This is a genomic window from Hydrogenophaga sp. (genome assembly GCF_026125825.1).
GTDB lineage: Bacteria > Pseudomonadota > Gammaproteobacteria > Burkholderiales > Burkholderiaceae_C > Hydrogenophaga.
In genome coordinates, this window is record NZ_JAHCKK010000025.1 from 1 (window position 1) to 50,600 (window position 50,600).

A 50,600-nucleotide genomic window follows, 5' to 3' on the forward strand; every position below is an offset into this window, starting at 1 on the left:
GCCCCCGGCCTGCGGGGGGTGGTCGCGCGCATGCGCCCGCGCCGCTGCGGCCCGCCTGTCGTCGCCGGTCCGCCGCCGCACGGCCGGGTACAGCGCGAGCAGCGTGTCCACGCAGGCCTTGAGCACGGTGTTTCGGTAGACCGCGAAGCCGGGTTGGCGCGCCAGCGCGGATGAAGTGGGTTCATCGGCGGACCACAGGTCGCGCCAGAAAGCGGTCTGAAAGTCGGCGTGGTTCATGCCACCACCTCGCGCGCTCGGCTGAGTTGGGCATGCGCGCGGTCGCGTTCGGCCATCAGCACCTCGAAGGCGGGCAGGTTGCCGTCGCGCTCGATGAGCGTGGGCCGGGGGCCGATGCGCTCGATGAGGTGTTCGTGGAGCCGCCACACCGGTTCGGCCACGGGCGCGTCGTGGCCATCGATGAGCAGACCCGAGCCCAGCGCCGGGTCCTCGTGGTGGCCCGCGAGGTGGACTTCCATCACGGCATCGGCCGGCAGGCGGTCCAGCGCGTCGAGCGGGTCGGTGCCGATGTTGTGCGCCGAAACGAACAGGTTGTTCAGGTCCACCAGCAGGCCGCAGCCGGTGCGCCGCACCAGCTGTTGCAGAAAGTCGGGCTCGTCCCAGTCGTGGCCTGTGAGGTGCAGGTAGTGCGACGGGTTTTCGATTGCGATGCGGCAGCCCAGGGCATCCTGCACGCGCTCGATGTTGGCGGCGGTGTGCTGCAGCGCTTCGTGGGTGCGCACGAACGGCAGCAGGTCGGGGGCGTAGTGGGGCCCCAGCCTGCTCCAGGCGAGGTGTTCGGACACGAGCGCTGGCTGCAGCCTGCGCACCAGGGCCGCGAGCTGCGACAGGTGGGCTCGGTCGGGTGGCCCTTGACCGGCCAGCGAGAGCGAGACGCCATGCAGCGACACCGGGTGGTGCGCGCGCACGGCCTCCAGCCACGCCAGGCGCGGGCCGCCGGCCACCAGGTGATTTTCGGCGTGCACCTCAAACCACAGGCCGGCCGCCCGGGAGCCGCAGGCCGCATCGAAATGCTCAGGCTTGAGGCCGAGGCCTGCGCTCAGGTCCATGGGCGGCTCAGCCTTTGACGGGTTGCAGCGAGCCCATGCCGCTGGGCGTCTTGATGCCCACGCAGGTGCCGGCGGGCACATACTTCCAGGCGTTGGCTTGGTAGTCCATCTTGGAGGTGCCGGCGCAGGTGGTGCCGGGGCCGGCGGCGCAGTCGTTCTTGCCGGCCATCGCCACGCCGTAGCAGCGTTCCTTGGCGCCAGCGGCGCTCTTGGCGTCTGGCATGGTGGACTGCGCGAGCGCGGCGCCGGTGGTGAGGGCGGCCAGCGTGGCCAGGGTCAGGGTCAGTTGCGAGGTGTTCATGAGAGGCTCCTTGGGGTGGGTGGCCGCGCCGACCAGCCGGCGCTTCCGGTGGCTATTTCGTCCCAGCCTGTTCGTGGGTTACAGGTCCGACGAAGCATCGCGCGTTTTATTTTTTTCGGCCTTGATGTAACTTTGGCGCGCCATGACACGAATAGCTGACGTGACCGCGACTGAAAACGAATTGCACGGACTCTTTGTGGCGGGGCTGGACGGCGATGGCGCCGCCTACCACCGTTTCCTGCAGCGCCTGGCCTCGTTGCTGCGCGGCTATTTCCGCCGCCGTCTGCAGCAGTTGCCCGACGAGGTGGAAGACCTGGTGCAGGAGACCTTGATGGCCGTGCACGCCCAGCGCCAGACCTATCGCCGCGGCGAGCCACTGACGGCCTGGGTGCATGCACTGGCTCGCTACAAGCTGGTGGATCTGTGGCGACGGCGCGCCCGGCATGAGGCGTTCAACGATCCGCTGGACGACGAGCTGGAGGTGTTTGCGCGGTCCGACAGCGAGGAGGGCGAGGCGCGGCGCGACCTGGGTCGCTTGCTGGAGCAGTTGCCAGACCACCAGCGCTTGCCCATCCAGCACACCAAGCTCGAAGGCCTGTCGGTCGCCGAGGCGGCCCGGCTCACGGGCATGAGCGAGTCCGCCGTCAAGGTGGGTGTGCACAGGGGCATCAAGGCGCTGGCGCGCCAATGGAAAGGACAAGCATGAAAACCGACGATCTGATGACGCTGCTGGCCACCGGTGCCGCGCCTGTGCCCCGGCATGTGGGTGAGCGCCGCTTCGCCCTCGCGCTGGGCATGGGGTTGCTGCTGGCCCTGGCCTGGGTCCATTTGAAGTACGGCGTGCGCAGCGACCTGCGCGTCGTCTGGGCCACGCCGGCGTTCGGGTTCAAGCTGGCGATGCCGCTGGCGGTGGCGGCCAGTGGGTTGGCGGTCGTGTTCCGGCTGGCGCACCCGGGCGCGCGCGTGCGCGCATGGGCGTGGGGGCTGTGGCTGCCCGTGGCGCTGCTGTGGGCCTGGGCCGCGCTGGTGCTGGTGCAGGCGGCTCCCGGCGCGCGGGTGGCCCTGGTGCTGGGCGATACCTGGCGCTACTGCGTCTTCAATGTGATGGCCACGGCCTTGCCGGTGGGGCTCGCCCTGTTCTGGGCTCTGCGCGGACTGGCGCCCACCCGACCCGCGCTGACGGGTGCCGCGGCGGGCTGGCTGGCGGGGGCCGCGGGTGCTTCGGTGTACGCCCTGCATTGCCCAGAGATGCAGGCGCCTTTTCTGGCCGTCTGGTACGTGCTGGGCATGGCGGCGTGCGCCCTGCTGGGTGCACTGGCCGGGTGGCGTTGGTTGCGCTGGTAGGCCCCGCACGAGGCCGTCGCCATCAAGCCCTTTCCGGGCGGTCCAGCGCCCGCTGGATGAAATGCCGCTTCACCCGCGTCCTGGGCGCGGGCTCGTGCAGGTGGCTGAACCAGGCCCGCACATCCTCATCCAGCCCGATGCCGTGCATGTAGTTGTAAATGGCCTTGCGCAGGCCGATGCCCAGCGCGTCGTGGTCCACGCCGGTGGGATCGATGAAGCCGATGTCGTTCTTGGCAAAGGTCACCTCGGGCAGGGGCACGAGCTCGATGCCATAGGCCGCCGGGTCCAGGCCCACGGGGGAGTGCACGGTGCATGAGAAGCGGTGGAAGAAGCCGCTCTGGATGCAGCCGTTCTCGAAGAGCTGGCGCACGTACTCGAGCGAGTCCACCGTGTCCTGCACGGTCTGCGTGGGAAAACCGTACATGAGGTAGGCATGCACCAAGATGCCCGCGTCTGAAAAGCCCTTGGTGACGCGCGCGACCTGTTCGACGGACACGCCCTTCTTCATGAGGGTGAGCAGCCGGTCGCTGGCCACTTCGAGCCCGCCGCTCATGGCGATGCAGCCGCTGTCGGCGAGCTGTTGGCACAGCTCGGGGGTGAAGGTTTTTTCGAAGCGGATGTTGCCCCACCAGGAGACGGGCAGTTGCCGGCGCAGCAACTCGTCGGCCAGGGCCTTGAGGGCCTTGGGGGGCGCGGCTTCGTCGACGAAGTGGAAGCCGGTCTGGCCGGTCTCGTTGACGATGGCTTCGATGCGGTCGGCCAGGGTGGATGCAGACGCGGTTTCGTAGCGGCTGATGTAGTCCAGGCTCACGTCGCAGAAGCTGCACTTCTTCCAGTAGCAGCCGTGGGCCACGGTGAGCTTGTTCCAGCGACCGTCGCTCCACAGGCGGTGCATGGGATTGAGCATGTCGAGCAGGCTCAGGTAGCGCTCCAGCGGCAGGCCGTCCCAGGTGGGGGTGCCCACGTCTTCAAACGGCACATCGGGTTCGATGAAGTTGATGTACTTCACCGTGGCGGCACCGTCTTCATGGGCTTCGCGCACGAAGGTGCGCACCAGCCGCTGCCGGGAGCGCTTGCGGTCGAGGAACTCCAGCAGCGCGAGCAGGGGGCGTTCGCCGGCGTCGAGGGTGACGTAGTCGACCAAGTCAAACAGGCGGGGCTCGGCGAGCTCGCGCAACTCGGTGTTGACGAATCCACCGCCCAGGGCAATGGTGATGTGAGGGTTCTGGCCCTTGATGGTCTGCGCGATGCGCAGCGCAGCGTAGAGCGCGCCGGGGAAGGGCACGGAGAGCAGCACCACGTCGGGCTTGTGTTGCTGCAAGGTGGCGAGGGTGAGGGTGTGCAGCACCTCGTCGACCAGGGTGAAGGGCGCGGCAAGCGCGGCGGCCATGGGCTCGAAGCTGGGCTGGCTGCTGGCGAGCGATTCGGCGTAGCGCACGAAGGCAAAGCGTTCGTCCACGGCATCGCGCAGCACATCGGCCAGGTCGTTGAGGTACAGGGTGGCGATGTGGCGGGCCTTGTCTTGCACGCCGAGGGCGCCGAAGGCCCAGGCCAGGGGGTCGCCGCCTTCTTCGCCGAGGGCTGCGTCCACGTACACCTCCAAGGCGCTGAAGCGGGGGCCTTCGGGCAGGAGTTCTCGCGCGGCGATGCGGTGGGCCAGGGTGGCGTCGCGGCCTTGCAGGAAGGCGATGACGGGGCCGATGGTGCCTCGGTATCGGTCGAACTGGTCGAGGAAGGCGTGCACGCTGGCGCTGCGCTGGGCTTCGGGCTGGGCCAGGGCGCGGCCGCGCACGGCTTCGAGGCCGGCGGGGGTGAAAAGCTTGAGCACCAGCGCCAGGGCGAGGTCGGCCTGCACGGCGTCGACGCCGCGCGAGCGCAGGAAGCCGGTGATGTAGGCGGTGGAGGGGTAGGGCGTGTTGAGCTGGGTCATCGGGGGGATGAGGCTCAGCACGCGCGGGGCGTGGGTGGTCATGGCTTTTCCGGGCGTGGCGACGATGTTAAGGCTTGGGGCCGTTTTTCGTTTTGCCCAGGGTTTGTGGTGCTTCGGTCTTCGGTTGTGGCAGGCACCTACCTCGCGTCAGGCCGGTGGCGGGATCCGATTGCTCCGGCCTTGCTCGCGGGCGACTGCCCGTGCGCTCAGCGATTGCCTCGTCAACACCGTTGTTGTCGCGCCGCCTCTGTGGCAACCGCGAATGGAGGCCTGCGCATTCGGACGCCGCCACCGTCCTGCAGGACGGGTAGGCGCGCCACCTTTGCGAGCCTGCTCTTGTGGTGGGGCGGGTGGTCCGGGCATGAGGGCGCTGGCCCCATTCGCGGTTGCCACAAGAGCGGGTGCGCCCGCGCGGTGTTGATGAAGCGATCTCTGTGCGCTCCGGCAGACACCCGCGAGCGGCCGGCGCCAGCATGACCGGACCACCCGACCTCGCCCACCCTGTCGGCGAGGAATCAGGACGTCATTAAGCGTAGTCAGACAAGGGAACGCAGCTGCAGAACAGGTTGCGATCCCCATACACGTTGTCCACGCGGCCCACAGGCGGCCAGTACTTGGCGTGCGCCCGGGTGGAGACGCTGGCGGCGCCCACGTCGCGTTCATAGGGGTGCGGCCAGTCGGTCTTCATGAGGCTGGGCGCGGTGTGCGGCGCGTTCTTCAGCGGGTTGTCGTCCTGCGGCCAGACGCCGTTTTCCACTTGCCGGATCTCTTCGCGGATGGCGATCATGGCCTCGATGAAGCGGTCCAGTTCGTCCAGCGTTTCACTTTCGGTGGGTTCCACCATGAGGGTGTTGGCCACCGGGAACGACAGCGTGGGCGCGTGGAAGCCATAGTCCATCAGGCGCTTGGCCACGTCTTCGGCCATCACGCCGCTGGTGTCCTTGAGCGGGCGAAGGTCCAGGATGCACTCGTGCGCCACGTGACCGTTGGCACTCGCGTACAGCGTGGGGTAGTGCGGCGCCAGGCGCTTGCTGATGTAGTTGGCCGCGAGGATGGCGGCTTCGGTGGCGTGCTGCAGGCCTTCCGCGCCCATCATGCGGATGTACATCCAGCTGATCGGCAGCACGGCCGCGTTGCCCAGCGGCGCGGCACTGATGGCGCCCACGCCATTGACCGGCAGGCCGCCGGCCGCATGGCCGGGCAGGAAGGGCACGAGGTCTTCCACCACGCAGACCGGGCCCACGCCGGGGCCGCCACCGCCGTGCGGGATGCAGAAGGTCTTGTGCAGGTTGAGGTGGCTCACGTCGCCGCCGAACTCGCCGGGCGCGGCCACGCCCACCAGGGCATTCATGTTAGCGCCGTCCACGTACACGCGACCGCCGTGCTGGTGCACCAGCGCGCAGAGTTCTTTCACCGTGGTCTCGAACACGCCGTGGGTGCTGGGGTAAGTGATCATCACCGCGGCCAGGTTGGCGCTGTGCTGCTCGCACTTCGCTTTCAGATCGGCCAGGTCCACGTTGCCGTTGTCGTCGCACTTGGTGACGACCACCTGCATGCCCACCATCTGCGCGCTGGCCGGGTTGGTGCCGTGCGCGCTGCTGGGAATGAGGCAGATGTTGCGGTGGCTCTCCCCGCGCGAGGCGTGGTAGGCCTGGATGACCAGCAGCCCGGCGTATTCGCCCTGCGAGCCGGCGTTGGGCTGCAGGCTGATGCCGGCGTAGCCGGTGGCCTGGCAGAGCCAGGCGCGCAGCTGTTCGTCCAGCAGCTTGTAGCCTTGCAGCTGGTCGGCCGGGGCAAAGGGGTGCACGTTGGCGAACTCGGGCCAGGTGATGGGGATCATCTCGCTGGTGGCGTTGAGCTTCATGGTGCAGGAGCCCAGCGGGATCATGCTGCGGTCCAGCGCAAGGTCTTTGTCGGACAGCGCGCGGATGTAGCGCAGCATGCCGGTTTCGCTGTGGTGCGTGTTGAACACCGGGTGCGTGAGGAAATCGCTGGTGCGGCGCAGCTCGGCGGGGATGAGCGGTTCCACCCCTTTTTCAAAGGTGTCGAAGACGGGCAGGGCCTGGCCCTCCCTGGCGAACACCTTCCAGAGCAGGGCGATGTCGTCGCGCGTGGTGGTCTCGTCGAGCGAGATGAGGAGATAGTCGCCCCAGGCCTTGCGCAGGTTGGCACCCTGGGCCACGGCACGGGCCATGATGGCGTCGGTCTGCTCGCGGGTGTGCAGGGCCAGGGTGTCGAACACGCCCCGGTCGCCGTGATGGGTGTCGCGGTAGCCGAGTTGCTCCAGGCCGCTGGCCAGGATGGCGGTGTAGGCGGCCACGCGGTTGGCGATGCGCTTGAGGCCCTGGGGGCCGTGGTACACGGCGTACATGCTGGCGACCACGGCCGGCAGCACCTGCGCGGTGCAGATGTTGCTGGTGGCTTTCTCGCGGCGGATGTGTTGTTCGCGCGTCTGCAGTGCAAGCCGGTAGGCAGGCTGGCCGTGCACGTCCACGCTCACGCCGACCAGGCGGCCGGGCAGCGATCGCTTGAATTCGTCGCGGCAGGCCATGTAGCCGGCGTGCGGGCCGCCCGCGCCCATGGGCATGCCGAAGCGCTGCGTGGTGCCGACCACGATGTCCGCACCCATTTCGCCCGGGGGCTTGAGCAGGGCGAGGGCGAGCAGGTCGGCAGCGACGATGAAGGCGGCCTGCTTGGCGTGCACATGCTCGGCGTCCTTCGTCCAGTCATGCAGCCAGCCGCTGGAAGCAGGGTATTGGGTGAAGGCGGCGAAGTAATCGCCGTCCGACAGCATCGCGTCCCATTCCTCGCCCGACATCGCGATCTTCACCGAGATGCCCAGGGGCTTGGCACGCGTCTGCACCACTTCGATGATCTGCGGGTGCACGTGCCCCGAGACGACGAAGGTGCTGCCTTTGTTTTTCACCGAGCGTTTGGCCAGCGTCATGGCCTCGGCGGCGGCGGTGGCTTCGTCGAGCATGGAGGCGTTGGCGATGGCCATGCCGGTGAGGTCGCTCACCATGGTCTGGAAGTTGACCAGGGCCTCCATGCGGCCTTGCGAGATCTCGGCCTGGTAGGGCGTGTAGGCGGTGTACCAGGCGGGGTTCTCCAGCACGTTGCGCAGGATCACGCCAGGCGTGAGCGTGCCGTGGTAGCCCTGGCCGATGAAGCTCTTGAACACCTTGTTCTTTTGCGCCAGCGCTTTGAGCTCGGCCAGCGCCGCGGCCTCGGTGACGGCCGGCGGCAGCTGCATGCCCTGGCTGCGCGCGATGCTGCGCGGCACGATGCCGTCGATCAGCGCGCGGCGCGAAGCCTCGCCGATGACCGAGAGCATGTGGCTTTCGTCGGCCGGACCGATGCCGATGTGGCGAGCCACGAATTCAGACGGGTTTTCGAGTTCACCGAGGGGTTTGACAGACGGCATCAGCATGGCAGGCCTCAAAAGAATGCGGAGATGTGTCGTTTACTGCGCCGCGAAGGCGTTGTACGCGGTTTCGTCGAGCAGGGCGTCGACCTGGGCCGGGTCGGAGAGCTTGACCTTGAAGAACCAGCCTGCCTTGAGCGGATCGGTGTTGGCCAACGACGGGTCGGCGCGCAGGGCTTCGTTGACTTCGGTGATTTCGCCGCTGATGGGCATGTACACGTCGGCTGCAGCCTTCACGGACTCGACCACGCCAGCCACATCCTTCTGCGCGAAGGTCTTGCCGACTTCGGGCAGGTCGACGAAGACCACGTCGCCCAGCGCGTCTTGTGCGTGCACGGTGATGCCGACGGTGGCGATGCCGCCGTCAACGGTGATCCATTCGTGGTCTTCGGTGTACTTGGTGGTCATGGAATTGCTCCTGGAAAAGAATGAAAACGAAAAGGGCGATCAGCCGCGGAAGTATCGGTTGGGCACGAAGGGCATGGCGCTGACTTCCATGGGCACGGGCTTGCCGCGCACCATGGCCACCACGGGCGTGCCCAGGGCGGCGTGTTCGGGGGTGACGTAGCCGATGGCGATGGGCTTGTTGGCACTGGGGCCGATGAGGCCGCTGGAGGTCTTGCCGATCACTTCGCCTTGGGCGTTCTGCAACTCGACGTTCTCGCGCACAGGCACCCACTCCTGGGCGATCAGGCCCACGCGCTTGCGCGCCAGGGGTGCGCTGCCATCGAGCTGCGCGAGCACGTGCGCCGCGCCGGGAAAGCCGCCTGCGCGCGCGCCGCCGGTGCGCCGCACCTTCTGCATGGCCCAGTTGAGCCCGGCCTCCACGGGGGTGGTGGTGGTGTCGATGTCGTTGCCGTAGAGGCACAGGCCGGCCTCGAGGCGCAGCGAGTTGCGAGCGCCCAGGCCGATGGGCATCACTTCCGGCTGGGCCAGCACGGTGCGCACGAACTGGTCGGCGCGCTCGCCTGGCAAGGAGATTTCAAAGCCGTCTTCGCCCGTGTAGCCACTGCGGGTGACGAAGAGGTCGGCGCCATGCCATTGGAAGGGCGAGCCGGTCATGAAGACGAGTTTCTCGACCCCGGGCACGAGGCGCTGCAGCACATTGACCGCCAGCGGGCCCTGCAGGGCGAGCAGGGCACGGTCGGGCAGCGGGATGACCTCGCATCGCGAGCCGATGCGCGCCTGGATGTGCGCGATGTCGCCGGCCTTGCAGGCGCCGTTGACGATGACGAAAAGGTCGTGCCCGCGGTTGACGAACATCAGGTCGTCAATGATGCCGCCCGCCTCGTTGAGCAGCAGGCCGTAGCGCTGTTTGCCCACGCCGAGGTCGATCACATCCACCGGCATGAGCGTTTCGAAGGCGGCCGGGGCGTCGGCTCCGACCAGGCGCAGCTGGCCCATGTGCGAGACGTCGAACAGGCCGGCGGCCTTGCGCGTGTGGTGGTGTTCGGCCATGAGGCCGGTGGGGTACTGCACCGGCATGTCGTAGCCGGCAAAGGGCACCATGCGGGCGCCCAGTTCGACGTGGAGCTTGTGCAGAGGGGTCTGGAGAAGCGGAGCGGCGGCAGCTGGCACGGGAGAGGCTTTCAGGAAAGAGGGCAGGCCCCGGCGGGGCGAAACACGGTTCATCCGTGCGCTGCCCCACTGTCCGCTTTACCTGAGAGATTCACGCGGGCGATGCCGCGCTTGCTCCTTCGGTGGGCCGCTTCGAGGAACGGCCTCTCTCCAGGGGGGTACACCGGCCTCGCGGCCCGTGTTTGCCAGTCCTTTTGCCTGAGCGTTCAGGGCACCCGGGATGCGGTGCCGCCTGCGCCTTCGGCGAGCCTGCTCCGGGGACCGGACCGGCTTCTCTCCTGACCCGGCGAGTGTATCGCACGGCGCCGGGCGGGCTGGTGTTTCAAGGCGTTTCCAGGGCCGATTCCGGCAGCAGCCGGGCCAGCCGCATGCCGATGCCATCGGCGCGCTCGCTGCCGGCCAGGCGCTCCACGTCGGCCATCATGGCGCGGCTAACGGCCAGCATCGCCCGCACGTCGCGGGCTTCGCGCAGGGCGTCGCGGTAGCGCTGAGCCATGGCCTTGTCGCGCGGGGCAAACATGCGCTCGCTCAGATCGAAGAGGAACATGCGTGCGCTGGCGAGCGAGCGCGGGCCGGAGAAGGCGTCGGCCGAGACCGCGAGCGCGGCGGCGGGAGGGGCGGCGGGTTGCTCGTCGACCAGGTAGCCGCGCGCGACAAGGTCGGCCGCGAGCGCGGGACCCTGGCCATCGAACAGGGCAAACAGTTCGGCATCGGGTTTGCGGCCGTCGGCCAGCAGCAGCAAGGCGCGCTCGCGCTGGGCGAGGCGGCGTTGCCCGGGTTGCAGCTCGGCCCGGCCCTTCTGGGTTTTGTTCAGCATGGCATCTCGGCGTCGGACACGGAGCCTGCACTTTGGACAGCCCATGTGACGCCTCGGTGAACGCCGGGCAAGAAAAAGCCGCCCGAGGGCGGCTTGTCCGGAAAAGGTGACCCAGTTCACATGCCGGCGTAGTTCGGTCCGCCGCCGCCTTCGGGCGTGACCCAGACGATGTTCTGCGTCGGGTCCTTGATGTCGCAGGTCTTGCAGTGCACGCAGTTCTGCGCGTTGATCTGCAGGCGGTCGGTGTTGTCAGGATTCTTCACGAATTCGTACACCCCCGCCGGGCAGTAGCGGGCTTCTGGGCCGGCGTACTTGGCCAGGTTGATCCTGACCGGCACGCTTGCGTCTTTGAGCGTGAGGTGGGCCGGCTGGTGTTCTTCGTGGTTGGTGTTGCTGACGAAGACGCTGCCCAGGCGGTCGAAGGTGAGCTTGCCGTCGGGCTTGGGGTAGACGATCTGCTCGCACTCGGCGGCTGGCTTGAGGTAGAGGTGGTCGGCCTTCTCGCGGTGCAGCGACCACGGGGGCGCCTTGAAGCCCAGGCGCGGCAGCAGCCAGTGTTCGATGCCGACCATGAGGCCGCCGACGATGTTGCCGTACTTGAACCAGGACTTGAAATTGCGCGAGGCGTCCAGCTCTTCGCGCAGCCAGCTCTTGCTGAAGGCGACCGGGTAGGCCTTGAGTTCGTCGTGCTGGCGGCCGGCCTGGACGGCCTCGAAGGCGGCCTCGGCACAGAGCATGCCGCTCTTGATGGCCGCGTGGCTGCCCTTGATGCGGGCGCCATTGAGGTAGCCCGCGTCGCAACCCACCAGGGCGCCGCCAGGAAATGTGGTCTGCGGCAGGCTCATGAGACCGCCGGTGGTGATGGCGCGCGCGCCATAGCTGATGCGTTTGCCGCCTTCGAGGAAGGCACGGATGCGGGGGTGCGTCTTCCAGCGCTGCATTTCCTCGAACGGGCTGAGCCAGGGGTTGCTGTAGTTCAGGCCGGTGACCAGGCCCAGCGTGACCTTGTTGTCTTCCAGGTGGTACATGAAGCCGCCGCCGTAGGTGTCGTCCTTCATGGGCCAGCCGGCGGTGTGGATCACCAGGCCGGGCTGGTGGCGGGCAGGATCGATTTCCCAGAGTTCCTTGACGCCGATGGCGTAGGCCTGCGGGTCCTTGCCTTCGTCGAGGTGGAACTTGGCGATCAGCCGCTTGCCCAGGTGGCCGCGCGAGCCTTCGGCGAACACGGTGTACTTGGCGTGCAGTTCCATGCCGAGCTGGAAGTTGTCGGTCGGCTCGCCGTCCTTGCCCACGCCCAGGTTGCCAGTGGCCACGCCCTTGACGGAGCCGTCGTCGTTGTAGAGCACCTCGGCGGCCGCGAAGCCGGGGAAGATTTCAACGCCGAGGTTCTCGGCCTGCTGGGCCATCCACTTGACCACGTTGCCCAGGCCGACGACGTAGTTGCCTTCGTTGTGGAAGTTGTTGGGGATCAGGAATTTCGGCGTGTCGATGGCGCCTTTTTCGGTCAGCCAGAGCAGTTTGTCGTCGGTCACGGGCTGGTTGAGCGGCGCGCCGTCGGCTTTCCAGTTGGGCAGCAGCTCGTTGAGGGCCTTGGGGTCCATCACCGCGCCGCTGAGGATGTGCGCGCCTGGCTCCGAGCCCTTTTCGAGCACGCAGACGTTGATTTCGCCGCCCTTTTCAGCGGCGATCTGCTTGAGCCGGATGGCGGTGGCCAGGCCGCCGGGGCCGCCACCGACCACGACCACGTCGTACTCCATGGCTTCGCGCGGGCCGTAGGTGCTGAGGATTTCTTCGGGGGTCATGTGCAGGTCTCGCTCTGTCGGGCCGGAAGCCCGGGGATTTTCATGACGGCAATGCATGGAGTCATGCCGGTGTCGTGGTCGGGACCGATTTTAGTGGCCCAGGGGGCACAATCCTGTCGGACGGGGCCTCGTCGGCCCGGGCGGTGCACCAGTGCCCGCGAAATCCCATCCATTCCGAGGAGGTTCTCTCATGGCTTACAGCCTGGATTTGTCGGGCCGCGTGGCCCTGATCACCGGGGCGTCCGGTGGGCTTGGTGAACAGTTCGCCAAGACGCTGGCGCGCGCGGGCGCGGCCGTGGTGTTGGCCAGCCGCCGCACCGACCGCCTCATGGCGCTGCGCGCCCACATCGAAGCGGCCGGCGGCGACGCGCACGTGGTGGCGATGGATGTGACGGACACAGCGTCGATCAAGGCCGCCGTGGCGCATGCCGAGACCGAGGTGGGCGCGATCGACATCCTCGTCAACAACTCGGGCGTGAGCACCACGCAGCGGCTGCAGGATGTCACCGAGGAGGACTACGACTTCATCTTCGACACCAACACCAAGGGCGCGTTCTTCGTGGCGCAGGAAGTGGGCAGGCGCATGCTGGCGCGGGCCAATGGCGCGGCACCGGGCACGTATGTGGGCGGGCGCATCGTCAACATCGCGTCCATGGCGGGGCTCAAGGTGCTGCCGCAGATCGGCGTGTATTGCATGAGCAAGGCGGCCGTGGTGCAGATGACCAAGGCGATGGCGGTTGAGTGGGGCCGCTTCGGCATCAACGTGAACGCGATCTGCCCGGGCTACATCGACACCGAGATCAACCACCACCACTGGCAGACCGAGCAGGGCCAGAAGCTCATCAGCATGCTGCCGCGCAAGCGCGTCGGCACACCGGCCGACCTGGATGCGTTGCTGGTCATGCTGTGCTCGAGCGAAAGCCATTTCGTCAATGGCGCCGTGATCGCCGCCGACGACGGCTCCGGCGCGTGAATGGACGCCCACCGCGCCGCCTGCGGCATCACCCCGCCTCGGCGAGACCTGCGGCCCGGCCATGCCGGTGGCGCGCCGCGCCGTGCCCCGTCGGCATCCTTCCTTCTTTGAGATGAATACAGCCGTTCTGCGCCGGCCTTCGGGCTGGCCGCCGGGCATGGTGGCCGGCATTCTGGCCGGGCTGGGCGCGGGCGCGTTCTGGGGCACGGCCTTTCTCGCGCCCTTGCTCACGCCGGGTTTCAGCTCGATCGATCTGACGGTGGGCCGTTTCCTGGCTTGTGGCCTGCTGTCGCTGCTGCTGCTGGCCTGGGCCGGGCTGCGCGGCGAGGCGCAGCGGCCCACCTGGCGCCAGGCTGGCGCCGCGCTCTGGCTGAGCCTGCTGGGCTACACCGGCTACTACCTGCTGCTGGTGCTGGCCATCCAGGCGGCGGGTGCGGCGCTGCCGGTGTTGATCATCGGCACCATCCCGATCTGGATCATGCTGCTGGGCAAGCCGCAGGGCCTGCGCTGGCGCGCGCTGGTGCCCGGGCTGTTGCTGACCCTGGCGGGCCTGGCGCTGATGATGCGGGTGACGGCGCACGGCGGTGGCGAGGCGGGCGGTGGCCCCCGTCTCTGGGTCGGCATCTTCTATGCCGTGCTCGCCATGGCGTCCTGGACCGCGTTCGGCCTGTTGAACGCGCGCTGGCTGCGCCAGCACCCGGGGGTGAACTCCACGGCGTGGGCCAACTGGCTGGGCGTGGCGGCGGGCCTGGGCGCCCTGGGCATCTGGGCGGTGGCGGGGACCGAGGTGCAGACCCTGGCGGCGCGCCCGGGGTTCGGCATGTTCCTGATCGTCTGCGCGGTCACCGGCATCGGCTCGGCGTGGATCGCTTCCGTGCTCTGGAACATGGCCAGCCGCCGCCTGAGCCCGAGCCTGGCGGGCCAGCTCATCGTGAGCGAGACCGTCTTCGGGCTGATCTACACCTTCGCCTGGAGCGCACAATGGCCCGCTGTCCTGCAATGGGCGGCCTGCGTGCTGTTCGTGCTCGGTATCCTCGCGTCGATCAAGGCGCACCGTTGACGACGACCACCACCCCATGAAACTCGAACTCCCCGAACAGAAGAAGCGCGTGTTCAGCATGACCATCCCCATCCGCTGGGGCGACATGGACGGCATGAATCACGTGAACAACACGATCTACTTCCGCTACCTGGAGATCATCCGCATTGAATGGATGCGCTCCATCGGCTGCCCGCCCGACCCGGGTGGTGAGGGGCCGGTGATTGCCAACGCGTTCTGCAACTTCTACCGTCAGCTGGAGTACCCCGGCGACGTGATCGCCACCATGTACGTGAGCGACGTGGGCCGGAGCAGTTTCGAGAGCTGGTGCACGCTGTCGCGCAGCGACGACCCCGAGACCGTGTACGCCGCCGGTGGCGCGACCACGGTGTGGGTGAACTTCCCGCTCAAGAAATCGGCCCCGCTTCCGGACTGGCTGCGCGCCCACCTGACTTGATCGTGTGTGCGCTGGCGCACACACAAATGCTTGCACACGGGCATCACGCCCGTGTCTAGCATGGGCCCATGCGCCAGCTCGCTGCTTTCATCGGTGGAGCCCTTTCGATCGGGCTGCTGCTGTCGTGCGGCGGAGGGGGCGGCGATGAGGAGCCGACGGCGCCCAGCAGCCCCGGCTTCGTGCCCACGACCGGGCCGGTGGCGGTCAGCGAACTCGCCACCAACCTGCCCAACCCCTGGAGCCTGGCCTTCCTGCCCGACGGCCGCATGCTGATCACCGGGCGCACGGGCAGCCTGCGCCTGTACGCCGCGAACGCGCAGTCGTTCAACCTCATCAGCGGCCTGCCCGCCCTGGATACCGGCGGGCAGGGCGGTCTGCTCGACGTGGTGCTGGACCCGGCCTTCGGCAGCAACCGGCGCATTTATTTCAGCTTCTCGGAGGCCGACAGCCTGGACGCCACGCGCAACGGCACGGCGGTGGCGCGCGCCGAGCTCGACACGGGGGCGATGGCGCTGGTGAATCTGCAGGTGATCTACCGGCAGTTGCCCAAGGTCGCGAGTGAGGGGCATTTCGGTTCGCGCCTGGTGTTTGATCGCGAGGGCCATCTGTTCGTGACGCTGGGTGATCGACAGAGCAACGACCAGCGCGGCCACGCGCAGGACCTGAGCCGAGGCAATGGCAAGGTGGTTCGCATCACCACCTCGGGCGCAGCGGCGCCGGGCAATCCGGTGCTCGCAGGCGCACAGGCCGGCATCTGGAGCTATGGCCACCGCAACCCGCAAGGGGCGGCGCTGCACCCGGACACCGGCGCACTTTGGACGAGCGAGCACGGCCCGCAGGGCGGCGACGAGGTCAACCTCACACAGGCCGGGCGCAACTACGGCTGGCCCATCATCAGTTATGGGCAGGAGTATGGGACGACGCAGCCGGTGGGCGAGGGCACGGCCAAAGCGGGCATGGAGCAGCCGGTGGCGTACTGGGAAACCATCGACGGCAGCGAGTGGACGGGAGGGCAGAAGTCCTCCATCGCGCCCAGCGGCATGGCTTTTTTCACCGGCAACTTCCCCGCGAACTGGAACCGGAGCCTGTTCGTGGGCGCGCTGGCTGGCACGGCCCTGTGGCGGCTTCAACTCGATGGCACCCGCGTGGTGGGGCGCGAGCGCCTGCTGGCCAACCGCAACGAGCGCATCCGCGATGTGCGCCAGGGCCCCGACGGCCGGCTCTATCTGCTCACCGATGGCGGCAGCGGCAAGCTGCTGCGCATCGGGAGCTGAACGAGGCGCGGTCGTTTACTGCTTGTTTTCGCGGGCGTCTTTCTTGTACTCGACGTCGTCGGCGTACAGACGACCGTCTCGGCGATCAATGTCCACTTCCACGTAGTGGCCCTGGCGCAAATCCTCGAAACGCTTGTAGTCGTTTTCGTAGTCGGTCTTGTCCGTCACGTAGATGGTTTCGCTGTTGACGGTGAAGGTCTTCGCGGTGGTGTCGATGGCGGTGATGCGCCCCTTGATGTCTTCTGCATAAGCGGCCCCGGTGCCCAGGGCAAGGACGGCGGTCAGAAGAAAGGCGCGCTGGATGGATGGCTTGATGGGCATGGAAACACTCCTTGTGTTGTTGTGCTGCGATGTCGATTGAATCGCGCCTCGACAAGAAGTGCTGTAAGCCTTGTCCGATTTGGCGGTCGTCCCGCTCAGTCCTTCTGAGGCTTGGCCTTGGGCACGCGGCCCATCAGGTAGAACTCGGGGTTGGGCTGCATGTTGCTGAAGCTCGCCAGGCGATTGGACAGGCCGAAGAACGCGGTGATGGCCGCGATGTCCCAGATGTCTTCGTCGGAGAAGCCGTGGGCATGCAGGGGGGCGAAGTCGTCGTCGTTGATTTCGTGCGAGCGCTGGCAGACCTTCATGGCGAAGTCCAGCATGGCTTTCTGGCGCGGCGTGATGTCGGCTTTGCGGTAGTTCACCGCGACCTGATCGGCCACCAGCGGTTTCTTCTCGTAGATGCGCAGGATGGCGCCATGCGCCACCACGCAGTACAGGCACTGGTTGGCCGCGCTGGTGGTGGTGACGATCATTTCGCGGTCGCCCTTGGTGAGCGAACCCTCTTCCTTGAGCATCAGGGCGTCGTGGTACGCGAAGAAGGCCCGCCACTCGGCAGGCCGGCGGGCGAGTGCGAGGAACACGTTGGGGACGAAGCCCGCCTTTTCCTGCACTTCGAGCACCTTGGCCTTGATGTCCTCGGGCAGATCGTTGATGTCGGGGGCGGGGTAGCGGCTCATGCGGGTCTCCGTGTGGTGGTTTGTCCGGCCATCGTACCGCCCCGCCCCGAGAGGCCTCAGAAGCGGTAGGCCCCCGTGACCCAGACGCGTGGGTTGCGCTGCTGGCTGTCCGATTGCGCCGGGCCGCCGGCGTGTCGCCAAGCCACCGCGCCGTCCACCGACCAGTTGCCGTGCTGGGCGCGCACGCCCACGCCGCCGCCGGCGAGGCTTCGGTGGTTGTCGCCCACGGCCCAGGGGCGGCGGTTGAGCGTGCTCTGGCCGGCATCCCAGAAGGCGTAGGGCACGACCGCGCCCTGGCCGTAGCGCAGTTCCACCTGGCCGAGCACGCCTTCATCGCCCGCGCCTTCGCCGCGCGGATAGGCGCGCACGCCGCTGGCGCCACCGAGCACAAAGTCTTCCGACGAGTCGAGGTTCTTGCCGGCCCACTGCGCCGCCACGCGGGCCGAGAGCGTCCAGCCGCCCGGCAGGGCCTGCAGGCGGGTGAGGTCGAGGTTGACCTTGTTGAACGAGCCGTTGGTCCTCGCGGTGAGGCGGTCGAGCAGGCGCTGCACGTCGCCCTTGAGCGAGACGCTGCCGTGCGTCCAGCCCAGCGAGCCGTAGGTGATGCCGCCGCCGAGCAGCGCGTCGCGCAGGTCGAATTGCATCGCGACCGGCAGCACGTTGCTGGTTTTTTCGTTGCGCGTGAGGGTGGCGCGGTATTCGTCCACCATGGTCTTGTGCTGAGCCTGGGCGGTGAGCAACAGGTTGGCGCGGTTGCTGCGCACCAGCGGGTAGCTCACGCCCACGCTGGTCACGCGGGCGGTGCCGGATGCCTGCAGGCTGCTGAACTCGCCGCCGAGGCTGTAGTCGGACACCGCGTAGCCGACGTCGCCGCGCAGGCCGCTGGTGCCCAGGGCGCGCGAGTAGGCGAGGTTGCCGAAGAACAGGTCTTCGTCGGTGGCCATCACGGCCGCGTTGAGCCGGTCGCCGAAGCCGAACGGGTTGTTCCAGGCGCCTTCGACCAGCACGCGGTGCTGGCCCGAATAGCGGTTGCCGTGGTTGTCGACCGAGACGCGGCCTTCCACGGCCTTGGTGCGTTCGACTTCGACGGCGAGGTCGCCCGTGCCCACGGCCTGGCCAGGGCGCACCACCGGGCGCACGCGGATGCCCGGCAGATCGGACAGCACCAGCACCGAGCGTTCGAGTGCTTCCATGGCGATCACGTCACCGCTGCGCAGGTTGCCGAGGAAGCGCCCGGCTTCGGTGGCGAGGGCGGTGTCCTGCGAGGTGGCGTTCACCTGCCCGTAGCGGCCTTCGATGACTTCGATGGTCAGCTCGCCATCGGCCATGCGCTGGGCGGGCACGTAGGCGCGGGCGAAGGGGTAACCCTGCTCGCGGTAGAAGCGCGTGATTTGGTCCGCCAGGCCGCGCAGGCTGGCCAGGGTGTGGCTGCGGCCGACGGCGGGGGCCATCAGGGCCTGCAGCCGAGCGGTTTCGATGCGGCTGGCGCCGTGGATGCGAACGGTCTTGAGCGCGACTGCGGGACCTTCGTCGCGGCCGGCGCTGTCCACCGGGGGCGCGTCGAGCTGCAGGTTCAGCGATTCGGGCAGCACTTGTTGGGGCAACTGCAGGTCCTGCAGGATGCGGCCGGCATCGGGGGCCTGTTGGGCCAGGACGGAAGAGGCGCTGCTCAGGGCGAGCGCAGAGAGGGCCAGCGTGAGTGGCGAAAGGCGAAGTTTCTTGTGCATGAGAGGGGGAGTCGTTCGTGGATGCCCGCGCCAGGGCCGTGAGCCCTGGCGGGAGCGATCAAAAAGAGCGGTGCGGTTTGAGCGTCAGTGGCCGCCGCTGGGCAGGCGCAGGCCGCTGCCGCGCACGAGGACCTGGGCGGACGCATTGCAGCCGCTGCCGGTCCAGCCGCTGGCGGCGCAGTCTTGCGGCGTGGCATCTGCCGCGCTGGCGCTCTGGGTGCCGGCACCCGTGGCGGCGTCGCCCTCGGTCGCCAGTTGCACCAGCTGCAGGCCGCCGGTGGCATCGGGCGCGGAGGCCGGATCGTTGACTTGCGGCACGTGCACCGGCGCCGCCACGAGGCTGGGGCGCTGGATGCTGTCGGTCACCGAGGACGGGTTGAAGGGCAGGGTGACCTCGACCTCGGCGTTCTCCGAGCTGTTGACCACGGCGTAGCCCAGCTCGTTGAGCAGCGAGATCCGGATGGCGTGTTTGCCCGGGCCGGCCGCGTCGGTGGTGTAGCGCGGATCACCGAGCATGGCCTTGGTGTCGCCGTTGAGCAGGCCTTGCACGTCGTAGCCGTCGGCGCCGCCGCCGTCGAAGCCGTTGACACCGGAGGTTTCTGCTTCGAGCCTGGTCGACGCGTTGGTGCTCACCGTGAGCACGGGTTGTTCGCGGTAGACCGAGTGCACTCCGCTGTTGCCCAGGGCCTTGGTGAAGTTGCTGGTGCTTTCGTCGCTGTTGTAGCGGAAGGCGCCCGAGCCGCTGCCCACGGTGTTCGTCACGCCGGTGCTGCCGGCCACGCTGCCGGTGTAGATCACCGCGCGGCCACCCGCGCCAGTGCTCACGGTCGCGCCCGAGCCCACGGTCACGTTGCCGCCCGCAGCCTGGCCGGCCGACTGGCTGGCGCCGGCGTTGAGCACGATGGCGTTGCTGGCGGTGCTGCTGGTCGTCACGCTCTTGTCGAGCGCGAGGTCGCCGGCGACGGTGCTCACGTTCACCAGGCCGGTGTTGTCGACACCGTTGAGCACCGTGCCGTCGGCCAGCGTGGCGCTGCCAATGGTGAGCGCGCCGCTGTTGACCAGATGCACGTCTTGCGTGGCAGCCACCAGCGTGCCCACGGTGTTGCCGGCGTGGCCCAGCGTGAACTGGCCGCCGTGGCCGACCAGCGCGAGCGTGCCGGCTTCGAGCGCGGCGTTGCTGGCCTGGGTCACGGTGCCGCCATCGGTCTGCAGCGTCACCATGTCGGTGGAGCCGAGCACGGCGTCGAGCCGGATGTGGCCGGTGCCGGCGTCGAGTGCCACGCTGTCCTGCAGGCGGGTGTCGGTCACGACGGTGATGTTGCCCTGCATGGCTGCGCCGCCGATGTTGATGGAGGAGAAGCCATCGGCCAGCGAGGCCAGGGTGGCCGAGGAGACGTTGAGCACGCCGTCGCCCGGCGTGCCCGCGCCGCCACCGACTTGGATGTCGTGGCTGGGGTTGAGGGCCTCGAAACCGATCTGGCCGGTGCCGCTTACCGTGCCGCCGAAGCTGATGTCATCGGCCTTGAGCGTGAGCTTGTTGTCGGCCGCGTTCAGACCCTGGAGGAAGCTCAGCGAGCTGCCTTCCAGCGTTTTGCCGTTGAGCAGCGACGTGGTGGCGATGTTGTCCAGCGTCAGCGTCGCGCCCAGCGCCTGGCCGCCGGTGGCGTCCCAACTGCCTGAGACGAAGACGAAGGCGTAGGTGCCGGCGGTGTTCACGGTGGTGCTGGCGGTCAGCCAGCCGGTGCTCGAGGAGGCGTTGGCGCCGGTGGCGTTGAGGATCACCTGGGTTTCGCCGGTCTTCACATTGAGCAGGTAGCCGAACACGTCGTAGGCGTCCGAGCTGCCGGCCGCGTTCCATTGGAAGCTGACCACGTCGCCCTTGGCCAGCGCGATGGTGCTGTCGCTGGTGACGTAGCCGCCGCGCACGATGCAATAGCCGGTGACGCAGCCCTGGTTGCTGCTGAGCTGCAGGCCCTGGGTGCCGCCTGCACCGTTGTTGGTGACACCGGAGGTGAAGGTGCCGGAGGAGTTGACGTTTTCGCCGGTGGAGGGGTTGGGGCCGCTCGGGTCGGTCGGCGTGAGGTAGCCGCGCACGGTGGAGCCGCCGTTCATGTAGACGCGCTGGTCGTGGATGCTCCAGCCGGTGGTGCCGTTCTCGAAGCCGGCGTTCAGGAACTCGGCCGCGCCCAGCACCACGGGCGAGTCGTACACCTGCTCGCCGAAGGTGCGCACGATGCCGCCGTTGATGTGCGTGGCGCCGGTGGGCGCGGTGGTGACGTACAGCGAATCCAGCGGGTTCGTGCCGCCCACCTGGTCGCCGAAGACGACGCTGCCGGTACCGGTGTTGGTCAGCGTGAGGCGGCTGGCGTTGCCCGCGCCCGCGGTGGCCGAGTCCACGTACTTGGCGAAGTAGATCTCGCCGCCCTGGCTGGCGATGGTGATGTGGCCGTCGAGCTTGACGTCGCCGTTGAAGATGAAGCTCAGGTCCGAGGTGGAGCCGATGTTGCCCTGCAGAACGAGCTGGTCCGCGCTGAGGATCAGCGAGCGGCTGCTGCCGCCGGTGTTGGTGTAGTCGCTGGTCCAGGTGATGGTGTCGTCGGCCTGGATGCTGACGTTGGTGCCGCCCGCGAGCGCGGCTTCGATGTTGTCGAGGCCCACGTTGGTGCCGCCGATCGCGCCAGCACCGGCGGCGATGGTGACGTTGGTCGGATCGATCAGCCACAGGCCGCCGTTGCCCTTGGGCGCGGCGGCATCGGCCGCGCGGCTCACCGAGAGCGTGGCGCCGCTGGTTTCGATGCGGCCGCCGTTACCGCCTTGCGCGCCGCCGCGCGCCTTGAGCACGCCTGCGACCTCGGTGCGGCTGTCGTTCTTCTTGATGTCGGACCAGGCGACCACGGTGCCGCCGTGGCCATTCTGCGTGGCGGAGGCGTCGAGCAGGGCGCCGGCCTGCACGGTGGTGCGCGTCGCCTGCTTGATGCTGCCGTCCTTGCCCTGCCAGCTGCCGCCCACGTAAATCTGGCCGCCACCGGTGGCGCCGGTGGCGTCGATCACCCCGCCGTCGGCGATGGTGACGGTGTCGCCGGTGACGAGGGCCTTGCCGCCCTGGCCTTGCGGCGAGGACACATCGATGCGGCCGGCGACCTGCACACCGCCCTGTTCGGCCACCAGGCTCACCACGCCGTCGGCGCCAACGCCGAGCGAGCGCGCCTCGATCAGGCCGCTGCTGTTGATCACGGTGGCGGTGAGGCTGTCGACGGCGCGCGCGGTCATCAGCACGGTGCCGCCGTTGGCGCGGATCGCACCGCCGTTGTCGACCAGCGCGCCCAACGCGCCGCCATCGACCTCGACCTGCACCGGGCCGCCCAGATCGAGTCGCACGGTGCTGCCGGCGGCGAGCACCACGCTGCCGCGATCGGCGGAGAGCTGGCCGTCGTTGACGATGCGCGCCGCGACCAGCGCGACGTGGCCGCCCGAGGCGGCCGAGATCTGGCCCTGGTTCACGATGGCGGCGGTGCTGTCGCCACTGAAGTGGTAGCGGCCGGCGAGGAAGTCTTCGGTGGTGATGTTCAGGGTGGAGGCCAACAGCGAGCCCACACTCACCTGCGCAGTGGGCGAGAACAGCACGCCATTGGGGTTGACCAGGAACACCTGGCCATTGGCGTTGAGCGCGCCCTGGATGACCGACACATCGGGGCCAAGCACGCGGTTGAGCGCGACCGAGGCGGCGCCGGGTTGCACGAAGTTGACGCTGTGACCCTGGCCGATGGAAAAGCTGTTCCAGTCGATGGCCAGCTTGTCGCTGCCCTGCTGGATGGTGAGCACGTTGCCGACCTGCTGCAGGCTGCCCTGGCCGGCGGTGACGGTGCCGCCGGTGGGCAGGTCGCCGGCTGCGGCGGCCAGGGGAGCGAGCAGCAGGGCGCCGGCCACGCGCGAGGCGCCGCGCTTGCCGCGCGTGCTGGCGACTTCGCTCACGACAGTCCAGGCGTTGATGGCGTGGTTCCAGATGGTGGTGTAGATGCGATTCATGAAGGAGGTCGGCCGGGCCGCAGGCGGGCCCGGAGGGGGTCAAAGGCGGTTGCTTGTTTCAAGCGATCGCATGGATCGCACGGAGTTGGGAGCTGTTGCTATAAAAATTGCTCTTGGGCTCTATCGACAGCGTGCAAACCATCTTGAGATCGAAAAAGGCGGGCTTTCGTGCGCTAGTTCCAGTTGCGGTATGGTTTCCGCGTCCCTTTGTTTTCTTCTTCCTCCGGAGGTCCCATGACACCACCCAGCGATCCCGAGTTCGACAACGGCCTGGCCATGCGCCGGCAGGTCATGGGCGATGCCTTCGTGGACAAGGCGTTCGGTGACATGACGGCTTTCACCGAGCCCATCCAGCAGCACATCACGCGCAAGGCCTGGGGAGACGTCTGGCAGCGCGAGGGGCTGGACCTGAAGACCCGCAGCCTCATCACCGTGGCCATGCTCACGGCCCTGGGCAAGCAGCACGAGCTCAAGGGCCACGTGCGCGGCGCGCTGAACAACGGCGTGACGCCCGCCGAATTGCAAGAGGTGTTGCTGCACGCGGCCGTGTACTGCGGCGTGCCGACGGCGGTGGAGGCTTTTCGCACCGCCGCCAGCGTGGTGGACGGCGAGAAGGCTTGAGGGCCGGCGCGGCGCTACGATCGGGGTTTCTTCACCCTTCCTTACGGAGTCCCGTCATGACCGCTTTCCGTCTCTCGCTGGTCCGCCGCGCCTTGCTGGCCACCGGCCTGGTCTGCACCCTCGGCCTGGCCCAGGCGCAATCCACCACCCGCATCCTGGTGGGTTTCCCGCCCGGCGGCGGCACCGACGCGATCGCCCGCATCCTGGGCGAGCGCCTGCAGCAGGACCTCGGCAACCCGGTGGTGGTGGACAACAAACCCGGCGCGGGCGGGCAGCTGGCCGCGCAGGCGCTCAAAGCCGCGCCGGCCGACGGCCACACGCTGTTTCTCAGCCATGACCACAGCATCACCATCCTGCCCATGGTGACCAAGAATCCGGGCTACGACTCGGCCAAGGACTTCGTGCCGGTCGCTGGCTTTGCCACCTTCGTCAATGCGTTCGCGGTCTCCAACGGCACGCCCGCGCAATCGTTCAAGGCCTATGTGGATGGCGTGAAGGCCGCAGGCGGCAAGGGGACGGTCGGCATTCCCGCGCCGGCCTCGGTGCCGCAGTTCCTGGTGCAGGTGATTGCCAAGCGCAACGGCCTGGACCTCGTCGCCGCACCTTATCGCGGCAGCGCGCCCATGATGTCGGACATGCTGGGCAACCAGATCCCGGCCGGCGTGGCCTCCATTCCCGACTTCATCGAAAACCACAAGGCGGGCAAGCTGCGCGTGGTGGCCGTGATGGGCTCGCAGCGCCAGGCTGCCATGCCCGAGGTGCCGACCTTCTCCGAACTCGGTCTGAAAGGCTTCGAGGATGTGCCGTACTACGGCCTGTTCGCGCCGGCCGGTACGCCCAAGGCCGCCCTGGACCGACTGGCCCAGGCGGTGCAGAAGGCGATCGCACAGCCTGACGTGCGCGAGAAGCTCACCGCCATGGGCCTGACCGTGGGCTTCATGACCGGCGAGCAGCTGGGCGCTCGCGAACAGGCCTACGGCAAGGTGTGGGCGAAGATCATCCAGGACAGTGGCTTCCAGCCGCAGTGACGGACCGGCGCGCCTCGCTGTGCCGCCGACACGCTAGCCGGCCAGCAGGCGCTGCATCAGGTCCGGTGTGCTGTGGGCCTGGTACTTGCGCATGAGCCGCGCGCGGTAGATTTCGACCGTGCGGTGGCTGATGTCCAGCGCCTTGCCGATCTGCTTGCTGGTCATGCCGTCCATGAGAAAGGCCGCCACCTCGCGCTCGCGCGGGGTGAGCTCCGCCTTCACGGTGCGGGTGGAGCTGAGGTCTTCAAAGCTCCAGATGCCGGCCGCGTGCGGCGCATCGCGGTTGAGTGCGCGACCCGTCACATGGCACCAGAAGGTCTCGCCCTGCCATTGACCCCCCACCCGCTTCATGATGCGGTTGTCTGAGTAAGTGCCGCTGCGGCCGAGCAGCGGCGCCATGCGTTCGCCGATCCGTTCGTACTCGTCGGCGCTGGGATAAAGGAGCTGGAAACTCTGGCCCACGAGCTGTTCGCGTGTCGCGCCGAACATGTCGCACAGCACCTGGTTGCAATCCACCATGATGCGCTGCCGGGACAAGGCCAGGCCCACGGGGGCCAGGTCGAAGGCGAGACGGTAGTCGATCTCCATGGGGCGTCGCTCAGGTGCGGGTTAGGCTTTACGAAATACTACGTATGTGGTTACGTAGTATCGTAGCGGCTTGCACGGTTCAACCCAGGAGACACCGACGTGAACAAGATTTTTCCGAACGCGGACGCCGCGCTCAAAGGCATCGTGGCCGATGGCCAGTTGCTCGCCGTGGGAGGCTTCGGTCTTTGCGGCATTCCCGAGGCCCTGATCGATGCGCTGCGCGACAGTGGCGTGAAGAACCTCACTGTGATCTCCAACAACGCCGGCGTCGACGGCTTCGGCCTGGGCAAGCTGCTGGAGACGCGCCAGATCAGCAAGATGATCTCGAGCTACGTCGGTGAGAACAAGGAGTTCGAACGCCAGTTCCTCGCGGGTGAACTGCAACTGGAATTCACGCCGCAAGGCACGCTGGCCGAGAAGCTGCGCGCTGGCGGTGCGGGCATCCCGGCCTTCTTCACCAAGACCGGTGTGGGCACCATGGTGGCCGAGGGCAAGGAGCTGCGCGAGTTCGACGGCGAGACCTACGTGATGGAGCGCGCACTGGTGCCCGACGTGGCCCTGGTGAAGGCGCACCGGGCCGACAAGTCCGGCAACCTGCAGTTCCGGCTGACGGCGCGCAACTTCAACCCCGCCGCGGCCATGGCCGGCAAGATCTGCGTGGTCGAGGTCGAGGAGATCGTCGAGACCGGCGCGATCGACCCCGATCAGGTGCACCTGCCCGGCATCTATGTGCACCGCATCGTGCACAACGCCAACCCCGAGAAGCGCATCGAGAAGCGCACCATCACCGAGAAAGCTGGAGCCTGATCATGCCCTGGACCCAAGACCAAATGGCCGCGCGCGCGGCGCAAGAACTCGAAGACGGTTTCTACGTGAACCTGGGCATCGGCATCCCGACGCTGGTGGCCAACCACACCGGCACCAAGGAAGTCTGGCTGCAGAGCGAGAACGGCATGCTGGGCATCGGCCCGTTCCCGACCGAAGACCAGGTTGACGCCGATCTGATCAATGCCGGCAAGCAGACCGTGACCACCCTGCCTGGCTCTAGCATCTTCGGCAGCCACGACAGCTTCGCGATGATCCGCGGCGGCAAGATCAACCTCTCCATCCTGGGCGCGATGCAGGTCAGCGAGAAGGGCGACCTGGCCAACTGGATGATCCCGGGCAAGATGGTCAAGGGCATGGGCGGCGCGATGGACCTCGTGGCCGGCGTCAAGCGCGTGATCGTCCTCATGGAGCACGTGGCGAAAAAGAAGGACGGCAGCGAGGACCTGAAGATCATTCCAGCCTGCACCCTGCCGCTGACCGGTGTGGGCGTGGTCGATCGCATCATCACCGACCTGGGCGTGATGGATGTGATGCCGCAAGGCCTCAAGCTGGTGGAGATGGCCCCTGGCGTCACGCGCGAGTTCATCCAGTCCAAGACCGGTGTCACGCTGATCTGATACCCCGGGCGGGTATACTCCCCACAGCACCCGTCATTGGGGAGTAGCCGCTCTGCGCCTTGCAGAGGTCTGCGTCAACACACTTGGCCCTCACGGCCATGGCGCAGACAGCTTCCAGCCTGGCAAGACCTTTGACCACACTGCCTCCGGTTGGGCCGGGGATGCCGTGTGGTCTTTGTTTTTTGCCGGCCCTCGGAGCATTCTTTTGGAAGCCTTCCTGATCTCGACAGGTATCGTCGCCCTCGCTGAAATGGGCGACAAGACCCAGTTGCTGTCCCTCGTCCTCGCCGCCCGCTTCAAACGCCCCTGGCCCATTGTCTGGGGCATCTTGTTCGCCACCTTGCTCAACCACGCCCTGGCGGGCGCCGCCGGCGCCTGGATCATGGCCGCCGTCGGCCCGAACGTGATGCGCTGGGTGCTGGGCGTCTCCTTCATCGCCATGGCCGGGTGGATGCTCATTCCCGACAAGCTGGACGACGAGGATGCCGTGCCCAAGCGGCAGATGGGCGTGTTTGTCGCGACGCTGTGGGCCTTTTTCCTGGCCGAGATGGGCGACAAGACGCAGATCGCCACCGTGGCGCTGGGTGCGCAGTACGAGCCGCTGGTCGCCGTGGTGATCGGCACCACCTTCGGCATGATGCTGGCCAACGCGCCGGTGGTGTTCTTTGGCGAGGCGATCACGCGGCGCGTGCCGATCAAGATCGTGCACGTCGTCGCCGCGCTGATCTTCGCGGTGCTGGGCGTGCTGGCCTTGTTGGGGGTGGGTGCGTCGATGACCGGCTGACCGGTCTCGCCGGGGCGCTAGAATGGCGACCTGCTGCGGGTGTAGTTCAATGGTAGAACGGCAGCTTCCCAAGCTTCATACGAGGGTTCGATTCCCTTCACCCGCTCCATCGTCTCGCCAGCGCTTGTTTGGCTTGCGACAGTGACACCAGGTTGAGCCTGTCACGCTTTTCCGCCACGAAAGTGGGGTGCCGCGTGCCGGGCTCTTTGTCTTTCTGTCGACGACGTGCCAGCGGTGTGTGTTTCGTCCGCCTGTGCTTCGGTGCACCCGGATGGTGGGAGAGGTGGTTGCGCTCAACAATGCCATGACCTGACGGCGATGGCGTCGTTTGTCTTCTTCGTGCGGTGAAGCCTCCGGGGAAGAAGGCGCGCGCGGCACGGCGTGCTTTGTTGGTCGTCTAGGCTTGTGCCTGCCCATGAGCGGCCAGCACCAGCCGCCGCAGAATGCGCGCCACCTCGCGTGACGCGCGGCTCAGCGGATGGTGGGTGGTGGTCTGCATCACCACGTACCGGGGCAGGCGCGGTTCGACGATCCTGCGGCTGGCGAACAGATTGTCGATGCCGGCCAGCCGCACCGAGTGCTGGCTCCACATGAGGTAGCACCGCTCGCGGGCGATGACAGCGCGCTGCGCCTCGATCGAATCGGCCTCCAGCACCACGTTCAATCGGATGCCCACGCGCCGCGCCACCTCTTCCATGCGCACGCGCAAGCCGTTGGGGGCGGCGGGCAGCACCAACGGCACCGAGGCCAATTCCCGGAACGGCATGAGCTCCGCGCCAGTGCCGATGGCGGGGTTGCCCACCACCACCATGTCCGAGACTGCCAGGACCTCCTGGCCGTCCCGCGTGGGCTTGCGGTACCGCGTGACCAGGGCAATGTCCACCCGGCCACTGGCCAGCCAATCCTCGTGCTGGACGCTGAAGCTCTCTTGCAGGCGCAGCACCACGCCCGGAAAGCGCCGCCGCACCTCGTCAAAAAGGTCGGGGGCCACATCGCGCATGTAAGCGGTGAGCAGAGCCACCGTCACCACCCCGGTGGGCGCGCGAGCCTGGTCCCGGATGTCTTCGGCAAATTGATCGGCGCCATCGACGAGGCTGCGCGCACGCACCATCGCCTGTTCGCCCACTTCAGTGAGTTGCACGCCCCGGCCGGTGCGGTGAAACAAGGTGGTTTGCAGGCTGTCCTCGAGGGCGCGCAGCGAGCGGCTGACGGACGGCTGGCTCAAACCCACGGCGAGCGCGGCCTGGGAAATGCTGCCGAGCTCGGCCACCTTGAGAAACAGCCGCAGCGAGTCGAGATCGGGTGAAGGCGTCGTCATGCGCGTAGCGTATATCAGCTAAAGGCGGATTGTCTTGGTGAATCCCGTGCCCGGTTTTATGGTCTCGCTTCCCGATAACTTCAACGAAAGGAGACGCATGAAACGCCGACTGTTCTGTGCCTTGCCCGTGCTGGCCGCGGGGCTGGCACCGCTGGCCGCCCACGCCAACGACTTCCCGAGCAAGCCCATTCGCATCGTCGTGCCCTATGCGGCAGGCGGCACCACCGACATGTTGGCGCGCGTCGTGGGCAAGCACATGGCCGACCACACGGGGCAGCCTGTGCTGGTCGAAAACCGACCCGGCGCCAACGGCATGCTAGGTTCCTCGGTGGTCGCCAAGTCGCCCGCCGACGGCTACACCATCGGCATTGCCACGCCGGGCAACCACGCCGCCAACGCCAGCCTGTACAAGGACGTTCCTTACGACACGGTGAAGGATTTCGCCGGGGTCTCGCTGGCGGTGAATGCGCCGATGGTGCTGGTGGCGCATCCCAGCCTGGGCGTGAAGACGGTGGCAGAGTTGATCGCCAAGGCGAAGGCCGCGCCCAACAGCATCGTCTATGCGTCTGGTGGCAGTGGTTCGTCCATGCACCTGGCGATGGAGTCGTTCGCCGGCATGGCCGGCATCCGCATGAACCACATCCCGTACAAGGGATCGGGCAACTCCTACGTGGACTTGCTGGCGGGCCGCGTCACGCTGCTCATGGACATCATTCCGCAAGCCCTGCCGCGCGTGCGCGCCGGGGAACTGATTGCACTGGGCACGGCGAGTCCGCAGCGGCTGCCCGAACTGCCCAATGTGCCCACCATCGACGAGGCCGGTGTCAAGGGCTACACCGCCGGCTCCTGGTATGGATTCGTCGGCCCCGCCGGCATTCCCGAAGCCACGATGACGCGCCTGAACCGGCTCGTCGTCAACGCACTGCGCGACCCCGAGATCACCCGCAAACTGCAGGAAGCGGGCTTGCAGATCGTCGCTGGCTCGCCGCAGCAGTTCCAGCGATTCATCGAGGCCGAGGTGAAGAAATCCGCCGAAATCATCCGCGCCGCCAACATCAAACCCGATTGATCCGACTCCAGTTCCCCACAGCATGAACCCCAACTTCTCTCCCATTGATTTCGCCGCCCGCCGTGCCCGTGTGGCCCAGTCCGTCAAGGCAGCCGGCTTCGACGCCTACGTGGGCACACGACAAGCCGCACTCCACTACTTCAGCGGCAGCTTCATGCCCTGGCGAGGTGCGGTCATCATCACCGCCCAGGGCGACTGCAAGTTCGTCTACTGGGCTTGGGACGCCAGCCGGGTGCGCGAAGAGGGGCACGACCTCGACCTCGAAAGCTTCACCTTCTCGGACTTCGTCAAGACGATTGGCCGCCGCCTCAAGGAGATGGGCCTTGGCCAGGGCCGCATCGGCATCGACCTGTCGCACCCCGGTGCTGCGCAGGTTGCGCCGGGCATGCTGACGGCCAGCGAATACCTGGAACTGCGGGACGAGTTGCCCGCTGCCCGCATCGAGAACGGCGTGCAGCTGATCGACGATGTGATGCTGATCAAGGAGCCGCAAGAAATCGAACGCCTTCGGTTCGCCGCGGGCGTGGCCGACATCGGGTTTGAAGCCGGGCGTGCGGCGGTGCGAACCGGGATCACCGAGAACGCGGTGGCGGGTGCGATCGAAAAGGCAATTCGAGACAACGGCAGCACCTGGGCCTGGGCCATCACGGGTGGCACCGAGGTCGGTTCCGGGGACCGCACAGGCTACCTGCATGGGGTGACGCAGCAGGCGTCGGAAAAAACCATCGAGAACAACGAGTTCGTGATTCTTGACCTGCACCCGATGATCGATCTCTACCTTGCCGACTCCTCGATCCCCGTGTTCATCGGCAAGCCCGATGCGCAACAGCGCAAGCTCATCGACTGCTGGGAGGAGGTGGTGGCGACCATGATCGACCGCATGCGTCCCGGCGAGCCGATTCCCGAAGTGGTGAAGAAGGGGCTGGCGGTGTTCGAGCGCCATGGCCTGAGCGACTACTGCCTGCCCACCTTCGGCCATGGCCTGGGCACTTGCGCGCGCACGCGCCCGTTCATCAACCTTCGCAGCGAAGACGTGGTGCAGCCGGGCATGGTCATGGCGCTGGGCACCCACCTGTACATGCCCAAGGTGGGTGGCATGCGGCTGGAGTTTCCACTGCTGGTGAACGAGGGTGGCGCCGAGGCGTTGATGAAGACGCCGCCGCGTGTGCATTTCGTGTAACGCCCCCCGGTTCGCGGTGGCGCAGCGAGGTACCTAGAACCCCACCGCCTGTCCATCGCGCCGCGCATCGCTGGCGGCGACGTAGCCGTCGGCGATGTCGTCGCTCAGCCGCGCAATGAACTGGCCGCTGCCGAAGTCGAGGTATGTGTCGGCGGTCGGCTCGAAGCGATGGCCCAGCGCCTTGAGGCCGTCGCGCAACGCGGGTGCCATGGTGGATTCGAAGTCCACGTCCAGGCCGCTGCCCCACTTCCAGCGCGGTGCGTCGCAGGCGGCCTGGGGCTGCTGGCCGTGCACCAGCATGCGCACCAGCGTCTGCACATGCCCTTGGGGTTGCATGTTGGCGCCCATCACGCCAAAGCTCATCACGCCCTGGCCCTCGCGCGTGAGGAAGCCGGGGATGATGGTGTGGAAGGGCCGCTTGCCCGGCGCGACCTGGTTGGGGTGCCCGTCCTGCATGGTGAAGCCATGGCCGCGGTTCTGCAGGCTGATGCCCCAGCCGGGCACCACCACGCCGCTGCCGAAGCCCAGGTAGTTGGACTGGATCAGGCTGACCATGCGGCCTTGCCCGTCGGCGGCGGTGAGGTAGACCGTGCCGCCGCGCGGCGGGTGGCCCGCGCCGGGATGGATGGCGCGCTTGGGATCGATGAGCCTGGCGCGCTCCCGCAGGTAGCCGGGGTCGAGCAGGTCGGCGGCAGTCACCTCGGTCATGAAGCGGTCGTCGGCGACCCACCGGTACGTGTCGGCGAAGGCGAGCTTGATGGCTTCGATCTGCAGGTGCTGGCCTTCGATGCTGTCCGGTCCGAAGCGGCCGATGTCGAGTTGCTCGAGCATCCCCAGCGCCATGAGCGCGGCAATGCCCTGGCCGTTGGGCGGCAGTTCGTGCACCGTGTGACCGGCAAACGCCATCTCGATCGGCTTGACCCATTGCACCTGGTGCGAGGCGAGGTCGCTGGCGCGAAGTTGCGCACCGTGCTCGCGCGAGAAGGCGTCGATCGCGTCGGCGATCTCGCCCCGGTAGAAAGCCTCGCCGCGCGTCTGCGCAATGCGCCGCAGCGAGCGGCCGGCTTCGGCAAAGCTGAAGCGCTCTCCCGGCATCGGGGCGCGGCCGCGCGGCATGAACGCTTGGGCGAAACCAGGCTTGTCCTGCAGCAGAGGCACGGCCAGCGCCCATTTGTGGGCGATGACGGGGGCCACCGCGAAGCCGCCTTCGGCCAGTTCGATGGCGGGTGCCATGAGATCGGCAAAGGGCAGGGCGCCGAAGCGCTCGGACAAGGCGGCCCAGCCGGCCACCGCGCCGGGAACGGTCACCGCGTCGAAGCCACGCAGCGGGATCTGGCCGTTGTGCTTGCGTTCGAAGTAGGCCTTGCTCCAGCCGGCAGGCGCCAGGCCCGAGGAATTCATGCCGTGCAGTTGCTGGCCGTCCCAGACGATCGCGAAGTTGTCGCTGCCCAGGCCGTTGGAGATCGGTTCCACCACGGTGAGGGCCGCCGCGGCCGCGATCGCGGCATCCACCGCATTGCCGCCTTTGAGCAGCATGCGCAGGCCGGCCTGCGCGGCCAGAGGCTGCGAGGTGGCGACCACGTTGCGCGCCATGAGCGGGCTGCGGATGGTTGGGTAGGGGTGGCTCCAGTCGAACTGCATGGGGTCGTTGTCTCTCAGGTGGAAATCACTTGAGGATATCGCCGACGCAGAGGTACTTGATTTCGACGTAGTCGTCGATGCCATGGTGCGAGCCTTCGCGGCCCAGGCCGGACTGTTTCACGCCACCAAAAGGCACGTGCTCGGTGGCGAGGATGCCGACGTTGACGCCCACCATTCCGTATTCCAGCGCCTCGCTCACGCGGTAGATGCGGCCCACGTCGCGGCTGTAGAAGTAGCTCGCCAGGCCAAACTCGGTGGCGTTGGCCGCGTCGATCGCTTCCTGCTCGGTGTGGAACTTGAACACCGGCGCAAAGGGGCCGAAGGTTTCTTCCTTCGCGCACAGCATGTCGGCGGTGGCGTCGGCCACCACTGTGGGCTCGAAGAACTGGCCGCTGCCCAGGCTGCTCAGGCGCTGGCCGCCGGCCACCACGCGGCCACCCTTGGCCACCGCATCGTCCACGTGGCGTTGCACCTTGACGAGGGCCGCCTCCTCGATCAGCGGGCCCTGGCTCACGCCTTCGCCAAAACCGTTGCCCACCTTGGCGGTCTTCACCTTGGCGGCGAACTTCTGCACGAAGGCGTCGTACACCCTGGCCTGCACGTAGAAGCGGTTGGTGCAGACGCAGGTTTGCCCGGCGTTGCGGTACTTGCTGGCGAAGGCGCCTTCCACTGCGCTGTCGATGTCGGCGTCGTCGAACACGATGAAGGGCGCATTGCCACCCAGTTCGAGCGACATCTTCTTGACCGTGGGCGCGCATTGAGCCATGAGGATGCGGCCCACCTCGGTGGAGCCGGTGAAGCTGATGTGGCGCACGACGTCGCTCGCGCACAGCACCTTGCCCACGGCGATGGACTGTTCGCTGTCGGCGGGAAGGATGTTGAACACCCCGGCCGGAATGCCGGCTCGGATGGCCAGTTCGGCGGCGGCCAGCGCGGTCAGCGGCGTGAGTTCAGCCGGCTTGATGATCACCGGGCAGCCGGCGGCCAGTGCGGGCGCCACCTTGCGCGTGATCATGGCGAGCGGGAAATTCCACGGCGTGATGGCCGCGCACACGCCGATGGGCTGCTTGAGCACCATCAGCCGGCGGTTGTTGTCGAAGGTGGGCAGGGTTTCGCCATTGACGCGCTTGGCTTCCTCGGCGAACCACTCCACGAAGCTCGCGCCGTAGGCGACCTCGCCCTTGGCTTCGGCCAGGGGCTTGCCCTGTTCGGCGGTCATGAGGGTGCCCAGGTCGTCCTGGTGGGCCATCAGCAGGTCGTACCACTTGCGAAGAATCTGGCTGCGCTCCTTGGCGGTCTTGGCCTTCCAGGCCGGCCAGGCGGCATGGGCGGCAGCGATCGCGGCTTCGGCGTCCTGCGGGCCCAGGTTGGCCACGTCGGCCAGCTTGTGGCCGGTGGCCGGGTCGAGCACGTCGAAACGGCTCGCGCCGGCAACCCACTGGCCGTTGATCAGGCCATCGGTCTTGAGCAGGGTCGGGTCTTTGAGCAGGGCCAGGGGGGAGGTCTTCATGTCCATGAGGGGTGGTCTCCGTAGGTGCGGTGCGCAGCAAAGGGTGGAGGGGGTATTTATTTAACTTGTTAAATGAATCGCCGCCGATTGTGCCGCCGAAAGGCGTTTGAGCATAGCCCCCGGTCTCTGGCGCGCCGGTGCCGCCCGCGACGCGGTGGCCCGATCCACCCGATTTCGCCGCCCGCGCGCCGGGGTCGGCCCGCATGTTGGAAAATAGCGGGTTCCGCGCGCGCGAGCGCTGCCCGCATTCAACGACGACCACCCACAAGGCCAACATGACCCGCCCCGCCTCCGTTGCCGACATCCGCAAGAGCTTCCTGGACTTTTTTGCTTCCAAAGGCCACACCGTGGTTGCGTCCAGCCCCCTGGTGCCCGGCAACGACCCGACGCTCATGTTCACCAATTCGGGCATGGTGCAGTTCAAGGACGTGTTCCTCGGCACCGACAAACGACCCTATGTGCGGGCAGCCTCGGTGCAGGCCTGCCTGCGCGCCGGCGGCAAGCACAACGACCTGGAGAATGTGGGCTACACCGCCCGCCACCACACTTTCTTCGAGATGCTGGGCAACTGGTCGTTTGGCGACTACTTCAAGCGCGAAAGCCTGAAATGGGCCTGGGAACTGCTGACCGAGGTCTACCAGCTGCCCAAGGAGCGCCTGCTGGCCACGGTGTACGAAGAGGACGACGAGGCCTACGACATCTGGACCAAGGAGATCGGCCTGCCGCCCGAGCGCGTCATCCGGATCGGCGACAACAAGGGCGGGCGCTACAAGTCCGACAACTTCTGGATGATGGCCGACACCGGTCCCTGCGGCCCCTGCAGCGAAATCTTCTACGACCACGGTCCCGAGATTCCGGGTGGCCCCCCCGGCAGTCCCGATGAAGACGGCGACCGCTTCATCGAGATCTGGAACAACGTGTTCATGCAGTTCAACATGGACGAGACCGGCGCCGTCACGCCCCTGCCCGCGCCCTGCGTGGACACCGGCATGGGCCTGGAGCGCCTGGCCGCGATCCTCCAGCACGTGCACAGCAACTACGAGATCGACATCTTCGACGCCCTCATCAAGGCCGCGGCGCGCGAGACGCACACCAGCGATCTGGGCAACCCCTCGCTCAAGGTGATTGCCGACCACATCCGCGCCACGGCCTTCCTGGTGAGCGATGGCGTGATCCCCAGCAACGAAGGCCGGGGCTATGTGCAGCGCCGCATCGTGCGCCGCGCCATCCGCCATGGCTACAAGCTGGGCCAGAAGACGCCGTTCTTCCACAAGCTCGTGCCCGACCTGGTGAAGCTGATGGGCGCGGCCTACCCGAACCTGGCGTGCCAGGAGCAGCGCATTACCGAGGTGCTCAAGGCCGAGGAAGAGCGCTTTTACGAAACGCTGGCCAACGGCATGGAAATCCTCGACGCGGCACTGGCCGGTGGCGAGAAGGTGCTGCCGGGCGACGTGGCCTTCAAGCTGCACGACACCTACGGCTTCCCGCTCGACCTGTCTGCCGATGTGTGCCGCGAGCGCGGCCTGTCGGTGGACGAAGCGGGCTTTCACGCCGCCATGGACAAGCAGAAGGCCCAGGCCCGTGCGGCCGGCAAGTTCAAGATGGACAAGGCGCTGGACTACAGCGGTGCGGGCAACCAGTTCGTGGGCTACGAGTCGCTCGAAGCGCCGGGCAAGATCGTGGCGCTCTACCTCGACGGCACCTCCGTGGCCGCGCTCAAGGCCGGCCAGAGCGGGGTGGTCGTTCTGGACAACACCCCCTTCTACGCCGAGAGCGGCGGCCAGGTGGGCGATGAGGGCGTGATCAGCAGCGGGTCGGCGCGGTTCGCGGTGGCCGACACCCAGAAGATCAAGGCCGACGTGTTCGGCCACCACGGCAGCGTGGAGCAGGGCACGCTCAACGTGGGGGACCACGTGAACGCACAGGTGAACACCACGGTGCGCGCGGCCACGGTGCGCAACCACAGCGCCACCCACCTGATGCACAAGGCCTTGCGCGAGGTGCTGGGCGAGCACGTGCAGCAGAAGGGCTCGCTGGTGAATGCCGAGCGCACGCGTTTCGACTTTGCGCACAACGCGCCGCTGACAGACGCGCAGATCCGTCAGATCGAAGCCAAGGTGAACGCCGAGATTCTCGACAACCATGCCACGCAGGCCCGGCTGATGGACATCGAGTCGGCGCAGAAGACCGGCGCGATGATGCTGTTCGGCGAAAAGTACGGCGAGACCGTGCGGGTGCTCGACATCGGCACCAGCCGCGAACTCTGCGGCGGCACGCACGTGCAGCGCACGGGCGACATCGGTCTGTTCAAGGTGGTCGCTGAAAGCGGCGTGGCCGCGGGCGTGCGGCGCATCGAGGCGATCACCGGCGCGAACGCGCTGGCCTACCTGCAGTCGCTGGAAGACACGGTGGCGCAGGCCGCAGGCGTGCTCAAGGCGCCCACGGCGGAACTCAACGCGCGCATCGGCCAGACGCTGGAACAGCTCAAGGCGCTGGAGAAGGAAGTGGCTGCTCTCAAGGGCAAGCTGGCATCCAGCCAGGGCGACGAGTTGATGGCGCAGGCGGTGGACGTCAAGGGCATCAAGGTGCTGGCCGCCGTGCTGAATGGCGCCGACGCGAAGACCCTGCGCGACACGCTGGACAAGCTCAAGGACAAGCTCAAGTCCGCTGCCATCGTGCTCGCCGCGGTGGACGGCGCCAAGGTGCAGCTGGCCGCTGGCGTCACCGCCGACAGCATGGGCAAGGTCAAGGCCGGTGAGCTGGTGAACTTTGTCGCACAGCAAGTGGGTGGCAAGGGCGGCGGCAAGCCCGACATGGCCATGGCCGGCGGCACCGATGCCAGCGGATTGCCCAAGGCGCTGCAGTCGGTGCAAGGCTGGGTGGCCGAGAGGCTGTGAAGCGCTTGAACCGCCGCGATTGCCTGGGCCAGCTCGGCGCCTGTGGCATGGCCGCGGTGCTGGCACCGGCGGTGGCCGGGGCGACGGAAAAGAAATCCGCGGCGCCCGCGTTCGAGCTCAGCGAATGGCCGCGTGGCACAGCCACGCCGGCGATGGCCACCCTGGACCTGCAGGGCCATCCGGTCCAGCTTTCGGACTTCAGGGGCCGGGCGGTGTTGCTCAACTTCTGGGCCAGTTGGTGCGAGCCTTGCCGCACCGAGATGCCCATGCTGCAGGACCTGCCTTCGCTGATCGGCGAGGACCGGATCGCGGTGATCGCACTCAACTTCAAGGAACCGCCGCAGCGCGTGCTGCGGTTCGTGCAGCAGACCCACCTCAGCCTGCCCGTATGGCTGGACCCGCTGGGTGAGCATGCCCGCGCCTGGGGCGTGCGCGTGTTCCCCACCACGGTGCTGATCGACCGCCAGGGTCGCGCGCGCCAGCGCGTGCGCGGCGAGGTCGACTGGAGCAGCCGGGAAGCGCTGGGCTGGGTGGATCGTTTGATCGCGCTGTGACCCCGCCCCCATAATCCCCTGCCTTGCGCAATCCCTTGTGCAAGGCCCTTTTGGCGATGCACTGCACCCTGTGTGTGTGGTTCCGCCCGTTGTCCACCACACCGGAGCTCTCTACATGACCCCCGATCGCCGCATCTTCCTGCAGCGCGCAGCCACGTCCGTGGCCGCCGCATCGCCCCTGTTCCACGCCGCCGGGGCCCTGGCCCAGGCAACCCCGGCATCGCTGCGCGAGTTCAACCCCCAGCCCGGCCCCTGGCGCACCTTCGATGTGACCACCCGCGTGGACATTGAGTTGCCCCGGGGCGCGACCCAGGTCTGGTTGCCGCTGCCCTCGGTCGAGAGCGACTGGCAACAATCGTTCACGAGTGACTTCCGCACCAACGGCACCGCGCGGCTGACCGAAGAGCGCCACTACGGTGCCCGCGTGCTGCACGTGACGTTTGCCGAAGGGGGCGCCACGCCGTACGTCGAACTCACCAGCCGCGTGCAGACACGCAACCGCGCGGCCGATCTCTCCCGGAAGACGGCCAGCACGGAAGACGCCGCCAGCCTGCGCTTCTGGACCCAGCCCACGGCCTTGTTGCCCACGGACGGCATCGTTCGCGAGATCGCGCTGAAGGCCACCCGCGGCGCGCGCACCGATGTGCAGAAGGCGCGCCAGATCTACGACTGGGTGGTGGCCAACACCTACCGCGAGCCCAAGGTGCGGGGCTGCGGCGAAGGCGACATCAAGACCATGCTGGAAACCGGCAACCTGGGGGGCAAATGCGCCGACCTGAACGCCATCTTTGTCGGGCTGTGCCGCTCGGCCGGCTTGCCGGCGCGCGATGTGTACGGCATCCGCCTGGCGCCATCGGCCTTCGGCTACAAGGAACTCAGTGGCAATTCCGCCAGCCTCAAGGGCGCACAGCACTGCCGTGCCGAGGTGCATCTGGCCGGCCACGGCTGGGTGGCGATGGACCCAGCCGACGTGGCCAAGGTCATGCGGCTGGAAACGCCGGAGTGGATCAAGACCACGCAGCACCCGGTGGTCACCCCGGTGAACCGCGCGCTGTTCGGTGGCTGGGAAGGCAACTGGATGGCCTGGAACATGGCCCACGACGTGAAGCTGCCGCAGGCGCAGGGCCCGCAGCTGGGCTTCTTCATGTACCCCGTGGGCGAAACCGGTGGGCAGCGCCTGGACTCCTACGCGCCGGACGACTTCAAGTACCAGATCACGGCGCGCGAGATCAAGGCCTGACTGCCGGCTGCGGCTCGGGCCAGCTCAGCGACTGCTGGCTCTCGAAGGCCCGTGCCTGGCCGGTCACCGGGTCGGTGAAGGCCATGGCCCGGGCCAGCAGGCGCAGCGGGTGGGCAAAATCCTCGGCCTCGTGTGGCCCTCGCTGCACGCGCGGATAAAACTGGTCCCCCACGATGGGCAGGCCCAGCGCGTTCATGTGCACCCGAAGCTGGTGCCGTTTGCCCGTCACGGGCTCCAGTTGGTAGCGGGACCAGGGGCCGCGCACCTCCAGCCGGTCCAGGTGCGTCTCGCTGTTGGGCTCGCCCGGGGTTTCGTGCATGCGGAAGAAGGCGTCGTGCGCCTCCTCGATACGGCTGCGGCGCACCTGGGGCCACGCCTGGGCCGCATCACCTGTGGGTGCGAGCGCCTCGTACACCTTGTGCACCGCGCGATCCCGGAACAGCGACTGGTAGGCGTCGCGGTCCTGCGGGCGCAGGCTGAACACCACCAGGCCGGCCGTTTCCCGGTCGATGCGGTGGATGGGGCTGAGCGTGTCGATGCCGAGCCGGTTCTTCAGCCGCACGAGCAGGCTTTGCTGCACGTAGCGCCCGCCGGGCGTGACGGGCAGGAAGTGCGGTTTGTCCGCCACCAGCAGATGCTCGTCCAGGTGCAGGATCGCTTCGTGGAAAGGCACCACGGTCTCGTGCTCGAGCTCGCGGTAGTAGTAGACGCGCGCGCCGGGGGTGAAGGCCGCGTCGGGCGCCAGCGGGCGCGCCATGTCGTCCAGCACCTCGCCACGCGCGAGGCGCTGCGCCCAGGCCTCGCGGCTCACGGCGCTCAGGCGCTCGGCCAGGAAGTCGATCAGTTGCGGCCAGGGCGCGGGCTTGTCGCAGGGCAGGGCGATGCAGCTGGCCGACACGCCTTGGCGCGAAGGGATGGCCGGGTTTTTCGGAGGGCGGCCCATGGTGGCCCGGCGTGCGTCAGATTCGGCGGAACACCAGGTCCCAGACGCCATGGCCCAGCTTGAGGCCGCGGTTCTCGAATTTGGTGAGGGGGCGGTAGCCGGGCTTGGGCACGAAGCCTTCACCGCCAGCTTCGGCCGTGTTGCTCAACAGGGATTCGGCCTGGAGCACCTCCAGCATCTGCTGGGCATAGGGCGCCCAGTCGGTGGCCAGGTGCAGGTAGCCGCCGGGTTTGAGATGGCGCGCCAGCCGGTTGACGAACGGCGCCTGGATCAGGCGGCGCTTGTGGTGGCGGCTCTTGTGCCAGGGGTCGGGAAAGAAGATGTGCACCCCGTCGAGGCTGGCTTCGCCCAGCATGTGGTCCAGCACCTCCACCGCGTCGTGGCGGAGGATGCGGATGTTCTCCAGGCCTTGCTCGCCGACGAGCTTGAGCAGGGCACCCACGCCGGGCTCGTGCACCTCGCAGCAAAGGAAGTTGTCCTGAGGGCGAACGGCGGCGATGTGCGCGGTGGCGCCGCCCATGCCGAAGCCGATCTCCATGATGAGCGGTGCGTCGCGCCCGAAGGCCGCGGCGGCGTCGAAGGCACCCGGGGCGTAGTTGAGCAGGAAACGGGGGCCGTGTTGCTCGAAGGCCCGTGCCTGGCCAGGGCCCATGCGCCCGGCGCGCAGCACGTAGCTCTTCACCTCTCTCAGGAAGGTGGTGTCGGCGGGAGCGGGGCGCGGTTGGGCGTGGCGGGGGTCGGTCATCGCAGGCGGTCGGTCGGGGGAGGGGTGGATTTTAGGCGGGCCACGCTTTGGTCCACGCTGCGAGCAGCTCGGCCACCGAGTCGAGCCCTGGCGCAGGGAGTCCGAGCGTCCGGGCGGCTCGCGACAGAGCCCGCCGGGGATCGCTCAGGTCCAGCGGTTGGGCGCCATTCTGTTTGCTGAGCTTTTCTCCGTTGTCGCCGAGCACCAGCGGGGTGTGCCAGTAGGCCGGCGTGGGCAGGGCCAATGCCTGTTGCAGCAGGATCTGGCGCGCCGTGTTGTCGGCCAGGTCCTCGCCTCGAACCACGTGCGTGATGCCCTGGGCCGCGTCGTCCACCACCACGGCGAGCTGGTAGGCCCAGAGGCCGTCGGCGCGCTTGAGCACGAAGTCGCCCACTTCGGCAGCCACGTCTTGCGCCTGCGGCCCGAGCCGGCGATCGGTCCAGTGAACCACGCTGCCCAGCGCGTCCACGGCGAAGCGCCAGGCCCGTGGCGCCTTGCCGCGCAGGCCACCGCGCCCGGGGCGGCAGGTGCCCGGGTAGACGGCACCCTGGTGGCGCTGTCGCACCACGCCTTGTGCCTCCAAGGCGGCCTCGATGTCCTTGCGCGAGCAGGCGCAGGGGTAGGCACGGCCCGCCGCGACCAATTGGTCAAGCGCCTTCTGGTAGAGGGTGCCGCGCCGCGACTGCCAGAGCACGGGCTCGTCGCTGACCAGGCCGCAGGCTTCCAGCTGCCGCAGGATGGTGTCGCCAGCGCCGGGCACGCAGCGCGGCGTGTCCACGTCTTCCATGCGCACGAGCCACACGCCGCCATGGGCGCGCGCGTCGAGCCAGCTCGCGAGCGCTGCCACCAGCGAGCCCGCATGCAGCGGCCCAGTGGGTGACGGCGCGAAACGGCCCCGGTAGGTGGCGCCCGCGCTGGGTGGCTGGCGCAGGTCGCTGCCCTCCAAGGGGGCGGAGGCGAACCGCTTGGCCAGCGTCATGAAGCGAGGCGGGGCGGCCTCAGGCCAGCGCGAGCGCCATTTCCAGGCCGGAGACGAAGGCGTCCTCGACCCGGTGGCCCAGACACCAGTCGCCGCAGGCGCCGATACCCAGCGCCTTGTCGAGCAGGTGGCTGCGGCCCAGGGGTGTCTGCGTCTGGGCATAGCGCCAGCGGTGCGCCACGGCGTGGGTGGGTGTGGCGCGGATGCCGGTGATCTCCGCGAAGCCCTTGAGCAGTTTGGCCTTGGCGCGCTCGGCGTCGTCTTCCAGGTGCTTGGTCGACCAGGCGGGGCTGGCCTGCACGGTCCAGCGTTCGATGGGATCGCGACCGGGCTTGCTGGATTCGCGCGCCAGCCAGCTGATGCGGTGGTGCGTGCTGCGGGCGGCGTTCCACTGCGGACCCAGGTGCGGTAGGCCGGGTTGCATGGCCTGCGGGTAGGCGACCATCAGCGTCCAGCAGGGCGCCACGTGCACCGGTGTGAGGGCCTTTCGCAGCTCAGGGGCAAGGCCGGAGGCCAGCAGCAGGTCGTGGATCTGCGGGTGCGGCATGGCCAGCACCACGCGGTCGAAGCCGCCCAGCACCTGTTGGCCGCCCTGGGTGTCCTCGGCGCGCAGTTGCCATTGTTCGGGATGCAGGGCGTCGCGCTCGATGCGAGTGACGCGGGTGTCGAGCAGCGCGCGGGCCAGCAGGTTGCCATGAAGCTCGGGGTGCGCCAGCGGCTGCGCCCAGAGGTTGACCAGCGCGCTCATGCCGGGCGAGGCCACGAAGTGCGGCTCGGTGGGAGGAGGGGCGCTGGCCAGCACGCGACCGAGTTCGTCCAGCACGCGCACGGTGCTGGCGCTCCAGGGGCGCACGACGGCGGTGGCGTTGCTGCGCAGCGCGGTCTCGAAACGCGCGTCGCGCACGGTGAAGTACTGGGCGCCGTGGTCGAACCCGCCGAACTCGGTGCGCCGGGTGGCCATGCGGCCGCCAAACCCACGGCTCTTTTCGAGCAGGGTGACCCGGTGACCTGCCTGGACCAGCGTGCGCGCGCACACGACGCCCGCCATGCCGCCGCCGATCACGGCGAAGTGCAGCGGCGTGGCCGCCGCGCCGCGGGCTTTGGTGCGGGTGTTCTTCGTGGCTGGGGCTGCGCGTGGGCTTCTGGTGTTCGTCATGTCTCTTGGCGCGTTGGATGATGGGGTGTGGCTGACTGTATCAGTTGCTTCAGAGAACTCGATGGCTTTCGGCCAGCTCATTCGCGCACCCTGCCATGCCAGCCCCGACGCCGCGCAACCGGCCTTCCCAGGCCGCAGGCGCAGGCAATGACGGGTGGCGCCTAGATCTGGTGGTGGTTGTTGAGCAGTGCGCTGCGGGTCTTGGGGTGCTGCAGGCGGTCCAGCCACCAGCGCAGCGCGCGGCCGGTGTCGCCCGCGCTGCGGGGCTGGCGCCAGGCGTAGGAGACACGCAGGGTGCGGTTGGGCCGCTGCACGGTCTTGACCACCAGGCGCCCCGCGTTGATGAAGGGCTGGGCGAGAGACAACGGCAGAAACCCACCGCCCAGGCCGCGCAGCTGCGCCTCGAGCTTGTGCTGCATGGTCGGCACGGTCAGCACGTCCTGGCCGGGCAGCAGGTTGTGCGTGACCCCACGTCCTCGCTGTGTGCTGTCGGCCACCGCCACGGCGCGGTGTTCGCGCAGCTCTTCGTCGCACAGGCTGTGCGTGGCCGCAGCCAGCGCGTGGTGCGGTGCGACCGCGTAGACGAACGACAGCGTGCCCATGGGTGCGGACTGGAACTCGGTGAGCGACATCTCGCTGGGCACGCCCAGGGCGAGGTCGGCCTGGCCACTCTGCAGGGCCTCGACCGTGCCGGACAAGGTCTCTGCCCGCAGTTTGAGCCGGGTGGGAGCGCCTTCGGCATAGAAGGCCTCGCAGAGCTCGAACAGCGTGGCGCGCGCAATGATGGCGTCAGCCGCAATGGTGAGCTGAGGTTCCCAGCCGGTGGCCACGCGCTTGACGCGCTGGGCCACGGCGTCGAGCTCGCTCAGGAGGTACTGGCCGGAACGCAGCAGCTCGGCGCCGGCGGGCGTGAGCACGGCGCGGCGCGCGCTGCGGTCGAACAGCAGCACGTCCAGCGCATCCTCGATCTGGCGGATGCGGTAGGTCAGGGCGCTGGGCACCATGCCGAGTTCGCGCGCGGCGGCTGCCATGCTGCCCAGGCGGGCGACGGCGTCGAGCAAGCCCAGGTTCTCAGGTGAAAGCGCGGCCCGGGGGCTGGAAGTGGCCATGATGTCGAGTCTCTATATTCAAACGATTTGAATGATGCCATCAAAATCATGCAGTGACAGAGCAGGTGGGCGCAGTCAGAATTCATCCCATGCCAGCCATTCAGGACGGCCCCACGGAAGATGGAAAGGAATTCACCATGCTTCAGATTCGACGCTCCGACGCTCGCGGCTATGCCGACCACGGCTGGCTCAAGAGCCACCACTCTTTCTCGTTCGCCGAGTATTTCGACCCCGCCTGGATGGGCTGGGGCAACCTGCGCGTGATCAACGAAGACCGCATCGCCCCTGGCACGGGCTTCGGCACGCACGGCCACCGCGACATGGAAATCATCAGCTACGTGTTGCAGGGCAACCTGGCGCACAAGGACAGCATGGGCAACGTCAAGGGCATTCCCCCGGGCGACGTGCAGCGCATGAGCGCGGGCAGTGGCGTTCGGCACAGCGAGTTCAACCACGCTCCCGACGAGACCACCCATTTTCTGCAGATCTGGATCGAACCCAATGTGACGGGCATCGAGCCGGGCTACGAGCAGAAGGGGTTTGCCGAGGCCGAGAAGCGCGGCCGACTGCGCCTGGTGGCCTCACCCGACGGGGCCGAGGGCTCGGTGACCATCCATGCCGACGCGGCCATGTACGCGGGCCTGCTCGACGGCCAGGAAGCGGCCGAGCTGGCGCTGGACCCGGCCCGCAAGGCCTATGTGCACCTGGTGCGTGGCAAGCTCGATGTGAACGGCCAACACCTCAAGGCGGGAGACGCCGCCGTGCTGGCCGGTGAGAGCCGACTCCAGCTCTCCAACGGCGATGATGCCGAGGTGCTCGTGTTTGATCTTGCTCCCTGACCGTTTTCCCCATTCTTTCAACTTTCTTTTTTTCAAGGACTTCACCATGAACGCTCTGCAAAATCCCCTGGCCCTGATCGGCCGCATCCTGCTGGCCATTCTTTTCGTGCCTGCGGGCTTCGGCAAGATCGCCGGCTTTGCCGGCACCGTCGGCTATGCCACGGCCATGGGCCTGCCGCTGCCGCAGGTGGGTGTGGCGATCGCCCTCGTGATCGAGCTGTTTGGCGGCCTGGCGCTGCTGCTCGGCTACCGCACCCGCGTCGCCGCGATCGCCTTGGCCGTGTTCACGCTGGTGGCGAGCTTCTTCTTCCACGCCTACTGGGCCGTGCCTGCCGAGCAGCAGATGATGCAGCAGCTGATGTTCTTCAAGAACATCGCCATCACCGGTGGCCTGCTTGCGTTCGCCGCCTTCGGTGCCGGTGCTTTCAGCGTGGACGCGCGCCGTCCCGCGGCCTGAGCTTCTTCGGTTTTCTCCTTCGCGGCGCCTGGGCGCCGCTTTTTTTCAGGAACACAAAATGTCCAAAATTGTCGTGGTCTATCACTCCGGTTACGGTCACACCCAGCGCATGGCGCAAGCGGTCGCCCAGGGCGCCGACGCTGAACTGCTCGCCATCGACGCCGAAGGCAACCTGCCCGACGGCGGCTGGGACACCCTCGATGCGGCCGATGCCATCATCATGGGTTCGCCCACCTACATGGGCAGCGTGAGCTGGCAGTTCAAGAAGTTCGCAGATGCCTCCAGCAAGCCCTGGTTTGCCCAGAAGTGGAAAGACAAGATCGCCGCTGGCTTCACCAACAGCGCCGGCATGAACGGCGACAAGCTCGCCACGCTGAACACGATGTTCACCCTGGCCATGCAGCACGGCATGATCTGGGTCAGCCAGGGCCTGATGCCCAGCAACACCAAGGGTGCGCAGCGCAACGACGTGAACTACCTCGTGAGCTACAGCGGTGCGATCGCCCAGTCGCCGTCCGACGCGGGTGCTCAGGACATGTTGCCCGGCGACCTGGAAACCGCCCGCTTGTTTGGTGAGCGCGTGGCCTCCGTGACCGCGAAATTCAGCCGTTGAGGCTGGGGAGGACGGCGTAATATCCGTCCGCATGAAGGTTCTCAGCATCATCCCCTGGGCAGACTGGCTGGCGCTGGTCTGCTTCCTGGCCTTGTGGGTCGGCTACGCCTGGTTTGCCCGAGAGTGGGGCCGCAGGATGGGCTCGCTCATCCACACCACCAACCGCTACCGCGGTTACTGGATGACGCAGACCACGGCTCGAGACCCGCGCATGCTCGACGGCCTCATCACGCAGACCCTGTCCAATACGCCGGCCTTTTTCTCGTCGACTTCCATCCTGGTCATTGGCGGCCTGTTCGCGCTGCTCGGTACCACCGACAAGGCCACGGAGCTGATGAGCGAGATTCCGTTCGCACAGACGACCACGCTGATCGTCTTCGAGTTCAAGATCCTGGTGATGGTGGCGATCTTCGTGTACGCCTTCTTCCGTTTTTCCTGGTGCATGAGGCAATACACCTTCGTGGCGCTGGTGATCGGCGCCATGCCGCCGGCAGAGGACTTCGAGGCTGGCAAGCACGACCGCCGGGCCTTCGCGGAGCGGGCCGCGGCCATGGTCGGCGCCGCGGCCGAAACCTTCAACGACGGCCTGCGCGCTTATTACTTTTCGTTCGCTGCGCTGGCCTGGTTCATCTCGCCGGTGGCCATGGTGGTCGCCACGCTGGCGGTGGTGGCGATTCTCTACAGCCGGGAGTTCCGCTCGGAAGTGCTGAGCATCCTCAAGGACGAAATGCCGCCGCCGACCTGAATGGACGGGGACCCGCGCCTTCTAAAATGGGGCGATGTTCACCCATCTGCGCCTGCACACCGAATTCTCCGTCGTCGACGGCACCAACCGCATTGACGACGTGGTGGCCGCGGCGGCGGCCGACGGCCAGCCCGCGCTGGCCATCACCGACCTGAGCAACCTCTTCGGCGCCGTCAAGTTCTACAAGGAAGCCCGCGGTGCGGGCGTCAAGCCCATCATCGGTGCCGAGGTGATGCTGCAAGGCTTCACGGAGGAAACGCCTGGTGCCATGCCGGGCAGCCACCAGGCTGCCGCGCCGCGTGCCCTGTTGCTGGTACAGGACCGTCAGGGCTACCTGAACCTCTGCGAGCTGCTGGCCCGCGCCTGGACGCGCAACGATGGCCGGGGGCAGGCCCTGGTGCAGCGCGACTGGCTGCAGGAGTGCCATGCGGGCTTGATACTGATCTCTGGCGCGCAGGCCGGCCCGGTGGGCCAGGCGCTGATGCAGGGCGATGCGCAACGCGCCGCCGATGTGGCGCTGCAGCTCTCCAGCATCTTCACGCACCGCTTCTACATCGAGTTGCAGCGCGCCGGGCGCGTGGACGACGAGCGCCACGTGGCGCAGGCGGTGCAATTGGCCGCTCGCCTGCACCTGCCGGTGGTCGCCACGCACCCGGTGCAGTTCCTGGAGGCGGATGACTACGAGGCGCACGAAGCCCGCGTGTGCATTGCCGAAGGCGAGATCCTTGGCAACAACCGGCGCGTTCGCCGCTTCACGCGCGAGCAGTATTTCAAGAGCACGGCGCAGATGCAGGCGCTGTTCGCCGATGTCCCCTCCGCGCTCGCCAATTCGGTGGAGATCGCCAAGCGCTGCAACCTCACGCTGGTGCTGGGCAAGCCGCAACTGCCCAACTTCCCCACGCCCCTGATCGATGGCGTGCCCATGCCGATGTCCGACTTCTTCCGGCAGTCGTCGTTCGAGGGCCTGGAGGAACGCCTGGCACACCTGTATCCGGACGCCGCGAAGCGCGACGCCGAGCGCCCGCGCTACGTGGAGCGCCTGGAGTTCGAGATCAACACCATCCTGAAGATGGGGTTCCCCGGCTACTTCCTGATCGTGGGCGACTTCATCAACTGGGCAAAGAACAACGGCTGTCCGGTCGGCCCGGGCCGCGGCTCGGGCGCCGGCTCGTTGGTGGCCTATGCGCTGAAGATCACCGACCTCGACCCGCTGCAATACAACCTGCTGTTCGAGCGCTTCCTGAACCCCGAGCGGGTGTCCATGCCCGACTTCGACATCGACTTCTGCCAGACCAACCGCGATCGCGTGATCGACTACGTGAAGGACAAGTATGGCAAGGAGGCGGTGAGCCAGATCGCCACCTTCGGCACGCTGGCCGCGCGAGCGGCCATCCGCGACGTCGGCCGCGTGCTCGATTTCTCCTATGGTTTCTGCGACGGCATTTCCAAGCTGATACCCAACAAGCCGGGCATGTCGGTCACGCTGCAGTACCCGCCCGCGCAGAAGAAAGAGGGCGACAAGAACAACTACGCGATCGAGATGGAGCCCGTGCTGGCCGAGCGGATCCAGAAGGAAGACGATGTCAAGACCCTGATCGAGTTGGCGCAGAAGCTCGAAGGCATGACGCGCAACATCGGCATGCACGCCGGGGGCGTGCTCATCGCGCCGGGCAAGCTCACCGACTTCTGCCCCTTGTATGCGCAGCCGGGCAGCGAATCGGCGGTGAGCCAGTACGACAAGGACGACGTGGAGGCCATTGGCCTGGTGAAGTTCGACTTTCTGGGGCTGGCCACGCTGACCATCCTGGAGATCGCGCGCGAGCTCATCATGAAGCGGCATCCGGGGCAGGAGAACTTCCGGTTCGAGGACGTGCCGCTGAACGACGCGCGCGTGTACGCGTTGTTCTCGCGCGGGCAGACCGAAGCGGTGTTCCAGTTTGAAAGCCGCGGCATGCAGGGCATGCTCAAGGATGCCAAGCCCTCGCGCCTGGAGGACCTGATCGCGCTCAACGCCCTCTACCGCCCGGGCCCGATGGACCTGATCCCCAGCTTCGTGAACCGCAAGCACGGACGTGAGGAGGTGGAGTACCCCCACCCGGCGGTGGCGGAGATGCTGTCGGAGACCTACGGGATCATGGTCTACCAGGAGCAGGTGATGCAGACCGCGCAGATCCTTGGAGGCTACTCGCTCGGTGGCGCCGACCTCTTGCGCCGCGCCATGGGCAAGAAGAAGGCCGAGGAGATGGCCGAGCACCGGGAGAAATTCCGGGCCGGTGCGCTCGCCACACACAACATTCCCCAGGACAAGGCCGACGAGGTTTTCGACCTGATGGAGAAATTCGCGGGCTACGGCTTCAACAAGTCGCACGCCGCTGCCTACTCGCTGCTCGCGTACCACACCGGCTGGCTCAAGGTGCACTACACCGCCGAGTTCTTCTGCGCCAACATGACGGTGGAAATGGACGACACCGACAAGCTCAAGGTGCTGTTTGAAGACGCGCAGAAGATGGGGATCAGCTTCGAGGCACCGGATGTGAACCGGGGCTTCCACCGCTTCGAGCCCATCACGAACAAGTCCATCCGGTATGGCCTGGGTGCCATCAAGGGAACGGGCCAGCAGGCCATCGAGGCCATCGTTGCCGCACGCGAAGGTCGGGGCGAAGGGCCGCGCGGCCATGAGAAAGGGCCGTTCAAGAGCTTGTTCGACTTCTGTGTGCGCGTGGACCGCACCCGCCTGAACAAGCGCACGGTGGAAGCGCTGATCAAAGCCGGTGCCTTCGATTCCCTGAACCTCAACCGCGCCGAGATGCTCGCTTCGGTGGACCGCGCCTTCGAGTTCGCCGCCGCCACCCTGGCCAATGCCAACCAGGGCGGGCTGTTCGACATGATGGGCGACGACGACCATGGTTCGAGCACGCAGGAGCCCGACTTGGTCGCCACGACGCCCTGGGGCATCAAGGAGCGCCTGACGCTGGAGAAGACGGCGATGGGCTTCTACTTCTCGGGCCACCTGTTCGACGAGGTGCAGCGCGAGGTGCGCCGCTTTGCGCGCACGCCGCTGGGCGATGTGGTGGAGAGCCGCGACCCCGTGATCCTCGCCGGCATCGTGACCGACTTCCGCGTGATCAATGGCCAGCGCGGCAAGCTGGCGCTGTTCAAACTGGATGACAAGACCGGCGTCTTCGAGACCAGCGCGGATGAGAACCTCATCAACCTGCATCGCAACCTGCTCAAGGATGACGAGCTCATCATCGTGCAGGCGGTGGCGCAGCCCGACCGCTTCTCCGGTGGCGTGCGGCTGAAGATCCAGCAGATCTGGGACCTGGCGGCGGCGCGCTGCCGTTTCGGCAAGTACCTGCGCGTGGCGGTGAACGGCACGGCGCCGGCGATTGCCGAGCTGGTGCGTGACTTCCCTCCCAAGCGGGAGGTGACCGAGCAGGGCGAACTGGTGCGAGGCCTGCCGGTGAGGCTGGCCTTGCTGCGCGAAGGCGCGCAGTGTGAGTTGCAGTTGGACGATCGGGCGCTGTTCTTTCCCACGGATGCCGCACTGGCAAGCTGGACGGCCCAGGCGCACGAGCAGCGCGCCGAGATTGTGTTTGATTAGGGGAGAATCCCCCCGCGCCGCTGCGCCGCTTCCCCCTGATGGCAGCCCTCGCCCGAGGCCCGGCAAAGCCGCTTCCTCGGCGTGTCTGCAAGCCTTTTGCGGCGGGAGTGCCTGCTTGCGAAGTGCCGCGTCAGCGGCTTGACCGGGAACGCAACGGACTGCTCCCTTCGGGGTGCCGCGCTGCGGGGCTCAGTCCAGCGGGCGCAGGCCGATCACCAGAGAAGACGGCACCGTGCCATTGGTGTCCTTGGGCAGGGTGCTGGTGCGGTCGATGGCGCGCAGCACGGCTTCGTCCCAGTCCGGGTTGCCGCTGCTCTTGACCAGCCGCCGCGAGACGATGCTGCCGTCGGGCGATGTGCGGACCTCGACCTCGGCGCGCGGGTTGCCCGGCGCCACATCGGTGAAGACCACGTTGGGCTTGATGCGCGCGGCCACGCGGCCGGCGTAACCCGGCGTCGGGCCGCTGGACTGCTGCGCTGTGCCGGTGCTCTGCGGGCCGCCGCTGGCGCCCGCCTGGCCCATCATGCGCTTGATCTGGTCTTCGCGGATCTGCGCCAGGCGTTTTTGCTCGGCGGCCTCCTTGCGCTCCTGCTCGCGCTTCTCGGCCGCGAGTTTCTGCTGGCGCTCCTTTTCGGCGGCCGCTTTCTCCGCGGCGGCCTTCTTCTCGGCGGCGGCTTTTTCAGCGGCCTTCGCGGCAGCGAGTTTCTTGGCCTCTTCCTCGCGTTCCTTCTTGTCGGCCTCGGCTTTTTTCTTGGCCTGGGCGGTGGCGATCTCG

At 67.5% G+C, this 50,600-nt stretch carries 44 protein-coding genes, 1 tRNA gene and 3 riboswitches; of the genes, 22 read left to right on the forward strand and 23 right to left on the reverse strand.

Annotated features, from left to right (window positions below; all coding sequences use genetic code 11):
* The 3 genes from KIT86_RS10635 to KIT86_RS10645 all read right to left on the reverse strand — a co-directional run.
* Positions 1 to 237: putative DNA-binding domain-containing protein (locus KIT86_RS10635; RefSeq protein ID WP_297398087.1), on the reverse strand; the 237-nt coding region annotated here is incomplete at its 3' end.
* Positions 234 to 1,067 (reverse strand): DUF692 domain-containing protein, encoded by an 834-nt coding sequence (locus KIT86_RS10640; RefSeq protein WP_297398089.1) that lies wholly within the window; start codon positions 1,065 to 1,067, stop codon positions 234 to 236. The genes KIT86_RS10640 and KIT86_RS10635, both read right to left, overlap by 4 nt.
* A gap of 7 nt (positions 1,068 to 1,074) precedes the next feature.
* Positions 1,075 to 1,368: a DUF2282 domain-containing protein gene (locus KIT86_RS10645; RefSeq protein ID WP_297398091.1), complete on the reverse strand. Its 294-nt coding sequence runs from the start codon at positions 1,366 to 1,368 to the stop codon at positions 1,075 to 1,077.
* 142 nt (positions 1,369 to 1,510) lie between these two features.
* Here KIT86_RS10645 and KIT86_RS10650 point away from each other — a divergent pair, with 142 nt between their 5' ends.
* Both KIT86_RS10650 and KIT86_RS10655 read left to right on the forward strand, forming a co-directional pair.
* A complete protein-coding gene (locus tag KIT86_RS10650; RefSeq protein ID WP_297398093.1) occupies positions 1,511 to 2,074 on the forward strand; it encodes a sigma-70 family RNA polymerase sigma factor in 564 nt (187 codons plus the stop codon).
* Positions 2,071 to 2,712 carry a DUF1109 domain-containing protein gene (locus KIT86_RS10655; protein WP_297398095.1) on the forward strand — a complete coding sequence of 214 codons (642 nt, stop codon included), beginning with the start codon at positions 2,071 to 2,073 and terminating at the stop codon, positions 2,710 to 2,712. Before KIT86_RS10650 ends, KIT86_RS10655 begins: the two co-directional genes overlap by 4 nt.
* A 22-nt stretch (positions 2,713 to 2,734) precedes the next feature.
* On the opposite strand, the gene KIT86_RS10660 is transcribed toward KIT86_RS10655, so the two are convergent.
* From KIT86_RS10660 to KIT86_RS10685, 6 genes are all read right to left on the reverse strand, one after another.
* Positions 2,735 to 4,684 (reverse strand): radical SAM protein, encoded by a 1,950-nt coding sequence (locus tag KIT86_RS10660; RefSeq protein ID WP_297398097.1) that lies wholly within the window; start codon positions 4,682 to 4,684, stop codon positions 2,735 to 2,737.
* A gap of 484 nt (positions 4,685 to 5,168) precedes the next feature.
* Positions 5,169 to 8,072, reverse strand: a complete 2,904-nt coding sequence (gene gcvP / locus KIT86_RS10665) for an aminomethyl-transferring glycine dehydrogenase (protein WP_297398099.1) — start codon at positions 8,070 to 8,072, stop codon at positions 5,169 to 5,171.
* 33 nt (positions 8,073 to 8,105) lie between these two features.
* Positions 8,106 to 8,474 (reverse strand): glycine cleavage system protein GcvH, encoded by a 369-nt coding sequence (gene gcvH, locus KIT86_RS10670; RefSeq protein ID WP_297398101.1) that lies wholly within the window; start codon positions 8,472 to 8,474, stop codon positions 8,106 to 8,108.
* A 39-nt stretch (positions 8,475 to 8,513) separates the two neighbouring features.
* Positions 8,514 to 9,644, reverse strand: a complete 1,131-nt coding sequence (gene gcvT / locus KIT86_RS10675) for a glycine cleavage system aminomethyltransferase GcvT (RefSeq protein WP_297398103.1) — start codon at positions 9,642 to 9,644, stop codon at positions 8,514 to 8,516.
* 59 nt (positions 9,645 to 9,703) lie between these two features.
* A riboswitch (glycine riboswitch) is annotated at positions 9,704 to 9,808 on the reverse strand.
* 12 nt (positions 9,809 to 9,820) lie between these two features.
* Positions 9,821 to 9,935: riboswitch (glycine riboswitch) on the reverse strand.
* Positions 9,936 to 9,966: 31 nt separating this feature from the next.
* Entirely contained in the window at positions 9,967 to 10,461 is a 495-nt protein-coding gene (locus tag KIT86_RS10680; protein WP_297398105.1) for a hypothetical protein, read from the reverse strand.
* A 116-nt stretch (positions 10,462 to 10,577) separates the two neighbouring features.
* The gene (locus KIT86_RS10685; RefSeq protein ID WP_297398107.1) at positions 10,578 to 12,263 is read right to left on the reverse strand and encodes an electron transfer flavoprotein-ubiquinone oxidoreductase; all 1,686 of its coding nucleotides are present in this window, start codon (positions 12,261 to 12,263) and stop codon (positions 10,578 to 10,580) included.
* Positions 12,264 to 12,453: 190 nt separating this feature from the next.
* Between KIT86_RS10685 and KIT86_RS10690 the strand changes: the two genes are divergently transcribed.
* The 4 genes from KIT86_RS10690 (at position 12,454) to KIT86_RS10705 (ending at position 16,006) form a co-directional block, all read left to right on the forward strand.
* Positions 12,454 to 13,236 (forward strand): SDR family oxidoreductase, encoded by a 783-nt coding sequence (locus KIT86_RS10690; RefSeq protein ID WP_297398109.1) that lies wholly within the window; start codon positions 12,454 to 12,456, stop codon positions 13,234 to 13,236.
* A gap of 112 nt (positions 13,237 to 13,348) precedes the next feature.
* On the forward strand, positions 13,349 to 14,296 hold the full coding sequence (locus tag KIT86_RS10695) for a DMT family transporter (protein ID WP_297398111.1): 948 nt from the start codon (positions 13,349 to 13,351) through the stop codon (positions 14,294 to 14,296).
* A gap of 16 nt (positions 14,297 to 14,312) precedes the next feature.
* Positions 14,313 to 14,732 (forward strand): acyl-CoA thioesterase, encoded by a 420-nt coding sequence (locus tag KIT86_RS10700; RefSeq protein ID WP_367185438.1) that lies wholly within the window; start codon positions 14,313 to 14,315, stop codon positions 14,730 to 14,732.
* 68 nt (positions 14,733 to 14,800) lie between these two features.
* A complete protein-coding gene (locus KIT86_RS10705; protein WP_297398113.1) occupies positions 14,801 to 16,006 on the forward strand; it encodes a PQQ-dependent sugar dehydrogenase in 1,206 nt (401 codons plus the stop codon).
* Positions 16,007 to 16,021: 15 nt separating this feature from the next.
* Here the strand turns inward: KIT86_RS10705 and KIT86_RS10710 are convergent, their stop codons facing one another.
* The 4 genes from KIT86_RS10710 to KIT86_RS10725 form a co-directional block, all read right to left on the reverse strand.
* Positions 16,022 to 16,327, reverse strand: a complete 306-nt coding sequence (locus KIT86_RS10710; RefSeq protein ID WP_297398114.1) for a DUF5666 domain-containing protein — start codon at positions 16,325 to 16,327, stop codon at positions 16,022 to 16,024.
* 95 nt (positions 16,328 to 16,422) lie between these two features.
* A complete protein-coding gene (locus KIT86_RS10715) occupies positions 16,423 to 17,007 on the reverse strand; it encodes a peroxidase-related enzyme (RefSeq protein WP_297398116.1) in 585 nt (194 codons plus the stop codon).
* A gap of 56 nt (positions 17,008 to 17,063) precedes the next feature.
* Entirely contained in the window at positions 17,064 to 18,734 is a 1,671-nt protein-coding gene (locus KIT86_RS10720; RefSeq protein ID WP_297398118.1) for a ShlB/FhaC/HecB family hemolysin secretion/activation protein, read from the reverse strand.
* Between the two features lie 84 nt (positions 18,735 to 18,818).
* Positions 18,819 to 22,760, reverse strand: coding sequence for a filamentous hemagglutinin N-terminal domain-containing protein (locus tag KIT86_RS10725; RefSeq protein ID WP_297398119.1), 3,942 nt, complete (start codon positions 22,758 to 22,760; stop codon positions 18,819 to 18,821).
* A gap of 234 nt (positions 22,761 to 22,994) precedes the next feature.
* Here KIT86_RS10725 and pcaC point away from each other — a divergent pair, with 234 nt between their 5' ends.
* A complete protein-coding gene (gene pcaC, locus KIT86_RS10730; protein WP_297398121.1) occupies positions 22,995 to 23,381 on the forward strand; it encodes a 4-carboxymuconolactone decarboxylase in 387 nt (128 codons plus the stop codon).
* A 56-nt stretch (positions 23,382 to 23,437) separates the two neighbouring features.
* Positions 23,438 to 24,409 (forward strand): Bug family tripartite tricarboxylate transporter substrate binding protein, encoded by a 972-nt coding sequence (locus KIT86_RS10735; protein WP_297398124.1) that lies wholly within the window; start codon positions 23,438 to 23,440, stop codon positions 24,407 to 24,409.
* Between the two features lie 33 nt (positions 24,410 to 24,442).
* Here the strand turns inward: KIT86_RS10735 and KIT86_RS10740 are convergent, their stop codons facing one another.
* Positions 24,443 to 24,997 (reverse strand): PAS and helix-turn-helix domain-containing protein, encoded by a 555-nt coding sequence (locus KIT86_RS10740; RefSeq protein WP_297398125.1) that lies wholly within the window; start codon positions 24,995 to 24,997, stop codon positions 24,443 to 24,445.
* Positions 24,998 to 25,096: 99 nt separating this feature from the next.
* Here KIT86_RS10740 and KIT86_RS10745 point away from each other — a divergent pair, with 99 nt between their 5' ends.
* From KIT86_RS10745 to KIT86_RS10760, 4 genes are all read left to right on the forward strand, one after another.
* Positions 25,097 to 25,804 carry a CoA transferase subunit A gene (locus KIT86_RS10745; RefSeq protein ID WP_297398127.1) on the forward strand — a complete coding sequence of 236 codons (708 nt, stop codon included), beginning with the start codon at positions 25,097 to 25,099 and terminating at the stop codon, positions 25,802 to 25,804.
* 2 nt (positions 25,805 to 25,806) lie between these two features.
* A complete protein-coding gene (locus KIT86_RS10750; RefSeq protein ID WP_297398130.1) occupies positions 25,807 to 26,442 on the forward strand; it encodes a 3-oxoacid CoA-transferase subunit B in 636 nt (211 codons plus the stop codon).
* A 26-nt stretch (positions 26,443 to 26,468) separates the two neighbouring features.
* Positions 26,469 to 26,641, forward strand: a riboswitch (yybP-ykoY riboswitch).
* Between the two features lie 6 nt (positions 26,642 to 26,647).
* Positions 26,648 to 27,226 carry a TMEM165/GDT1 family protein gene (locus KIT86_RS10755; RefSeq protein ID WP_297398132.1) on the forward strand — a complete coding sequence of 193 codons (579 nt, stop codon included), beginning with the start codon at positions 26,648 to 26,650 and terminating at the stop codon, positions 27,224 to 27,226.
* A 35-nt stretch (positions 27,227 to 27,261) separates the two neighbouring features.
* Positions 27,262 to 27,335, forward strand: a tRNA-Gly gene (locus tag KIT86_RS10760).
* A 288-nt stretch (positions 27,336 to 27,623) separates the two neighbouring features.
* Here KIT86_RS10760 and KIT86_RS10765 read toward each other — a convergent pair.
* Positions 27,624 to 28,544, reverse strand: coding sequence for a LysR family transcriptional regulator (locus tag KIT86_RS10765; protein WP_297398134.1), 921 nt, complete (start codon positions 28,542 to 28,544; stop codon positions 27,624 to 27,626).
* 97 nt (positions 28,545 to 28,641) lie between these two features.
* Between KIT86_RS10765 and KIT86_RS10770 the strand changes: the two genes are divergently transcribed.
* Both KIT86_RS10770 and KIT86_RS10775 read left to right on the forward strand, forming a co-directional pair.
* A complete protein-coding gene (locus KIT86_RS10770; RefSeq protein WP_297398136.1) occupies positions 28,642 to 29,613 on the forward strand; it encodes a tripartite tricarboxylate transporter substrate binding protein in 972 nt (323 codons plus the stop codon).
* Between the two features lie 22 nt (positions 29,614 to 29,635).
* Positions 29,636 to 30,793 (forward strand): Xaa-Pro peptidase family protein, encoded by a 1,158-nt coding sequence (locus KIT86_RS10775; RefSeq protein WP_297398138.1) that lies wholly within the window; start codon positions 29,636 to 29,638, stop codon positions 30,791 to 30,793.
* 33 nt (positions 30,794 to 30,826) lie between these two features.
* Here KIT86_RS10775 and KIT86_RS10780 read toward each other — a convergent pair whose 3' ends face one another.
* Both KIT86_RS10780 and KIT86_RS10785 read right to left on the reverse strand, forming a co-directional pair.
* Positions 30,827 to 32,434, reverse strand: a complete 1,608-nt coding sequence (locus KIT86_RS10780) for a gamma-glutamyltransferase family protein (protein WP_297398140.1) — start codon at positions 32,432 to 32,434, stop codon at positions 30,827 to 30,829.
* A 25-nt stretch (positions 32,435 to 32,459) separates the two neighbouring features.
* Positions 32,460 to 33,950 carry an NAD-dependent succinate-semialdehyde dehydrogenase gene (locus tag KIT86_RS10785; RefSeq protein ID WP_297398142.1) on the reverse strand — a complete coding sequence of 497 codons (1,491 nt, stop codon included), beginning with the start codon at positions 33,948 to 33,950 and terminating at the stop codon, positions 32,460 to 32,462.
* Between the two features lie 269 nt (positions 33,951 to 34,219).
* Here KIT86_RS10785 and alaS point away from each other — a divergent pair, with 269 nt between their 5' ends.
* The 3 genes from alaS (at position 34,220) to KIT86_RS10800 (ending at position 38,635) form a co-directional block, all read left to right on the forward strand.
* On the forward strand, positions 34,220 to 36,841 hold the full coding sequence (alaS, locus tag KIT86_RS10790; RefSeq protein ID WP_297398144.1) for an alanine--tRNA ligase: 2,622 nt from the start codon (positions 34,220 to 34,222) through the stop codon (positions 36,839 to 36,841).
* On the forward strand, positions 36,838 to 37,395 hold the full coding sequence (locus KIT86_RS10795; protein ID WP_297398146.1) for a TlpA disulfide reductase family protein: 558 nt from the start codon (positions 36,838 to 36,840) through the stop codon (positions 37,393 to 37,395). The genes alaS and KIT86_RS10795 overlap by 4 nt, the downstream gene beginning before the upstream one ends.
* A 115-nt stretch (positions 37,396 to 37,510) precedes the next feature.
* On the forward strand, positions 37,511 to 38,635 hold the full coding sequence (locus KIT86_RS10800; protein WP_297398148.1) for a transglutaminase family protein: 1,125 nt from the start codon (positions 37,511 to 37,513) through the stop codon (positions 38,633 to 38,635).
* Here the strand turns inward: KIT86_RS10800 and KIT86_RS10805 are convergent.
* From KIT86_RS10805 to KIT86_RS10825, 5 genes are all read right to left on the reverse strand, one after another.
* The gene (locus KIT86_RS10805) at positions 38,625 to 39,578 is read right to left on the reverse strand and encodes a pseudouridine synthase (RefSeq protein ID WP_297398150.1); all 954 of its coding nucleotides are present in this window, start codon (positions 39,576 to 39,578) and stop codon (positions 38,625 to 38,627) included. The genes KIT86_RS10800 and KIT86_RS10805 overlap by 11 nt on opposite strands.
* Before the next feature lie 16 nt (positions 39,579 to 39,594).
* Entirely contained in the window at positions 39,595 to 40,323 is a 729-nt protein-coding gene (gene trmB / locus KIT86_RS10810) for a tRNA (guanosine(46)-N7)-methyltransferase TrmB (protein WP_297398152.1), read from the reverse strand.
* A gap of 31 nt (positions 40,324 to 40,354) precedes the next feature.
* Complete coding sequence (gene gluQRS, locus KIT86_RS10815) at positions 40,355 to 41,302, reverse strand: tRNA glutamyl-Q(34) synthetase GluQRS (RefSeq protein ID WP_297398154.1); 948 nt, start codon at positions 41,300 to 41,302, stop codon at positions 40,355 to 40,357.
* 19 nt (positions 41,303 to 41,321) lie between these two features.
* A complete protein-coding gene (locus KIT86_RS10820) occupies positions 41,322 to 42,458 on the reverse strand; it encodes an NAD(P)/FAD-dependent oxidoreductase (RefSeq protein WP_297398156.1) in 1,137 nt (378 codons plus the stop codon).
* Positions 42,459 to 42,619: 161 nt separating this feature from the next.
* A complete protein-coding gene (locus KIT86_RS10825; protein ID WP_297398158.1) occupies positions 42,620 to 43,567 on the reverse strand; it encodes a LysR family transcriptional regulator in 948 nt (315 codons plus the stop codon).
* A gap of 137 nt (positions 43,568 to 43,704) precedes the next feature.
* Here KIT86_RS10825 and KIT86_RS10830 point away from each other — a divergent pair, with 137 nt between their 5' ends.
* Genes KIT86_RS10830 through dnaE form a run of 5 tightly spaced genes read left to right on the forward strand, consistent with a single transcriptional unit; the run spans position 43,705 to position 49,825 of the window.
* The gene (locus KIT86_RS10830; RefSeq protein WP_297398159.1) at positions 43,705 to 44,406 is read left to right on the forward strand and encodes a pirin family protein; all 702 of its coding nucleotides are present in this window, start codon (positions 43,705 to 43,707) and stop codon (positions 44,404 to 44,406) included.
* A gap of 46 nt (positions 44,407 to 44,452) precedes the next feature.
* Complete coding sequence (locus KIT86_RS10835) at positions 44,453 to 44,863, forward strand: DoxX family protein (protein WP_297398161.1); 411 nt, start codon at positions 44,453 to 44,455, stop codon at positions 44,861 to 44,863.
* A gap of 58 nt (positions 44,864 to 44,921) precedes the next feature.
* Positions 44,922 to 45,476 (forward strand): flavodoxin family protein, encoded by a 555-nt coding sequence (locus tag KIT86_RS10840; protein WP_297398163.1) that lies wholly within the window; start codon positions 44,922 to 44,924, stop codon positions 45,474 to 45,476.
* A gap of 31 nt (positions 45,477 to 45,507) precedes the next feature.
* Entirely contained in the window at positions 45,508 to 46,221 is a 714-nt protein-coding gene (locus KIT86_RS10845; protein WP_297398165.1) for a DUF599 domain-containing protein, read from the forward strand.
* Positions 46,222 to 46,255: 34 nt separating this feature from the next.
* A complete protein-coding gene (dnaE, locus tag KIT86_RS10850; protein ID WP_297398167.1) occupies positions 46,256 to 49,825 on the forward strand; it encodes a DNA polymerase III subunit alpha in 3,570 nt (1,189 codons plus the stop codon).
* Positions 49,826 to 50,014: 189 nt separating this feature from the next.
* On the opposite strand, the gene tolA is transcribed toward dnaE, so the two are convergent.
* Positions 50,015 to 50,600 (reverse strand): cell envelope integrity protein TolA (gene tolA, locus KIT86_RS10855; RefSeq protein ID WP_297398169.1); only part of this gene is annotated, 586 nt, incomplete at its 5' end.

Bases quoted from the DNA above. Each gene is read 5' to 3' on its own strand.
- KIT86_RS10640 (WP_297398089.1), bottom strand. From the start codon at position 1,067: ATGGACCTGAGCGCAGGCCTCGGCCTCAAGCCTGAGCATTTCGATGCG.
- KIT86_RS10645 (WP_297398091.1), bottom strand. From the start codon at position 1,368: ATGAACACCTCGCAACTGACCCTGACCCTGGCCACGCTGGCCGCCCTC.
- KIT86_RS10650 (WP_297398093.1), top strand. From the start codon at position 1,511: ATGACACGAATAGCTGACGTGACCGCGACTGAAAACGAATTGCACGGA.
- KIT86_RS10655 (WP_297398095.1), top strand. From the start codon at position 2,071: ATGAAAACCGACGATCTGATGACGCTGCTGGCCACCGGTGCCGCGCCT.
- KIT86_RS10660 (WP_297398097.1), bottom strand. From the start codon at position 4,684: ATGACCACCCACGCCCCGCGCGTGCTGAGCCTCATCCCCCCGATGACC.
- gcvP (WP_297398099.1), bottom strand. From the start codon at position 8,072: ATGCTGATGCCGTCTGTCAAACCCCTCGGTGAACTCGAAAACCCGTCT.
- gcvH (WP_297398101.1), bottom strand. From the start codon at position 8,474: ATGACCACCAAGTACACCGAAGACCACGAATGGATCACCGTTGACGGC.
- KIT86_RS10680 (WP_297398105.1), bottom strand. From the start codon at position 10,461: ATGCTGAACAAAACCCAGAAGGGCCGGGCCGAGCTGCAACCCGGGCAA.
- KIT86_RS10685 (WP_297398107.1), bottom strand. From the start codon at position 12,263: ATGACCCCCGAAGAAATCCTCAGCACCTACGGCCCGCGCGAAGCCATG.
- KIT86_RS10690 (WP_297398109.1), top strand. From the start codon at position 12,454: ATGGCTTACAGCCTGGATTTGTCGGGCCGCGTGGCCCTGATCACCGGG.
- KIT86_RS10695 (WP_297398111.1), top strand. From the start codon at position 13,349: ATGAATACAGCCGTTCTGCGCCGGCCTTCGGGCTGGCCGCCGGGCATG.
- KIT86_RS10700 (WP_367185438.1), top strand. From the start codon at position 14,313: ATGAAACTCGAACTCCCCGAACAGAAGAAGCGCGTGTTCAGCATGACC.
- KIT86_RS10705 (WP_297398113.1), top strand. From the start codon at position 14,801: ATGCGCCAGCTCGCTGCTTTCATCGGTGGAGCCCTTTCGATCGGGCTG.
- KIT86_RS10710 (WP_297398114.1), bottom strand. From the start codon at position 16,327: ATGCCCATCAAGCCATCCATCCAGCGCGCCTTTCTTCTGACCGCCGTC.
- KIT86_RS10715 (WP_297398116.1), bottom strand. From the start codon at position 17,007: ATGAGCCGCTACCCCGCCCCCGACATCAACGATCTGCCCGAGGACATC.
- KIT86_RS10720 (WP_297398118.1), bottom strand. From the start codon at position 18,734: ATGCACAAGAAACTTCGCCTTTCGCCACTCACGCTGGCCCTCTCTGCG.
- KIT86_RS10725 (WP_297398119.1), bottom strand. From the start codon at position 22,760: ATGAATCGCATCTACACCACCATCTGGAACCACGCCATCAACGCCTGG.
- pcaC (WP_297398121.1), top strand. From the start codon at position 22,995: ATGACACCACCCAGCGATCCCGAGTTCGACAACGGCCTGGCCATGCGC.
- KIT86_RS10735 (WP_297398124.1), top strand. From the start codon at position 23,438: ATGACCGCTTTCCGTCTCTCGCTGGTCCGCCGCGCCTTGCTGGCCACC.
- KIT86_RS10740 (WP_297398125.1), bottom strand. From the start codon at position 24,997: ATGGAGATCGACTACCGTCTCGCCTTCGACCTGGCCCCCGTGGGCCTG.
- KIT86_RS10750 (WP_297398130.1), top strand. From the start codon at position 25,807: ATGCCCTGGACCCAAGACCAAATGGCCGCGCGCGCGGCGCAAGAACTC.
- KIT86_RS10765 (WP_297398134.1), bottom strand. From the start codon at position 28,544: ATGACGACGCCTTCACCCGATCTCGACTCGCTGCGGCTGTTTCTCAAG.
- KIT86_RS10770 (WP_297398136.1), top strand. From the start codon at position 28,642: ATGAAACGCCGACTGTTCTGTGCCTTGCCCGTGCTGGCCGCGGGGCTG.
- KIT86_RS10775 (WP_297398138.1), top strand. From the start codon at position 29,636: ATGAACCCCAACTTCTCTCCCATTGATTTCGCCGCCCGCCGTGCCCGT.
- KIT86_RS10780 (WP_297398140.1), bottom strand. From the start codon at position 32,434: ATGCAGTTCGACTGGAGCCACCCCTACCCAACCATCCGCAGCCCGCTC.
- KIT86_RS10785 (WP_297398142.1), bottom strand. From the start codon at position 33,950: ATGGACATGAAGACCTCCCCCCTGGCCCTGCTCAAAGACCCGACCCTG.
- alaS (WP_297398144.1), top strand. From the start codon at position 34,220: ATGACCCGCCCCGCCTCCGTTGCCGACATCCGCAAGAGCTTCCTGGAC.
- KIT86_RS10800 (WP_297398148.1), top strand. From the start codon at position 37,511: ATGACCCCCGATCGCCGCATCTTCCTGCAGCGCGCAGCCACGTCCGTG.
- KIT86_RS10805 (WP_297398150.1), bottom strand. From the start codon at position 39,578: ATGGGCCGCCCTCCGAAAAACCCGGCCATCCCTTCGCGCCAAGGCGTG.
- trmB (WP_297398152.1), bottom strand. From the start codon at position 40,323: ATGACCGACCCCCGCCACGCCCAACCGCGCCCCGCTCCCGCCGACACC.
- gluQRS (WP_297398154.1), bottom strand. From the start codon at position 41,302: ATGACGCTGGCCAAGCGGTTCGCCTCCGCCCCCTTGGAGGGCAGCGAC.
- KIT86_RS10820 (WP_297398156.1), bottom strand. From the start codon at position 42,458: ATGACGAACACCAGAAGCCCACGCGCAGCCCCAGCCACGAAGAACACC.
- KIT86_RS10825 (WP_297398158.1), bottom strand. From the start codon at position 43,567: ATGGCCACTTCCAGCCCCCGGGCCGCGCTTTCACCTGAGAACCTGGGC.
- KIT86_RS10830 (WP_297398159.1), top strand. From the start codon at position 43,705: ATGCTTCAGATTCGACGCTCCGACGCTCGCGGCTATGCCGACCACGGC.
- KIT86_RS10835 (WP_297398161.1), top strand. From the start codon at position 44,453: ATGAACGCTCTGCAAAATCCCCTGGCCCTGATCGGCCGCATCCTGCTG.
- KIT86_RS10840 (WP_297398163.1), top strand. From the start codon at position 44,922: ATGTCCAAAATTGTCGTGGTCTATCACTCCGGTTACGGTCACACCCAG.
- KIT86_RS10845 (WP_297398165.1), top strand. From the start codon at position 45,508: ATGAAGGTTCTCAGCATCATCCCCTGGGCAGACTGGCTGGCGCTGGTC.
- dnaE (WP_297398167.1), top strand. From the start codon at position 46,256: ATGTTCACCCATCTGCGCCTGCACACCGAATTCTCCGTCGTCGACGGC.